At 53.6% G+C, this 57,671-nt stretch carries 46 protein-coding genes and 3 pseudogenes (2 of these 49 running past the window's edge); 17 read left to right on the forward strand and 32 right to left on the reverse strand.

Annotation, left to right across the window (positions count from 1 at the left end):
* On the forward strand, window positions 1–525 hold the 3' portion of the coding sequence (locus tag ACY1JZ_RS04320) for an alpha/beta hydrolase (protein WP_462628214.1). The gene continues 225 nt to the left of window position 1, outside the view; the window shows 525 of its 750 coding nt (coding positions 226–750); the start codon falls outside the window, past its left edge; it ends in the stop codon at window positions 523–525.
* Between the two features lies 1 nt (window position 526).
* On the opposite strand, the gene ACY1JZ_RS04325 is transcribed toward ACY1JZ_RS04320, so the two are convergent.
* Window positions 527–1,144 (reverse strand): DUF1349 domain-containing protein, encoded by a 618-nt coding sequence (locus ACY1JZ_RS04325; protein ID WP_462628215.1) that lies wholly within the window; start codon window positions 1,142–1,144, stop codon window positions 527–529.
* Between the two features lie 29 nt (window positions 1,145–1,173).
* Window positions 1,174–2,049 carry an SMP-30/gluconolactonase/LRE family protein gene (locus ACY1JZ_RS04330; RefSeq protein WP_270170845.1) on the reverse strand — a complete coding sequence of 292 codons (876 nt, stop codon included), beginning with the start codon at window positions 2,047–2,049 and terminating at the stop codon, window positions 1,174–1,176.
* 483 nt (window positions 2,050–2,532) lie between these two features.
* Here ACY1JZ_RS04330 and ACY1JZ_RS04335 point away from each other — a divergent pair, with 483 nt between their 5' ends.
* Genes ACY1JZ_RS04335 through cyoD form a run of 4 tightly spaced genes read left to right on the forward strand, consistent with a single transcriptional unit; the run spans window position 2,533 to window position 6,480 of the window.
* Window positions 2,533–3,516: a COX aromatic rich motif-containing protein gene (locus tag ACY1JZ_RS04335; protein WP_462628375.1), complete on the forward strand. Its 984-nt coding sequence runs from the start codon at window positions 2,533–2,535 to the stop codon at window positions 3,514–3,516.
* 31 nt (window positions 3,517–3,547) lie between these two features.
* The gene (locus tag ACY1JZ_RS04340) at window positions 3,548–5,530 is read left to right on the forward strand and encodes a cbb3-type cytochrome c oxidase subunit I (protein WP_462628216.1); all 1,983 of its coding nucleotides are present in this window, start codon (window positions 3,548–3,550) and stop codon (window positions 5,528–5,530) included.
* The gene (gene cyoC, locus ACY1JZ_RS04345; protein WP_270170843.1) at window positions 5,530–6,138 is read left to right on the forward strand and encodes a cytochrome o ubiquinol oxidase subunit III; all 609 of its coding nucleotides are present in this window, start codon (window positions 5,530–5,532) and stop codon (window positions 6,136–6,138) included. Before ACY1JZ_RS04340 ends, cyoC begins: the two co-directional genes overlap by 1 nt.
* Window positions 6,139–6,480 carry a cytochrome o ubiquinol oxidase subunit IV gene (cyoD, locus tag ACY1JZ_RS04350; protein WP_270170842.1) on the forward strand — a complete coding sequence of 114 codons (342 nt, stop codon included), beginning with the start codon at window positions 6,139–6,141 and terminating at the stop codon, window positions 6,478–6,480.
* Window positions 6,481–6,562: 82 nt separating this feature from the next.
* Here cyoD and ACY1JZ_RS04355 read toward each other — a convergent pair whose 3' ends face one another.
* Window positions 6,563–6,823, reverse strand: a complete 261-nt coding sequence (locus tag ACY1JZ_RS04355; protein ID WP_270170840.1) for a hypothetical protein — start codon at window positions 6,821–6,823, stop codon at window positions 6,563–6,565.
* A gap of 363 nt (window positions 6,824–7,186) precedes the next feature.
* On the opposite strand from ACY1JZ_RS04355, the gene ACY1JZ_RS04360 reads away from it, so the two are divergent.
* Window positions 7,187–8,080 (forward strand): hypothetical protein, encoded by an 894-nt coding sequence (locus ACY1JZ_RS04360; protein WP_462628217.1) that lies wholly within the window; start codon window positions 7,187–7,189, stop codon window positions 8,078–8,080.
* Between the two features lie 372 nt (window positions 8,081–8,452).
* Here the strand turns inward: ACY1JZ_RS04360 and rpoD are convergent.
* The 6 genes and pseudogenes from rpoD to ACY1JZ_RS04390 form a co-directional block, all read right to left on the reverse strand.
* A pseudogene (gene rpoD / locus ACY1JZ_RS04365) lies at window positions 8,453–9,400 on the reverse strand (RNA polymerase sigma factor RpoD); the annotation flags it as partial.
* Between the two features lie 262 nt (window positions 9,401–9,662).
* Entirely contained in the window at window positions 9,663–11,231 is a 1,569-nt protein-coding gene (locus ACY1JZ_RS04370) for an ATP-binding protein (RefSeq protein WP_462628218.1), read from the reverse strand.
* 118 nt (window positions 11,232–11,349) lie between these two features.
* Window positions 11,350–12,519, reverse strand: coding sequence for an ABC transporter permease (locus tag ACY1JZ_RS04375; protein WP_270170837.1), 1,170 nt, complete (start codon window positions 12,517–12,519; stop codon window positions 11,350–11,352).
* Window positions 12,509–13,216 carry an ABC transporter ATP-binding protein gene (locus ACY1JZ_RS04380; RefSeq protein ID WP_462628219.1) on the reverse strand — a complete coding sequence of 236 codons (708 nt, stop codon included), beginning with the start codon at window positions 13,214–13,216 and terminating at the stop codon, window positions 12,509–12,511. The genes ACY1JZ_RS04375 and ACY1JZ_RS04380 overlap by 11 nt, the downstream gene beginning before the upstream one ends.
* 6 nt (window positions 13,217–13,222) lie before the next feature.
* The gene (locus ACY1JZ_RS04385; protein WP_462628220.1) at window positions 13,223–14,755 is read right to left on the reverse strand and encodes an efflux RND transporter periplasmic adaptor subunit; all 1,533 of its coding nucleotides are present in this window, start codon (window positions 14,753–14,755) and stop codon (window positions 13,223–13,225) included.
* Window positions 14,756–14,795: 40 nt separating this feature from the next.
* Complete coding sequence (locus ACY1JZ_RS04390; RefSeq protein ID WP_270170833.1) at window positions 14,796–15,389, reverse strand: RNA polymerase sigma factor; 594 nt, start codon at window positions 15,387–15,389, stop codon at window positions 14,796–14,798.
* A 197-nt stretch (window positions 15,390–15,586) separates the two neighbouring features.
* Here ACY1JZ_RS04390 and ACY1JZ_RS04395 point away from each other — a divergent pair, with 197 nt between their 5' ends.
* Together ACY1JZ_RS04395 and ACY1JZ_RS04400 are read left to right on the forward strand one after the other, a co-directional pair.
* A complete protein-coding gene (locus tag ACY1JZ_RS04395) occupies window positions 15,587–16,261 on the forward strand; it encodes a response regulator transcription factor (protein WP_462628222.1) in 675 nt (224 codons plus the stop codon).
* Complete coding sequence (locus ACY1JZ_RS04400; protein WP_270170831.1) at window positions 16,258–17,838, forward strand: sensor histidine kinase; 1,581 nt, start codon at window positions 16,258–16,260, stop codon at window positions 17,836–17,838. Before ACY1JZ_RS04395 ends, ACY1JZ_RS04400 begins: the two co-directional genes overlap by 4 nt.
* Before the next feature lie 149 nt (window positions 17,839–17,987).
* On the opposite strand, the gene mmsB is transcribed toward ACY1JZ_RS04400, so the two are convergent.
* The 3 genes from mmsB to chvE form a co-directional block, all read right to left on the reverse strand.
* Window positions 17,988–19,151, reverse strand: a complete 1,164-nt coding sequence (gene mmsB / locus ACY1JZ_RS04405; protein WP_270170829.1) for a multiple monosaccharide ABC transporter permease — start codon at window positions 19,149–19,151, stop codon at window positions 17,988–17,990.
* The gene (gene mmsA / locus ACY1JZ_RS04410; protein ID WP_462628223.1) at window positions 19,148–20,683 is read right to left on the reverse strand and encodes a multiple monosaccharide ABC transporter ATP-binding protein; all 1,536 of its coding nucleotides are present in this window, start codon (window positions 20,681–20,683) and stop codon (window positions 19,148–19,150) included. Before mmsA ends, mmsB begins: the two co-directional genes overlap by 4 nt.
* A gap of 98 nt (window positions 20,684–20,781) precedes the next feature.
* Entirely contained in the window at window positions 20,782–21,843 is a 1,062-nt protein-coding gene (chvE, locus tag ACY1JZ_RS04415; protein WP_270170825.1) for a multiple monosaccharide ABC transporter substrate-binding protein, read from the reverse strand.
* A 163-nt stretch (window positions 21,844–22,006) separates the two neighbouring features.
* Here chvE and ACY1JZ_RS04420 point away from each other — a divergent pair.
* Together ACY1JZ_RS04420 and ACY1JZ_RS04425 are read left to right on the forward strand one after the other, a co-directional pair.
* Window positions 22,007–22,369, forward strand: a pseudogene (locus tag ACY1JZ_RS04420) (Rpn family recombination-promoting nuclease/putative transposase); the annotation flags it as partial.
* A 161-nt stretch (window positions 22,370–22,530) separates the two neighbouring features.
* Window positions 22,531–22,900 (forward strand): annotated as a pseudogene (locus ACY1JZ_RS04425) (Rpn family recombination-promoting nuclease/putative transposase); the annotation flags it as partial.
* Window positions 22,901–23,114: 214 nt separating this feature from the next.
* Here the strand turns inward: ACY1JZ_RS04425 and ACY1JZ_RS04430 are convergent.
* The 11 genes from ACY1JZ_RS04430 to ACY1JZ_RS04480 form a co-directional block, all read right to left on the reverse strand.
* On the reverse strand, window positions 23,115–24,344 hold the full coding sequence (locus ACY1JZ_RS04430; RefSeq protein ID WP_270170823.1) for a response regulator: 1,230 nt from the start codon (window positions 24,342–24,344) through the stop codon (window positions 23,115–23,117).
* Complete coding sequence (locus ACY1JZ_RS04435) at window positions 24,310–26,187, reverse strand: cache domain-containing sensor histidine kinase (RefSeq protein ID WP_270170821.1); 1,878 nt, start codon at window positions 26,185–26,187, stop codon at window positions 24,310–24,312. The genes ACY1JZ_RS04430 and ACY1JZ_RS04435 overlap by 35 nt, the downstream gene beginning before the upstream one ends.
* Window positions 26,188–26,261: 74 nt before the next feature.
* The gene (locus tag ACY1JZ_RS04440; RefSeq protein WP_270170820.1) at window positions 26,262–27,266 is read right to left on the reverse strand and encodes a substrate-binding domain-containing protein; all 1,005 of its coding nucleotides are present in this window, start codon (window positions 27,264–27,266) and stop codon (window positions 26,262–26,264) included.
* Between the two features lie 196 nt (window positions 27,267–27,462).
* Complete coding sequence (locus tag ACY1JZ_RS04445) at window positions 27,463–28,296, reverse strand: DNA alkylation repair protein (RefSeq protein WP_270172455.1); 834 nt, start codon at window positions 28,294–28,296, stop codon at window positions 27,463–27,465.
* A 106-nt stretch (window positions 28,297–28,402) separates the two neighbouring features.
* Window positions 28,403–30,160, reverse strand: coding sequence for an ABC transporter ATP-binding protein (locus tag ACY1JZ_RS04450; RefSeq protein ID WP_462628225.1), 1,758 nt, complete (start codon window positions 30,158–30,160; stop codon window positions 28,403–28,405).
* 92 nt (window positions 30,161–30,252) lie between these two features.
* Window positions 30,253–31,143 carry a hypothetical protein gene (locus ACY1JZ_RS04455; protein ID WP_462628226.1) on the reverse strand — a complete coding sequence of 297 codons (891 nt, stop codon included), beginning with the start codon at window positions 31,141–31,143 and terminating at the stop codon, window positions 30,253–30,255.
* Between the two features lie 68 nt (window positions 31,144–31,211).
* A complete protein-coding gene (locus ACY1JZ_RS04460; protein ID WP_462628228.1) occupies window positions 31,212–31,901 on the reverse strand; it encodes an AlkZ-related protein in 690 nt (229 codons plus the stop codon).
* 13 nt (window positions 31,902–31,914) lie between these two features.
* A complete protein-coding gene (locus ACY1JZ_RS04465; protein ID WP_462628229.1) occupies window positions 31,915–32,868 on the reverse strand; it encodes a helix-turn-helix transcriptional regulator in 954 nt (317 codons plus the stop codon).
* A 148-nt stretch (window positions 32,869–33,016) separates the two neighbouring features.
* Window positions 33,017–34,069, reverse strand: coding sequence for a flavin-containing monooxygenase (locus tag ACY1JZ_RS04470; RefSeq protein WP_462628230.1), 1,053 nt, complete (start codon window positions 34,067–34,069; stop codon window positions 33,017–33,019).
* A 153-nt stretch (window positions 34,070–34,222) separates the two neighbouring features.
* Window positions 34,223–36,277 (reverse strand): ABC transporter ATP-binding protein, encoded by a 2,055-nt coding sequence (locus ACY1JZ_RS04475; protein ID WP_462628376.1) that lies wholly within the window; start codon window positions 36,275–36,277, stop codon window positions 34,223–34,225.
* Between the two features lie 44 nt (window positions 36,278–36,321).
* Complete coding sequence (locus ACY1JZ_RS04480) at window positions 36,322–38,061, reverse strand: ABC transporter ATP-binding protein (protein WP_462628231.1); 1,740 nt, start codon at window positions 38,059–38,061, stop codon at window positions 36,322–36,324.
* A 728-nt stretch (window positions 38,062–38,789) separates the two neighbouring features.
* On the opposite strand from ACY1JZ_RS04480, the gene ACY1JZ_RS04485 reads away from it, so the two are divergent.
* The 4 genes from ACY1JZ_RS04485 (at window position 38,790) to ACY1JZ_RS04500 (ending at window position 42,534) form a co-directional block, all read left to right on the forward strand.
* Window positions 38,790–39,239, forward strand: a complete 450-nt coding sequence (locus ACY1JZ_RS04485) for a MarR family winged helix-turn-helix transcriptional regulator (RefSeq protein ID WP_270170811.1) — start codon at window positions 38,790–38,792, stop codon at window positions 39,237–39,239.
* Between the two features lie 2 nt (window positions 39,240–39,241).
* Window positions 39,242–40,888, forward strand: coding sequence for an MDR family MFS transporter (locus ACY1JZ_RS04490; protein WP_462628233.1), 1,647 nt, complete (start codon window positions 39,242–39,244; stop codon window positions 40,886–40,888).
* A 162-nt stretch (window positions 40,889–41,050) separates the two neighbouring features.
* Complete coding sequence (locus tag ACY1JZ_RS04495; protein ID WP_462628234.1) at window positions 41,051–41,698, forward strand: futalosine hydrolase; 648 nt, start codon at window positions 41,051–41,053, stop codon at window positions 41,696–41,698.
* Window positions 41,695–42,534: a 1,4-dihydroxy-6-naphtoate synthase gene (locus tag ACY1JZ_RS04500; protein WP_462628235.1), complete on the forward strand. Its 840-nt coding sequence runs from the start codon at window positions 41,695–41,697 to the stop codon at window positions 42,532–42,534. The genes ACY1JZ_RS04495 and ACY1JZ_RS04500 overlap by 4 nt, the downstream gene beginning before the upstream one ends.
* Window positions 42,535–42,595: 61 nt before the next feature.
* Here ACY1JZ_RS04500 and ACY1JZ_RS04505 read toward each other — a convergent pair whose 3' ends face one another.
* From ACY1JZ_RS04505 to ACY1JZ_RS04525, 5 genes are all read right to left on the reverse strand, one after another.
* A complete protein-coding gene (locus ACY1JZ_RS04505) occupies window positions 42,596–43,246 on the reverse strand; it encodes a TVP38/TMEM64 family protein (RefSeq protein ID WP_462628236.1) in 651 nt (216 codons plus the stop codon).
* The gene (locus tag ACY1JZ_RS04510; protein WP_462628237.1) at window positions 43,239–44,471 is read right to left on the reverse strand and encodes a GAF domain-containing sensor histidine kinase; all 1,233 of its coding nucleotides are present in this window, start codon (window positions 44,469–44,471) and stop codon (window positions 43,239–43,241) included. The genes ACY1JZ_RS04505 and ACY1JZ_RS04510 overlap by 8 nt, the downstream gene beginning before the upstream one ends.
* Before the next feature lie 428 nt (window positions 44,472–44,899).
* Window positions 44,900–47,323, reverse strand: a complete 2,424-nt coding sequence (locus ACY1JZ_RS04515) for an EAL domain-containing protein (RefSeq protein ID WP_462628238.1) — start codon at window positions 47,321–47,323, stop codon at window positions 44,900–44,902.
* Window positions 47,324–47,414: 91 nt separating this feature from the next.
* Window positions 47,415–48,653 (reverse strand): DUF445 domain-containing protein, encoded by a 1,239-nt coding sequence (locus tag ACY1JZ_RS04520; protein ID WP_462628239.1) that lies wholly within the window; start codon window positions 48,651–48,653, stop codon window positions 47,415–47,417.
* Between the two features lie 339 nt (window positions 48,654–48,992).
* Window positions 48,993–51,218, reverse strand: coding sequence for an MMPL family transporter (locus ACY1JZ_RS04525; RefSeq protein ID WP_462628241.1), 2,226 nt, complete (start codon window positions 51,216–51,218; stop codon window positions 48,993–48,995).
* A gap of 159 nt (window positions 51,219–51,377) precedes the next feature.
* On the opposite strand from ACY1JZ_RS04525, the gene ACY1JZ_RS04530 reads away from it, so the two are divergent.
* The 3 genes from ACY1JZ_RS04530 to ACY1JZ_RS04540 all read left to right on the forward strand — a co-directional run bounded on the left by ACY1JZ_RS04530 (window position 51,378) and on the right by ACY1JZ_RS04540 (window position 53,514).
* Window positions 51,378–51,992, forward strand: coding sequence for a TetR/AcrR family transcriptional regulator (locus ACY1JZ_RS04530; RefSeq protein WP_462628242.1), 615 nt, complete (start codon window positions 51,378–51,380; stop codon window positions 51,990–51,992).
* Window positions 51,993–52,138: 146 nt separating this feature from the next.
* Window positions 52,139–52,897, forward strand: a complete 759-nt coding sequence (locus tag ACY1JZ_RS04535) for an HAD-IIB family hydrolase (protein ID WP_462628243.1) — start codon at window positions 52,139–52,141, stop codon at window positions 52,895–52,897.
* Between the two features lie 35 nt (window positions 52,898–52,932).
* Complete coding sequence (locus ACY1JZ_RS04540) at window positions 52,933–53,514, forward strand: LOG family protein (RefSeq protein ID WP_462628244.1); 582 nt, start codon at window positions 52,933–52,935, stop codon at window positions 53,512–53,514.
* Between the two features lie 245 nt (window positions 53,515–53,759).
* Here the strand turns inward: ACY1JZ_RS04540 and ACY1JZ_RS04545 are convergent, their stop codons facing one another.
* The 4 genes in view from ACY1JZ_RS04545 to ACY1JZ_RS04560 are tightly spaced (at most 8 nt apart) and all read right to left on the reverse strand, a layout consistent with a single transcriptional unit that may run on beyond the window.
* Complete coding sequence (locus ACY1JZ_RS04545; RefSeq protein WP_462628245.1) at window positions 53,760–55,019, reverse strand: glycosyltransferase family 2 protein; 1,260 nt, start codon at window positions 55,017–55,019, stop codon at window positions 53,760–53,762.
* Between the two features lie 8 nt (window positions 55,020–55,027).
* Entirely contained in the window at window positions 55,028–55,837 is an 810-nt protein-coding gene (locus ACY1JZ_RS04550) for a class I SAM-dependent methyltransferase (RefSeq protein ID WP_462628246.1), read from the reverse strand.
* A complete protein-coding gene (locus ACY1JZ_RS04555) occupies window positions 55,837–56,958 on the reverse strand; it encodes a glycosyltransferase family 2 protein (RefSeq protein WP_462628247.1) in 1,122 nt (373 codons plus the stop codon). The genes ACY1JZ_RS04550 and ACY1JZ_RS04555 overlap by 1 nt, the downstream gene beginning before the upstream one ends.
* Window positions 56,959–56,960: 2 nt before the next feature.
* Window positions 56,961–57,671, reverse strand: the end of a protein-coding gene (locus tag ACY1JZ_RS04560; RefSeq protein WP_462628248.1) for a thiamine pyrophosphate-binding protein. The gene runs 1,068 nt beyond the window's last position; only the last 711 of its 1,779 coding nucleotides appear in the window; its start codon lies off the right edge, out of view; its stop codon occupies window positions 56,961–56,963.

Consider the following 57,671-nt stretch of genomic DNA (forward strand, 5'->3'; position numbering starts at 1 on the left):
GCCCTGGTCAAGCCGGAGAGCTACGCTCCCCTTGCATTACGACTGGCGGAAGCAGGCTACCGCACCTACATCGCCAAAATGCCGCTCAATCTGGCGATCCTGGGCGAGGGGCGGGCAAATGAGAGGATACCGTCCGAACCGCAGCGGAGCTACGTCATCGGCGGTCACTCCCTCGGCGGTGTGATGGCTTCACGCTTTGCCGCAGCCCATCCGCAGCAGCTTGCCGGCGTCTTCTATCTGGCCTCGTACCCCGACGCCAAGGGCAGCCTGGCTGCTACAGCCATTCCCGTGCTATCCATCACCGCCGCTAATGATGGTCTCCTGAATCATGAGGCCTATGAGACCAGCAAGCAATATTTGCCTGCCACTGCTCTCTACGAGAGGATCGAGGGTGGCAATCATGGGCAATTCGGCAGCTATGGCGTGCAAAAAGGCGATCTGCCGGCGACCATCTCCCCTGAGCAGCAATTGGAGGAAACAGCCGCCAAGCTGATCGCCTGGCTGGACAATCTGGGTCAGCACTAATTCATGACTTGTCTTCGCCTACCGTTCGAATATCCCCCGTAGCCTGTGGAATTATATGCAGCCGTTCGAATACGGAACGGCTGCCTGCTCCTACAGGAGACTGAGCGACGATGCCAACCATCACTTCCTCCGGGACGTCCATACCGAAGTAACGAACCAGTCTCCACTCTACGCCGTCCAACGAATAGTGAAAGGCGAAGGTGTTGCCTGACCTTGCTGCACGTAGATACGGACTGCCGATCTCCAATCTCCCGGCCACACTGTCATCCGAGGTTCCGCGTGTTACTACGCTCACGATAGAAGGATGATCAGGGAACAGCTCATAACAGAGCTTCGCCCAATTGCGACGATCCGCCATGATCATCAGGCAGCCGGAATCATAAATCTCCTGCATCTCGACCTTCACCTGCGTGATCACCGTAAAATCTCCGCGCACCTTGGCATATAGGAACGGGGCCGCATCCTTATAGACGGCTCCGCCAGGATCAACAAAAAAATCCCCGCCAGCCGGAGCAGCTACATGGAGCGCCCCCTTCTCAAACTGCCATTGCTCTGGCTCATTGAGCCAGCTTAGCTCAGGATGAAGTGTTCTCCCGGAGCATTGATCAAAATAATTCATCCTTGGCTCCTCCTCCACTTGATTCGCTTCTAACCGCCGAACGGCACAGATGCTGTACCCTTCACGCCCACCTTTACCCGGAACAAAGCGCCGGAGAGCGGATACTCATGAAGCACCTCGTCGCTTAACCCGACTCTTGCCGTTGTTATATAGAGCTCATCCATCTCAGCCCCGCCAAAGCAGCACGAGGTCACGAGCGGAGCAGGCAGCTTGATTTCCTCCAATGTCTCCCCTGTCGCCGGGTTCATGCGGGCCACCTTGTAGCCGCCCCAGTGGGCGATCCATAGCATGCCTTCACTGTCAATGCTCATCCCATCTGGCGAGCCCGCCTCCTGCGGGATCTCCAGGATCGTTCGGCGTCCGCCAATCTCCCCTTTCTCCAGATCATAATCATAAGCGGCTACACATCTGGCATTGGAGTCAATATAATAGAAATGCTTATTGTCCAAGCTCCATGCCAACCCGTTAGAGGTGCCGATTTCCGTTTCCATCCGCCTTGCACTTCCATCCGCATTGAAGCGGTATAGCGATCCTTGGCGCTCCAGTCCACGCAGGGACATCGTACCTGCCCACAATCTGCCGTTCGCATCGCATTTTCCGTCATTGAACCGATTATCTGTCCGCTCCCGCTCGGTATCGTTCCACTCCGTCCACTCGCCGCTTACTGTATCATATAGATACAAGCCCTGCTCCATAGCGGCAAGGAAACCTCCGCTGCTGCGCGGCACCACCGCTCCGATTCGTTGCCCGGCTTCATGTGTCCGCAGTGTGTTATCAGCAACATCGTACTCATAGAAACGCTGCCCCTCAATATCTACCCAATATAAATACCCGTTGCGCGTATCCCATACAGGCCCTTCCCCCAATATTGCTCGAACATCTGTAAGCACTTCCCAATTGCTCATTTGTATCAACCGCCCAGCTTATTAAGGATTAGCAATCCGCTCTGGCAGCAGCCTGCGCTGCAATCATGACACGGCCATCCGATTGCCTTCATACACCATGTTCGGCAGCTTCATCCAAAAATCCTGCCCACACTGTGATATTGCAGCATGGAATAGATCCATGCCGTCTATAAAGTCACAAATTCGCAATCTTTTCGTTACAAATTGTCGAACAATTGATGAAATGATTGTTACGAACCATCCACAAGCTTTGAAATCTGTTATCTTTATTCTAAGCGCACTTGACTGCGACCACAGTTACGTTTCAAACCCGGTAATAAAGATGTCAATTGGGGGGGAATATGACGGCGTAATCGGCTGCCAGGGGGGCATTAAGCATCACTGTGCCGAAAAGAGTATGTGATTAAAATCACATATTACAATACCCGCACATGTTACCATGGTGAAACGAACCATACGTTTAAGGAGATGAGAATGTTGAAAATGTCCCGGTTGGCCAAACGACTTTTGACTGCAGCGCCTCTTGTGGCAATGACTGTGCTGTTATCGGCCTGCGGTGATCAGTACCTGGTGCTTGACCCTAAGGGACCCATCGGTCAGGGCCAAAAAGATCTAATCATTATTACCACGATCCTCTGCGCGATTATTATCGTGCCCGTCATGATTCTAGCCGGTGTCATTGTATGGCGTTATCGCGACAAGCCTGGACGCACAAGCCCGTATAAGCCCAAATGGTCTCATGACAGTCGTCTTGAAGCGATATGGTGGGCCATCCCGATTATTATTATTGCCATCCTGGGCGTGGTTACAGTTCGCTATACCTATGCCCTGGAGCCAACCAAGCCGATTGAGTCGACAGAGAAGGAAGTAAGAATTCAAGTCACCTCGCTCGATTGGAAATGGCTGTTCTTCTATCCTGAGGAGGGCATTGCTACAGTCAACTATATCAAGTTCCCAGAGAGTGTGCCGGTTCGCTTCGAGTTGACCTCCGATGCGCCGATGAACTCCTTCTGGATTCCGCAGCTCGGTGGTCAGATTTATACGATGTCGGGGATGGCAATGCTTATCCATCTGCAAGCTGACGAGCCAGGTAAATATTTCGGCAGCGGCGCTAACTTTAGCGGCAAGGACTTCGCGCAGATGAGATTTGTAGCCGAAGCCACATCCAAGGAGCAATATGAGGCATGGATTCAGGAAGTGAAGGCCTCAGGTAATGCCCTTACAGAGGAAGGCTATGACCAACTGCAAAAGCCTGGTATTGTCGAGAAAGAGCAATTCTATTCTTCCTTCCCAGAAGGACTGTTTGACCGGATCGTGACAAAGTATATTCCAGAAGGCAGCACGGGCGGACATCACCATATTAAGCAATCCGGCAACGAGTCTAGCAGTGATGCGGATGAGGAGCAATCGATGCAGCATGAGCATGCTGCTCATCTATCCAAGGAAGCGGCTAACACCGGCCAATAGGGCATGATTTAGAACGGAGGAGAAGTCCACTATGTGGGAAAATATCAAGACATTCGCGTCTGAATTTTTCGTCACTGGCGATCCGCTCATCTACGGCGCTGATGTCGCCATTGCGCTGACGCTTGTGGCAATAGTATTTACACTCACCTATTTCAAGAAATGGGTGTGGCTATGGAAAGAATGGATCACAACTGTCGACCATAAGAAGATCGGCATCATGTATATTATCTGCTCGATCCTGATGCTGTTCCGCGGCGGGGTTGACGCCCTGCTGATGCGCCTGCAGCTCGCAGCTCCGAATATGGAGTTTCTGAATGCGGATCACTATAACCAAGTATTTACGACACACGGCGTTATCATGATTCTCTTCATGGCGATGCCGCTGATGTTCGGCCTGTTCAACGTTATTGTGCCACTGCAGATCGGCGCACGCGATGTCGCGTTCCCTTTCCTGAACTCGTTAAGCTTCTGGCTGTTCTTCTGGGGCGCGATGCTATTCAACCTGTCGTTCGTTATCGGCGGTTCTCCAGATGCGGGCTGGCTCGCTTATCCACCGCTCTCTGGCAAACAGTTTAACCCGGGCGTCGGGCAGGACTTCTATATCTGGGGGATACAGATTTCCGGTATCGGTAGCTTAATGACGGGTATCAACTTCCTGGTGACGATCCTCAAGATGCGTGCGCCAGGCATGAAGCTGCTGCGCATACCGATGTTCAGTTGGTCTGTACTGGCAAGCTGTCTGACCATTATGCTGGCGTTCCCGATTCTGACGGTCACGATGTTCCTGCTGTTTATCGACCGTTTTGCCGGCGGCCATTTCTTCACACTGGATGGCGGCGGCAACCCGATGATGTATATTAACTTAATCTGGATGTGGGGACACCCTGAGGTCTACATTGTCGTACTCCCTGCGTTCGGGATCTTCTCCGAGATTTTCGCAACCTTCTCGCGGAAGAAGCTGTTCGGTTATACTTCCATGGTGCTGGCGATGATGTCGATCTCGGTCTTCTCATTCTTCACCTGGGCGCACCACTTCTTCACGATGGGGTCGGGCGCTAACGTCAACGCCTTCTTTGCGGTCACGACGATGTTGATTGCGATTCCTACAGGGGTCAAGATCTTCAACTGGCTGTTTACGATGTTCCGAGGCAAGATTACCTTCGAGACGCCAATGATGTGGGCGATCTCCTTTATACCTTGTTTTATTATCGGAGGCATGACGGGCGTAATGCTGTCCGTCGCTCCAGCAGACTTCCAGTTCCATAACAGCTATTTCCTGATCGCGCACTTCCATCAGGTGCTGATTGGCGGTGTTGTGTTCGGCTTCTTCGCAGGCCTGTACTACTGGTGGCCAAAAATGTTCGGCTTCAAATTGAACGAGCGTCTGGGCAAATGGGCGTTCTGGTTCTGGAATATCGGTTTCTATGTCTGCTTTATGCCACAATACGCGCTTGGTCTGATGGGCATGACACGCCGCGTCAACGAGTACGACTGGAGCCAGGGCTGGGATCTGGGCTGGACGCCGCTGAACATGGTGTCCACGGTCGGTGCATTCCTGATGGGCGTCGGCTTCATCTTCCAGGTATGGCAGATTGCATACAGCATCAAAAATCAGGATCGCGCCAATGCTGCCGATCCGTGGAACGGTCGCACGCTGGAATGGTCTCTCCCATCCCCTGCGCCAGCTTATAACTTTGCTGTCGTGCCACAAATCAAGGAAGTGGATTCCTGGTGGGAGGAGAAAGAACGCCGCAGAGCGGGTCAGAAGCCAACGGATAACGGGCCAATCGAGCCGATTCATATGCCAGATTCGTCAGGCATTCCGTTCATTCAGTCGTTCTGCTGGTTTATTGCAGGCTTCGGCTTTGTATGGGATTGGATGTTCCTGGTTATACCAGGGCTGCTGGGTATAGCGATCACGATGATGGTCCGTTCCTTCCAGAAGGACGATGGCTACTATATTCCAGTTGATGAGATTAAGAAAACTGAGGCTTCGGTAAGGGGGGCAGGCTGATGGCACATCATGCAGCTGCACACGCTGCTCACCATCATTCTCATGAGGAAGAGCATGAGTCGCTAAAAACAACTGGCTTTTGGATGTTTCTGATTACAGACGTTATCTTGTTCTCTGTACTGTTTGCAACCTATATTATACTCAAAGGCAACACCAACGGCGGGCCAGGCGCGGAAGAACTGTTCAAGATGCCGCTCGTTATCGCGGAAACGTTCGTCTTGCTGACGAGCAGCTTTACCTGCGGGCTTGCGTTGCTCGCGATGCACGCAGGCAAGGTAAAGCAAGTGATAATGTGGCTCATCGTCACCGCCCTGCTTGGACTTAGCTTTATTTCGATGGAAGTATATGAGTTTGTGCACCTGGTAAATGAAGGGGCAACGTTGCCTACCAGCGCCTTCCTGACCGCTTTCTTCATCTTGGTAGGAACGCATGGCTTCCACGTTACCATCGGCTTGTTCTGGATGAGTGGGCTTATCATTCAGGTGAAGAACAACGGCTTGACTGTGAAGATGAAGCGCAAGCTCAATAACATCAGCTTGTACTGGCACTTCCTGGATATTATCTGGATCTTCGTCTTCTCGATCGTTTACCTGTTGGGGGTGATGTAGATGGCTCATAGCAAAGCAACTCATCAGGGCTCACATGACCATCATGACGGAGCGCACGGTTCACTCAAGTCTTATGTGCTAGGCTTCGCGCTCTCGATCGTGTTGACCATTATTCCACTGGCTGTTGTGCTTGGCGGCTTGCTCACTGGCTCCGCTGCTGTCGCAGTTGTTCTGATCACCGCGATCCTGCAATTCGTCGTTCAGATGGTATTCTTCATGCACTTGAAGGATGAGAAGCAGCCGCGCTACAACCTGATGGCACTCCTGTTGGCGCTCGTCATCGTAATAACCGTCGTCGCCGGCTCGATCTGGATTATGATGTACAACGTTGTTGCTCATTGATTATAATACACACATAGAAGCAGCCCCTCCTAGTTTAGAGGGGCTGCTTCTATGTGTGTTATGGATGAGCAGAAACTGCTTATCAGTTAACCAGCTTTGATGTGCGATTATTGACAAGATGGATTGCGGTGCGAATCACATATATCTGCACACTGCCAATCAAGAAGCCAATTCCAACCATTAGCTGAAGGTTTTGATCACTAAAATGGTTTAAGTTAAGCAGACACATCACCACGCCAACTCCCAAAGCAAGCCAAGCCATAATGGTCATCAGGGATACAAGCGGCTTCACATTTCTTTCTTCCACATCACTATGGTTAATGGTATTTGAATTGGTGTTCATCTTCATTCACTCCCTAACTGAAAGCGATTTATTATAGTCACAATTATGACACAATATCGAATTTTTTTCAACAATTTTTCGAAAATTGTGTTCACAATTATGCTGAATGGCATGTATACCGTCAAGAGCATACGAGCATGCCGTATAGAACCATCCTCTAAGCTCATCGGCAAGACTTAGCAGCTTCATGCCGGGCGGGTATGTGAAACTGTATAAGTGCTGTTATACATTGTTTACAAATTTTGGTTTTTATGATAGGTTGATGGTGTGTTGGGTGTCGTGCTCAATTACTATTTACAAGAAGCCAGATAAAATCGCAGAAAGGAGCAGTTACTCAAAAAAAATAAAAAGGAGAAGATAATAATGTTGAAAATGCAGAGTAAAATTTGCTTGTTGCTACTGTGTCTTGTATTAGTTTTGCCTACGATCTCTTCAGCAAGTACACATAATACAAGTAGGATTGTAGGTTCTTTGGATGAGAGTGCATTCTATGATGCAGTTGGAAACCTAATTGAAATTTTTGAAGAATCGGATGGTACAATTGTTGTCTATATTAATGGCATTTTAGATCACACTGCAAGAACGGACTTATCTACGGGTACAGTTGTGTCAACAGAATATTTTGATCACACAGGGAATAAGGATAAACAAGGCATGAAAGAAAAAAAGACACTCTATAAATTAGACGATCTTATTAAAAAATCGAATGTCAAAGATATGGCCGCAGACGTAGTTGAGAAACCAGAAGCCGCAAGTTCATTTACGCTACAATCCAGTTCCTTTCCTCCATCATGGCCTTACAATCAAGGGTATACATACAGAAATTCCTACAATAATGAGCATAGAGGTATGATTGCACATGGTTATTATAAACGTGATTCGCCAACATACACTTCTTCCCAGGCTGTAAGCTTTTTGAGGAATATTACAATTGGAACTGCGGTTTCATTAGTTATCTCTGCTTTAGGCGGTCCGTTAACTGTGGCCATCGTTTCAGGGGCTATTGTTTCCACAGTAGGATCATATATAATTGAAGGAGTTTTTACCAGGAATGTAGACGTCAATGTCAATATTAAAATAGAGTGGGAGGCTTGGTTAGCCATCGTGAATGACAATAACCACTATGCACAACAAGGCACCCAATATCTTAGAGTGATGAATCAAACGGGGCCAGGAGAATCTACCAAAGAACTCAGCGGAAAAGTAGGATTTTTGCATAATTTTACTGAATTCTTAAGACAGAGCTCATGGGCATAGCAATATGGGAACAGACCATAATGCTTTCGATTCTATGAAATCAAAAGGTAGAGCCTATAATTTTCTAATTCAGCCTTTGCTGTTCTCCACGGTTTCGGTCCTTATTATAGTCGGCTGTCATTACCTTTTCATGTTATTCGATTACGGACAGTCATTCGCAAACGAGTTATTTGTGAAGGGCATTAAATTTGGATGGGATGTCATTCTGTCCTTATGGGGCGGCTTGTATATCGTACTAGTCATTCTAAACCTAATCAGATGGAAATATCATAAGAGAAAACCAATGTGAAGCCTACGAAGCAATAAAAACGGGGTGACCCGAAAAATCAGTGAAAGCTGATTTTTCGGGTCACCCCTTCAATTATCATCCATCTATTCAAGAAAATCCTTCAGTTGCTTGCTGCGGCTAGGATGTCTGAGCTTGCGCAGCGCCTTGGCTTCAATCTGGCGAATCCGCTCGCGCGTTACGCCAAAGAATTTGCCGACCTCCTCCAGCGTGCGCGGCTGGCCGTCATCGAGTCCGAAGCGCAAACGAAGCACGTTCTCTTCCCGCTCTGTCAGTGTATCCAGCACATTCTCAAGCTGCTCCTTGAGCAGCTCATAAGCAGCCGATTCTGCTGGAGCCATCGCATCCTGATCCTCAATAAAATCGCCGAGCTTGGAATCATTCTCCTCGCCCACCGGAGATTCCAGCGATACAGGCTCCTGTGCAATCTTCATAATCTCTCTGACCTTGTCCGGGGACAAGTCCATCTCCTTGGCGATCTCCTCAGGCGAAGGCTCTCTTCCCAGCTCCTGCAGCAGTTGCCGCGACACACGAATAAACTTGTTAATTGTCTCCACCATATGTACCGGGATACGGATCGTGCGAGCCTGATCGGCAATCGCTCTTGTGATCGCCTGCCGAATCCACCAGGTAGCATAGGTGCTAAACTTAAATCCCTTTGTATAATCAAATTTTTCGACAGCTTTAATAAGACCCATATTGCCTTCCTGAATCAGATCCAGGAACAGCATTCCCCTGCCCGCATACCGTCTGGCAATACTGACCACCAAGCGCAGATTCGCTTCAGCCAGTCTCTGCTTGGCGAATTCATCGCCCTGCTCTGCCCGCTTCGCCAGTTCAATCTCTTCATCAGCGGACAGCAATCCCACTCTACCGATTTCTTTCAAATACATGCGTACCGGATCATTGATATTCATGCCTGGAGGCAAGGACAGATCGTCTGCATACCCCTCGTCATTATCCTGATTCGTATTTGTCAATAAAGAAAGCTTCTCGTCCATATCATCATCCACCTTAATACCAAGATCCGCTAACCATACCCCACAGTTTTCCCAATGTCAGTGTCACTAACGTATGATTCCAAGGCCCATCGCATCCCTATGCTGTATTCAGCCACGTTGACAAAAGTTTTCTTTTGTGTTAATATTGGATTATGATGTTAGACCATTCGTGTTATTATATCATAATATATTAGTTTCTTCAACATAATATATGTACTTAACCTTCTGACCCAGAAGGTTTTTTGTATATTTCCCCTTCTTTCCTACATATAAGCAGATAGCCCAATAAGCCGGGCTATTCCAGCTCCGGCCTGTAGGCTTCCTCTCGCTTCAGTGCCTCGATGACTCGATGCAATTCTTCCAATTTTAGCGGCTTGGCTAAGGTGTCATTCATTCCGGCAGAGAGGATACGAATGTGGTTTTCCTTGAACGCATGAGCAGTAAGAGCGACGATCGGCAGGCGGGCATAGCCCTTGGACTTATCGGCACGGATCGCGCGGGCCGTATCATAGCCATTCAACACCGGCATCTGAATATCCATCAGCACCAGGTCGAAGTCATTCTGCTCCAATAGCTCTAGCGCATGCTTCCCGTTGAACGCAGCCTGGACGGTATGCCCCAGCTTCACCAGCATGCGGCTGGTAACAATCTGGCTCACCTCATCATCTTCGACAAGCAGAATATGAAGAGATTGCTCGGTCTGCAGCATGTCATTACGGTCGACTTGCTCCTCCTCCCACTGCTCCATCCGCTTGTAAGGAACGGTAAACATGAACAGGCTGCCTGCTCCCGACTCGCTCTGCACACTAATCTGACCACCCATGAGCTCCACCAGTTGCTTGCTAATCGCAAGTCCGAGACCAGTTCCGCCATATTTTCTCGTATGGGAATCGTCTACCTGACTAAAGCTCTTGAACAGCTTGCCATGATCTGCTGGGCTGATACCAATACCCGTATCCTGAATTTCAAATTGCAAGGTAACGGTTCGATCCTCGATGCCTGCTAATCTGACGACTATGCTGATGATTCCTGTATCGGTAAACTTCACAGCATTGCCCAATAGGTTGTTTAATACTTGTCGCAGCCGATTCGGGTCTCCTAGCAGTTGACGCGGCACCTCCGGCAGAACATGGCTCACTATCGATAACCGTTTTTCCGCTGCAATGGGCAGATGAGCTTTAACCGTGGTGTCCACAAGCTCACGGATATTCACCTCGATCTGCTCGGTCACCAGCTTGTTGGCCTCTATTTTGGACAAGTCCAGAATATCGTTCATCAATAGCAGCAGCGTGTCTGCGCAATTTTGGATGATATGCATGTTTTCTTGCTGCTCTAGCGTCATATCTGTCAACATCATGAGATCCGTCATCCCCATAATCCCGTTGAGCGGCGTGCGAATCTCGTGACTCATATTGGCTATGAACCGACTCTTCGCTTCGTTGGCAGCGTCCGCAGCGGCGGCCGCCTCCACAAGCTGCTGCTGTGCCAGCTTGCGGTCTGTAATCTCGAATTGAATGCCGACAAAATAGATGCATTCCCCATTCGTATCAAAGATCGGATCGAGATTAACCTCATTCCAGAACGGACGGCCATCCTTGCAATAGTTCAACAGCTCGACAGTGGCCGACTCTCGCTTCGCAATCGCTTCGCGCAAACGCCCGACAGCCTCAGGATCCGTAGCAGGCCCCTGCAAGAAACGGCAGTTCTTTCCTAAAACCTCGCTTTCCTCATATCCTGTAAGCTCGACGAATTGCTGATTAACATAGATCAACGGACAATCCTTCGCTCTCGCATCCGCTATCGTAACGGATGATTTGAGTCGACGAACGATATGCTCCCAATCAAATGCAGCCTGCTGCTCCAAATACAATCCTCCTATCACCTTGCCCCGGCGCCGGTTATCCTTCATCCATTATACATGATTGGCAGGCCTTTGTTCACCGACACCTAAATACAAGGCATATAGGAGCAAGCAGACCGAATTAATCGTAACGCAGTGCGTCAACCGGCTTCAGGCGCGATGCCTTGTTCGCAGGGAAGATACCGAAGGTGATTCCGATGGCGAACGAGAAGGCAAACGACAGGACGATGGTATCCCATGTCATGATCGCTGTCGTACCGGATTGCGTCAATAGGTACGCGGCCGCGTAGCTTGCCCCAACTCCTACAACCCCGCTCAAACCGCTAATTACAAGTGCCTCAAGTAAAAATTGCAGCAAAATGTCTCTGCGCTTGGCGCCAATCGACTTGCGTATGCCAATCTCGCGTGTCCGTTCCGTTACTGACACCAGCATGATATTCATAATGCCGATACCGCCAACAAGCAAGGATATGCCCGCGATACCTGTCAGCGTATTCGACAATGTCGTAGATACGGCTGTGATCGTCTCTACCAGATCCGCTTGATTAAAAAGATTATAGCTATTTTCTGCACCACGGAATTTCTTGTTCAGCTCCGTCTCTAGCGCCAGCTCAACAAGATCCATATTCGCGTCATGATCCGCCTGAACATAGATGGAACGAACTCCCTTGGTCTGCAACAGTCGCGAGCCGCTCGAGATCGGTATGATCACCTTGTTATCATTGGAGCCACCCAGCGAGCTTCCCTGTTCCTCCAGCAGCCCGACAATCTTGTAACGGCTGCCGTTCAGCGAGATCGACTCCCCGACAGGATGGCTTGTGCCGAATAGATCCTCTGCAGTACCCGTTCCGATCAAGGCAACCTTCTGCCTGTATTCGACATCGATTGCCGTAATAAATCTTCCGCTCTGGATGTGAACGTCTCGAACGGTCTCATAGGCAGGAGTAATTCCCTCCACTGTGACATTCACATTCTCCGCCTTGTACTTCGCTTGAACGTTGCCGCTGACTATGGGAGAGACCGCCTGCACACCATCCAGCCCAGCCAGCTCCTCGGCTTCCTCTACAGTCAGCGAGCTGACTGCACCGCGCCCGCTGATGCTGATCGACAACAGATTCGTCCCCAGGCTGGACATCTGCTCCTCCACCTGCTGCTTCGTTCCGTTGCCGATTGCTACCAGCGTAATGACGGAGGCCACCCCAATGACAATGCCCAGCATGGTCAGCACGGTCCGCAGCTTGTTGGCCAGGATGCTTTTCCAGGCCATACGAACACCCTGGCTAAATTGCACGGCTCCCTCTCCTCTCCTCTGTAACGACACCGTCCGTAATGCGGATGACAGACTCCGCGCTCTCCGCTACCGTCGGATCATGTGTAATGAGCACGATGGTATGGCCATGCTTGTGAAGCTCCTGAAAGATCGCCATAACCTCGCTCCCGGTCTTCGTATCAAGCGCACCAGTTGGCTCGTCCGCCAGCAGGATAGCCGGCTCGCTGGCGAGCGCCCTCGCTATAGCAACTCGCTGCTGCTGACCGCCGGATAGCTGCTTAGGCTTGTGATGGAGCTTGTCTCCCAATCCCATCTGGGCTAGCATCTGTACGGCTTGGTCACGACGCTGCTTGGCTGACAAGCCGCGGTACACCAGCGGCAGCTCGACATTCTCCAGGCTGGTCAGTTGTGGAAGCAGATGAAAGCTCTGAAAGATGAACCCGATCTTCTGATTGCGTATCTCCGCCAGACGGTTATCGCTCAGACGGCTCGTATCCTGTCCGTCAATAATGTATTGTCCTTCTGTCGGTGTGTCCAGGCAGCCGATAATATTCATCAGCGTCGACTTGCCCGAGCCGGACGGGCCGACAATCGCCATGAATTCACCGCGATACACCTGCAACGATACCTTCTTGAGCGTCACTAATGTTTCCGAGCCCATCTGATAGGTCTTCACGATGTCCTTCATATCAATATCCACACTTCGCTTCTGAGTCATAGTCGGTCAACCTCCTCGTTGAGCGCCGCCGCCTGAGCTGGGACGCTGCATTCCGCCGCCTCCGCCTGAGAAGCCACCCGCCGGCATACCTCCGCCCCCGAAGCCACCTCCGCCAGCTCCAGGAAACCCTGTCATGTTCGTCTGCGAGGCAGATGAAACAATCGTCGGCAATATAACCTCCTCACCCTCGCTCAGCCCGCTAATAATTTCGATATAGGTTTCATTGCTAACCCCTACGGTGACGAATCGCATCATTCCGCCTGCTTCATTGGCCGCGCCTGCGGCTCTGCCTTGCCCCTGGTTGCCACCTTGCCTCTGTGCCATCCCAGGTCCCTGGCTGCCCTCGGGCTGCTCGCCCTGCGTCTGCGCCCTCCTGCTCTGCTCTGCCTCAGCCGTCTGCTGAAGCTGTGGCTCTTCTCGCATGGCTGCACTGCTCTTAGAACTGGCACCCGCACTCGCCCGTTCGCTCTGTCCGACCTCGGACGATCCAGCCTGTCCACTCGCCGCCTCCGACCTGCTGCCGGACGTCTCATCTCCAACTGCGCCGTTGCCTCTGCCTTGCGGCATGCCGTCTCCCTGACCACCTCGGGCTGGAGTGCTTCCTGCACCCGAGCCACTAGCTCCTGAAGCAGACGCGGCAACTAACACCATCTTTTGCGATCCAGCCTCACGAATGGCTTCGATCGGCACCATCAACACATCCTGCTTGCTGTCAACGGTAATCTCGGCTGAAGCCGACATACCGATTCGAATCCCCTCCTGCGCCGGGAATTGAATCGTCACATCGAACAAAGCGACGCCGTTCTGAGAGCTGCCCTCGTCTGCAATCTCAGTTACGGTGCCCTCTATCTCCATCTCCTCCAGCGCATCCAGCATAACCTTTGCCTTCTGTCCAACCTTCACTTTGGTTACATCCAACTCATCCACCTGAATGACAGATTGGAGCTCCTTATAATCCGTAATGCTCAAGATTGCTGCTCCGCTCTGTACCTTTTGACCCGCTTCATTGATATGTATGGCGGTTACTTTGCCGGCGATCGGCGCAGTAATTGTCGTCACCGTCGCCTGTTCCTCCTTTAACTCAGCTAGTGACTGTTCGTTGGCAGCCATATCAAGCTTCAGGGATTCGATCTCATACCGAACATTAGGACGGCTGCTCTCCTCGGCTTCTATGTATTTGGTCTTGAGCTTCTCCAGCTCCATCTCTTGCTTGGTCAACGATGTCTCCAGTTTCCTTATCTCTTCGGAATGATCGGCTGCGACGTAAGAGGCGATAACCTGCCCTTTTGCAACAAGCTCTCCTTCCTTAATAGTCAACGCTTCCAATTGCCCCTCCTCGGGACTCATCACCTGCTTCACATTCACAACGGATACCGTTCCCGAGCCGGAGACGGTAACCGTCAGGTTGCCCCGAATGACCGGAGTGGTACGTACCGCAGTCGCCGTAGCCGTCTCTTCCTTCCATAGATAAGCGAAGCCCAGATAGACTCCGACAGCTACCAGCACGATACCAGCAATCGCTAATACCCATTTCTTCATTGATGCTCCTCCTAAATGTTCGATCCTTCTTTACCGGTCTTTAACCTGTTCCGGCATGACCATCCAGCATTAGAACACTCCGTTCCGTGCCAACCGTGATTAATTCGCTCGTCCAGCGATCAATCTCCTCACTTCGATCCATACTTGCCAAGGGGTGCCCGGTAGCGCCAGCACGCAGCAGCTTCTTCGAGCGATGCAGCATCATTCGGACAGAAGACACGCTGCACTTCATCTCCTCGGCGATCTCCTGATAGGAGTAGCGGTACACCTCGGAGAGCACCAGCAGGCGAAGCTGGCGAACAGACAGATGGGCGCTCATCCATTCCAGTACCGCCCGCAAGGCAGCATAATCGTTATGTCTGCCTATGAGCAGTACCTGCTCCAGAGCTACGGCAGGCGAAGCTCTCTCCTGCTTGCGGTGCCGATCAATCCACAGCCGCTTGGCTGTCGTTGCAAGCAGAGCCCGAGTGATTGAGGTGAAATGACGGGTACGATAATAGCGCCACAGTTTTAACAAGGTATCTTGATACAAATCCTCAGCTTCCCACCTGGAAGAGGATAGATACAGACAATAGCGCATCAGTTCTCCCTGCAACGGACGAATCAGACTGTAGAAATGCTCAGCGCTTCCCATTGCGGCTCCCCCCTGCTGCATCCCATTTCCCTCATTGTCCCAACCGCTCCTGAAACGAGACTGAATGGAAGCTGAGTGTAAGCTGAATGTTTGCTGCATCAAGGACAGCCGCACTTGTATTTCCTCTAGCCGCTTCACTATACTTAGAATTACAAACCAAGCGAAAGCAGTTAATAGGTATAAAGGGTGGATGAACGGTGAAGGGTGTTAAACTATTGCTTGTCGACGACGAGCCGCATATTCTCGATTTTCTGGAGATGGGACTGAGCAACGAGGGCTTTGAGGTTAAGACTGCGGCAGACGGCTTGTCGGGTCTTCATCTGGCGGAGAGCTTTGAGCCTCATGTGATCATTATGGATGTGATGATGCCAGGAATTGATGGATTCGAGAGCTGCCGACTGCTGAAGGGCGAAGGCAGCAATGTCGCCGTCATTATGCTGACAGCCAAGGACGATGTGGATGATCGGATCAAGGGACTCACGCTTGGAGCTGACGATTATATGGTGAAGCCGTTCAGCTTTGGCGAGCTGCTGGCACGCATTTATGCGCGCCTTCGCAATCATTTTCCTCAGTTGTTCGGCAAGCTCGCCTACGGTCCATTCCTGATCGATGATGGCGGGCGGGAGATCGACTATCGCGGACAGGTACTCAAGCTATCTCCCACGGAATATGATCTGCTCAAGTTTCTGGTTGCTCATCACGGAGTTGTACTGAGCAAATCAACGATTTTGGATAAGGTCTGGGGATATGACTTTGGCGGAGAGGACAATATTGTAGAGGTCTACATCCGTTCGTTGCGCGACAAGCTGGGGGACAAGGAGCACCGCCTGATACGCACCCTAAGGGGAGTGGGCTACAGGGTAGATCTATGAAGCAGGAGCGCATCTCTGTCCACTCCGGCTCCTTGCGCAAGGAGCTGCTCGTCCGTTCATTGCTTGTGCTGGCAGCCCTGCTGTTGCTAATCGGCACCTTCCAATACATTGTCATGAAGGATTTCTTATATCGGAGCAAAGCAGAGTCATTGGCTGCACAGATAGTGTCCCTCGCGCGCGTCGGCGGCGGCGTTGGGGACGCAGCCAGATTCGGGGAGACTCGCATACCATCTGGAACCCCTCCCGCCTCTGGCGACGCTGAAGAAGCCTCGCCCGCACCCGCTGATGAGACTGAGGAGACGCCCCGTGCTGCGCCGGACAGCAGCTCTCTGACATGGCCGCAGCGGGAACGGACATCAGCGCCGCGCTTCCTGCTCCCTCCTGGCACCTCCTTGGCCGTCATTCAGCAAGATGGAGCTTATTCCGACCTCGGAGCAGAGCATGAGACGGCTGCCCCACGATTGAGCGAGCAGGAATATCAGCAGATCTCTAGCCAATTGAGGGAGCGAAAGCCGGTTCCTTACAAGGTCATCGCAAATGCGGACGGCGTAGAGCAGTTGGTTGTGTTCCGTCACATCCCGCGTGCTCCTGGAAGTGAGCCGCCGCTCATCCAGATGGGACTAGAAACGGGCAGCATGCATGAGGTGCTGGTCAACCAACTGCTAATCTTTACTGCGCTGGCGCTGCTCGCGCTTGTTGTGGGGCTGCTCGTGTACCTGCCCGTGCTTCGGCGCACCCTCATTCCGCTATCTAACATCATTGCAGCAGTGGAGCGCACCGATGCTGGCAGTCTGGGGGAACGGCTGCCGCAGCAGGGTCAGGAGGAGATGGCAAGGCTGGCCCACAGCTTTAACGGCATGCTTGATCGGCTGGAGCACTCCTTCGCATCTGAACGCGAGGCGAAGGAGCAGATGCGTCGCTTCGTCGCCGATGCCTCGCATGAACTCCGAACGCCGCTCACCTCCATCCACGGCTTCGTCGAGGTGTTGCGGCGCGGCGCGGCTGATCATCCAGAGCAGCGCAGTGCGGCGCTGCGCAGCATGTACGGGGAGACGCTGCGGCTGAACGGGCTGGTCGAGGATCTGCTGGCGCTCGCCAAGCTGGATCAGAGCCCTACACTAGCCCTGCAGCCCGTGCAGCTCGATCTACTGATCGCCGAGATGAAGCCACAGCTTGCAATGCTCGCCGGAGAGCGTATATTGCGGCTGGAGCTGCAGCCGCAGGTGACGATCTGCTGTGATGCGGACAAGATCAAGCAAGCACTGCTGAATCTCTACCAGAACGCGGTTCAGCATACCGATGCCCATAGTGGCGTCATTACGATCTCCCTGCACACGGACAGCACACACGCCCTGCTCTCCGTTACTGATAACGGTACAGGTATCAAGCCCGAGCATCACAGCCAGATCTTCGAGCGCTTCTATCGCAGCGATTCATCCCGCACCCGCAAATACGGCGGCTCAGGGCTTGGGCTAGCGATCACGAAATCGATTATCGAAGCCCACCAAGGAGCCATCCGGCTTAGCAGCTCCTATGGCGAGGGAGCGGCCTTCCATATCTCACTGCCGCTGCGTTAGCAAGAATAGTGTGGAGTCATTGGTTCAATTATGGCTAGACATATGCCACAGCACAGCGATCTAACCGACAGAAGGCTAGAGCCACACCCCGCGCGCCTTGTGCGCAGAGTGTGGCTCTAGCCTATTCTATCAGTCTTCGTCCTGATACGTTAACCGGACTTGTTCTTGTTATAAATATCAAATCCAACGGCCAACAGCAGTACTAGACCTTTAATCCCTTGCTGCCAGTCGATGCCCAGACCAACGAGCGACATCCCGTTATTCATGACGCCCATCACCAAGCCACCGATGATAGCTCCAACCACAGTGCCGACTCCGCCATAAGCGGAGGCTCCCCCAATGAAGCAGGCTGCAATGGCATCCAGCTCGAACAGATTGCCGGCCTTTGGCGTCGCAGCGCCCAAACGTGCCGCATAGATCAGACCGGATAACGCCGCCAGCACCCCCATGTTGACAAACACCCAGAAGGTCACACGCTTCGTCTTCACACCCGACAGCTCTGCCGCTTTGTTATTGCCCCCAAGCGCATAGATATGCCGCCCGATGACGGAGCGCTTCATAACGAAGCTATAGGCTACGACAAGGATGAACAAAATAATTAAAATATTCGGTATTCCCTCATAACGCGCTAATGTGTAGGTGAAAATATTGAGCACAGCAATCATCGCCGCCAGCTTCAAGGCTAGCAGCCCTGCCGGAAGCACCTCGAAGTGATGCTTCTGCTGGATACGCCGATTGCGCAGCTCGCTGAACACCAGAATAATCGACAGCACTACGCCCAAGCCGAGCGTTACGGTGTGCAGTGCAGCTCCTGAGGCTACATCTGGCAGAAATCCTGTGCTGATCTTCTGGAAGCCTTCTGGAAACGGAGAGATCGACTGGCCCTTGAGGACAATCATCGTCGCTCCCCGGAACAGCAGCATGCCCGCCAGCGTAACGATGAAGGAGGGGATCTTCACATAGGCAACCCAGAACCCCTGCCATGCTCCAATCAACGCACCTGCCAGCAGTGATACCGGTACTGCGATATAGGGCGACCATTGCAGATCAATCATCAGAATCGCAGAGATAGCGCCGATGAAGGCTGCCACGGAGCCGACAGACAGGTCAATATGTCCCGTAATGATGATCAGCACCATCCCGATCGCCAAAACGAGAATGTAGCTGTTTTGCAGAATCAGATTAGTCACGTTGAGCGGCTTGAGCAGGATGCCGCCCGATAATAATTGAAATAAAATCATGATAAGTGCCAGTGCGACTAACATGCCGTACTGTCTCATATTGGCCTTGAACAGCTTCGATAATCCTGTCATGATGTCCCTCCACTCTCTGTCATCAGCTTCATGAGCCGTTCCTGGCTCGCCTCGCTGCGCGGCAGCTCTCCGGTAATGCGCCCTTCGCTCATGACATAGATTCTGTCGCACATCCCCAGCAGCTCAGGAAGCTCGGAGGAGATGAGCAGTACCCCTCTCCCTTCATCAGCCAGTTGATGGATGATGGAATAAATCTCATATTTGGCTCCGACGTCGATTCCGCGTGTCGGCTCATCGAGCAGCAGCAGCTTGGGCTCTGTGAACATCCATTTGCTCAGGACGACCTTCTGCTGATTGCCCCCGCTCAGATTGCCTGTCTTCTGCAGAATCGACGGTGTCTTAATATTCATCTGACTGCGAAATTGCTCGGCATGCCGGATCTCCTCATGCTCGTCAATGACGAGACGGCGTGAGATGCGCCCCAGATTGGCTAGTGAAATATTGCGTTTAATATCATCCATTAAGATTAGCCCATATTGCTTGCGATCTTCCGTAACATAGGCAATGCCTGCCTTGATCGCACGATCGATCGTCGTCAGTTGCTCCTCCTTACCGTCCAGCACCATCCGCCCGCTGAGCTTCCGCCCATATGCCTGGCCGAATATGCTCATCGCCAGCTCCGTGCGACCCGCCCCCATCAATCCAGCTATACCGACGATCTCTCCCCGGCGAACCTGTAAGGCGGCCTTGTCGATGACCATTCGTTCGGGATGGAGCGGATGGGCGACTGTCCAGTTATCGACGGAGAACAAGACCTCCCCGATCCGTGGCGTTCTCGTTGGATACCGCTGCGTCAGGTCGCGGCCAACCATGCCTTTAATGATTCGCTCCTCCGTTACCTGATCGCGCTTCATGTCCAGCGTCTCGATCGTCTGTCCATCCCGCAGCACCGTCAGCGAATCGGCTACTTTCGCTACCTCGCCGAGCTTGTGAGAGATGAGAATGGATGAGATGCCTTGCTCCTTAAGGGCAAGCAGCAGCTCCAACAGATTATCGCTGTCATCCTCATTCAGCGCCGCTGTCGGCTCGTCCAGTATAAGCAGCTCGACCTGCTTGGCAAGCGCCTTGGCGATCTCGACGAGCTGCTGCTTGCCTACTCCGATATGGGTAATGAGCGTATCCGGCGATTCCTCCAGTCCGACCTTGCTCATCAATGCCTTGGCCTGGCTGAAGGTGCGCCCCCAATCTACGATGCCGCGGGCTCCCTGTTCATTGCCAAGGAAGATATTTTCTGCAATCGACAGGTACGGGACAAGCGCCAGCTCCTGATGGATGATGACGATGCCGATCCCTTCGCTTTGTTTGATCGTTTTGAATTCGCAGACCCGTCCCTTGAACAAAATATCTCCGGCATAGCTTCCATGCGGATAGACCCCGCTCAATACCTTCATCAAGGTAGATTTGCCCGCGCCATTCTCACCCACTAATGCATGAATCTCGCCTTTTCTAACCTTCAGATTGACGCCATCCAGCGCCTTTACTCCCGGAAATTCCTTCGTAATGCCCTTCATCTCCAGCAACAGTTCTGTCATCGCTTCGTTGTCACCTCCATCATACAACCGCAAGCCGCCCCTCCCCGCAAGGGAAGGGCGCAGCCCTCTGCCTCGAATACGGGCAGTCGGTCAAGTCCTTATTTCAACTGATCCTCGGTGTAGTATCCGCTCTTTACCAAAATTTCCTCGTAGTTGCTCTTATCGACTGAGACCGGCTCGAGCAGGTAGGAAGGAACGATTTTGACGCCATTGTTGTACGTTTTTGTATCATTGACCTCAGCTTCCTTGCCTTTAAGCAGCGAATCGGCCATCTGCACCGCTTTCTTCGCCAGCTCGCGCGTATCCTTGAACACGGTCTGCGTCTGCTCGCCAGCGATGATCGATTTTACCGACGCCAGCTCCGCATCCTGGCCGCTAATGACCGGCAACGGCTTGCTGCCGCCGTAACCGACGCCCTTCAGGGAAGAGATGATGCCGATGCTGATGCCGTCATACGGAGAGAGCACTGCATCCAGATTGGAGTCGGAGTAGTGGGCACTCAGCAGATTATCCATCCGCGACTGCGCCAACGCGCCATCCCAGCGCAGTGTGGCCACTTGCTCAATCGTCGTCTGCCCACTGCGCACGACCAGCTTGCCGTTATCGATGTACGGCTTCAAGACCGACATCGCGCCATCAAAGAAGAAGTAGGCATTATTGTCATCCGGCGAGCCCGCGAACAGTTCGATATTGAACGGCCCTTTGCCATCCTTCAGACCAAGCTTCTCCTCGATGTAGGATGCCTGCTGTACACCGACCTTGAAGTTGTCAAAGGTAGCGTAATAGCTGACATGCTCACTTTTCATGATAAGACGGTCATAGGCGATGACCTTGATGTCCTGCTTGCTGGCTTTGTTCAGCACATCGGTCAGCGCTTCCCCGTCAATCGAGGCAATAACGAGAATTTTGACACCCTTCGTAATCATATTCTCGATCTGAGAAACCTGGTTTTCTACCACATCCTCTGCATATTGCAGATCAACGGAGTAGCCGAGGCTCTCAAACTCTTTTTTCATATTTGCCCCGTCACCCACCCACCTTTCCGAAGACTTCGTAGGCATTGCGATGCCTACACTGCCCGCTTCTCCTCCTTCGTTGGAGCAAGCAGCCAGCGTGAAGATCAGCATGACCGCAAGCAAGGCGATGATTCCTTTTTTCATGTCAGATACCCCTTTCGGTTAGTCTACACCGATTATAGGGAAGAAGGCTCCATGACGTCTTTTCACATAAGCTACATTTTTTATGATTTTTTTACTTTTTGGTCACTTGGCTATCGCCTTGAAGAATGCAAATCATATGGGGGACTGGTATAATAAAACCCAATATACGGACAAGGACTCCCCGCAGGATAAACAGTCTATCTTCGATATTTGGGCCAAGACTGCTGAAGGCAAGCTTATAAATGTAGAGATGCAGCTATTCAATAAATATGATATTGAGAAACGCACCCTCTACTATTGGAGCAAGCGTTATTCAAGCCAGCTTCAAGAAGGACAGCGTTATGATGAACTGAAAAAGTGTGTCACCATTAATATATTAAATTATGAATGCCTGCCTAATGATCTTTACCATAGCGTGTTTCATCTTAAGGAAGATCGCTCTGGAATTGCCTTGACAGATGATATTGAAATTCACTTTATCGAGCTGCCTAAGCTTGATGATAAGGCAGTTCCGATGGAGGGTGGTTAGGGCGTGTCTTCAAACCCGCTCAAGGGCATCGTTCACCGCCTTTTCGCCCCGTGCTGCGTTACGTTCTCTTGACGTACCCCGGTACGCCTGCGAGAACGTGCCTTGCCCGGAACGAAAATTCGGCGAAATCTGCTCCCGTCGGAGCTTGAAGACACGCCCTAGTTAACTGGCTTTTATTTCTCAAAGGAATCGATAAGTCTAACTGGGAGGTGCTGAAAATGAATGAACCCGTACTAAAAAAAGCCATGACCACCTTGGAATTTCTTAGTCAGGATCGTGAGACGAGGCGTTTGTATGAGGCCAGACAAAAGTATCTGCATGATGAGGCATCCATGATCTCATGGGCTACAAAGCAAGGGCTTCAGCAAGGGCTTGAGCAAGGGAAGGAACTCGGCAAAGCTGAGGGTGAACGACAGAAAGCAGTAGAGATTGCCATAAACATGCTCAAGCTGGGTTATCGAAATAAAGCTCGTTGCAGAGGTCAGTGGATTGTCTGAAGCCGATGTGAGGTCATTGCAGCAGGAATAACCCCGTGTAAAGAGCCGCCTCCACCATTGACTGTTAATAATTGGCCATATTCAAGCCGCCTTGCTCAAAAGGCGGCTTGATGGTGTTATCCTTCTTCAAACTAAGCTAGGTCAAGTTGCTCCATTTTCTTCACAAACGTCTTCTTGGCTGGACTATAATCGCTTGTATTTTCAAAATATTGGGTTAATTCTTCCGCCTTGTGAGATGCGACCTCCTAGCCCAGTTCCTGCCCCATGCTCCCCGTTCGGCGATATTGTGTAGGGGAAGTACCTGTTGCCTTCTTAAAGGCTGTGCTGAAGTAGTGCTGGCTGTCGTAGCCGGATCGCTCGGCTATGTCGCAGATCGCCAGATCCGTTGTACGCAGCAGCCTCGTCGCGCATTGGATGCGGTATTCCGCCAGCAGGCTGCTGAACGCCATGCCCAGCTCCTGCTTGATGATCCGGCTTAGATACACCGGGTTGACGCGAAGCTCTGCCGCAATTCGTTCCAGCGATAGGCTGGAATCAGCGTAATGCTCGCGAATATAGCGGCGCGCTCTGCGAACCGTTGGAGAAATGCGTCCCTCTCGATATACTGCCGCCTTACAATTGTTGTACGCCGTGACTACATCCTGCGCATGCTGCCCCACAAACTCGGTGTGAAAGACCACCTGTAGCTTGAGATACTCCTCCACTGATCGAACCATTCCCAGCCATACGGCATCGTCCACCTGCTCCCAGACGCAGCATACGATCAGTCCCGCGGTATCGCGAAACAGCACATACGTTGCTCCATGCAGCCACTCCGATGCAATATTCTCCATCGCATACAACAATAGCTGCCGATCCCTCTCGCGCATGCCTGGCGTACCGCTCGTCAATTCGGACCAATGAATGACCGCACACATGTGCGGATTGCTCGCAGGAAGCTGTAGCAATCTCAGTTGCTCGTGCGCCTCGCGATCGGACAATTCCCCCTGTAGCCACTCCTGGCATAAGCGTACCCGAAGCACAGGAATATTCTTCATCATCTGTCTGGACGCAAGCTGCTGCTCCTGCTGCTCCTGCCGCTGACGCTCCCGTTCAGCCAATTGCTGCCCCATAGCAGCCAGCACCTGTTGCAACTGGACGGGGCGAGTCGGCTTCAATATATAATCGTCCACCTGAAGCCGGATCGCTTCTTGTGCATACTGAAACTCGTCATGCCCCGTTATAATGATGATCTTGCAGTCGGGCAGCCGCCCGCGCACCTCCCGAATCAATTCCATGCCGCCCTTGATGGGCATGTTTAAGTCGACCAGCATAATATCCGGCAGGATAGCACGTGCAAGCTCCAGTGCTTCCTCGCCATCCTCGGCCTCTATGGGCTGCTCCATGCCGAGCGTCTGCCAATCCACCGCATCCATGATGCCTTCGCGAATGATCGGCTCGTCATCTGCGATCAGCACCTTCCACAGTCGTCCCACTGTCGCTTCCCCCTTCCTGTTTCACTGCCAGCGGCTTCGATTCAGTGATGCGAAGCACGGGATGAATAATCTGAATGAGGGTTCCCCCTCCGCGCTCGCTCTCCACACGCAATCCATACGGGTCGCCAAAGGTCAGATTAATGCGCGCCTGCACGTTATGTAGTCCATAGCCTCCTGTCCCTCGCTCCTCGCGCTCCTGATCCTCCACAGACCGCTGCAAACGGGCACGCAGCCGCTCCAGTTGCTCCTTCTCCATGCCTGCCCCGTCATCCTGCACCGTAAGCACCAGCCTGCTCTCCTGCAGCTCCGCCTTCACCCAGATTCGCCCCGGTCCTCTGCGTGACTTGATGCCATGATAGATCGCATTCTCAACCAGGGGTTGCAGCAGCAGCTTGAGCACATAGACATCCTGTACCTCCTCGCTAATCTGGATACTGGTATGCAGCTTGCCTCGGTAGCGAGTTTGCTGAATCGTGAGATAGCTGCGGATATGCTCGAACTCCTCCACAAGCGCGATGCGGTCGTTGCCCCCGTTCAGCCCGATTCGGAACAGGCTGGACAAGGCATCCACTACCTCCGCCACGTCCTCCGCCCCTTTCCTGCGTGCCAGCCATTGGATCGTTTCCAGCGTATTATATAAAAAATGCGGCTTAATATGAGCCTGCAGACTACGCAGCTCTGCCTCGCGTTTCTGGCGCTCCTGCAGCTCGGTCAGCGTGATCAGCCGGCTCATCTGCGCCAGCATCGTATTATAGCTGCGTCCCAACTGCCCCACCTCGTCAAGCCTCCTCCCCCAATAACGCACCGTCAGATCGCCTGCCTCCGCTTTTCTCATGAAGGACATTAATTGGCCGATTGGCCTGGAGATCGTATGGGACAAATACAGAGAGGCGGTTATGCCCAGCAGACAGACGATGAAGGCAAGGCTCACGGCATACATGCGCAGCTCCCGCACCTTGGCGGCTACGTCCGATGTGGGAAACACGCCAACTGTCGTCCAGCCCGTAAATGTCGACTGCCGGAAGATGAACTGCAGCCTTTCTCCTCCTACTGCTCTGGAGAAGTGCCCTGATGGATTGTCCTCCAGCCATTGCACCGGAATCTCCCCGACAAAGGGGCGCGCCGGAGCATAGATCATCTCCCCAACCTCATCCATAACGGTCAAATAGCCGCTCTTGCCCAGTCTGACATCCTTGGCCGCCTCCGCAATGACTCTCAGCTTGAGATCGATTAGCACTACCCCCTGCACCCGCTGTGTCTCCGGGTCGAGCACCGCCCGTGCCATGCTCACCAGCTCATTCTCCTGGTAATCATAATGAGAGATGAGATTGCGTCCTGCGGGGTGGCCGATAATCGTGAAGATACCCTTCTTCTCTACTGCCATCTGGTACCACCCTTCCTCCATCAGGGGGGCTGGTCTGCGCGCATACAGCTCATTACTGATATAGTCTCCGCGGCTGTTGGCGACGAGGATGCCAGCAATCTCGGGGTACAGATTGGAGAACCCCTGTAGAAACTGCTTGATCTCATAATGCTCATCCTCACCCGGCATACGTGCGGCCACCTGGGATGAACCCTCCAGAAAACGTTTTACATCCGCATTGAAAGCAACAAAATAGGTAATATTCTGCATATTTCCGGCATAGTTGTCCAACGCGCGGTTCACATTGCTGATTAATTGTAGCGTATTGTCTGTAATCTGCTCCCCGATGATTCGATCGGCCGTCCAACTGACGAGCAGTCCGATGCCAAGCGAGGGCAGAATGCTGATTAACAGAAAATGAACAACGAGCTTATACCGAATCGGCAGATTGTTCAGATTCAGTCTGCTGCTTTGCATCATCGTTTCCTCCTGCAGCTTACTTATCCCAGTATTCGCCCGAGTAGCGGAACGGGTTGTCTACGCCTTCAACTGCCTCACTTCGCGATGTAATCGCTCACATTTGCACGAGTCACGATCGTAATCCCCGTATCCACATAGACCGGGAGCGGGTAGCTGGACGAAGCCTTGCTATAGCCAGAGCCCGTCAGACCGTGGTGCAGGTGAAACAAAAATTGCAGCGACCAGTATCCCATATTCCATGTTCCTTGTGCGACTGTTGCCTGAATGGCGCCCTTCTCGATCATATCGAGCGTTCCCTTATCCGTATCAAATGCAATAATCTTCAGCTCCCCTTGCCTCCCCATGCGAATAGCCGCCTCGCCCACACCGATGCCCCCGATGGCATCGGTGTTGAAGATGCCGACAAGTGCGGGGTAGCTCTCCATAAGCGATATAGCCTCCTGGCGGGACACCAGTTGATCCCCTTTGCCATTGCGCACATCTACGATCTCCATATTCGGATAATGCTCCGCAATGGTCGCCTTGAAGCCCTCCGTGCGCTGCTGATGATTCAACTGATGAGGCAGCGTAATGATTCCGATCTGTCCATGCCCCCCTGCCATCTGAGCCATCTTGTGAGCGGCTGCTGCCCCTGCCTCATAATTATTGGTGGCCAGCAAGGAATAGGCCTTGCTGTTCATCACACCCGAGTCGAACAGCACAATCGGAATGCCGGCTTCAATCGCTTTGTTAATCGTTGGCGTCAGCTCGTCCGGGTTCATCGCCGATATGGCAATGCCTGCAGGGCGCTTGGCAATCACCTGCTCGAGCACGGTGATCTGTTCTTGCAGATCATAACGGGTCGATCCACGGTAGGCGACAGACACATTCAACGCCTCAGCCGCATCCTCAAACCCCTTCAGGCATCCCTTCCAATAATCAATGCCAGCTTGGAACGTAACCATCACATATTTCTCCTCTATACTCCCCTGAAGTCCGATACCCAGACCCGGATCAGATGGGCTGTCGCGCAGCGAGGTCGTCAAATACAACGCAAAGCTGGCAATTAACAAGCCGTACACAAAAACGAGCTTGCGCAATCCGCTCCCTCCAATCAAATGATAGATGCAATGGTATTATACACCAGAAGAAACCTATAATCTCCAAAAAATTGCGTAATAGGAGCCTCCGAAGCGATGTAGACACCCATGACAAATAAACCGCAGACCACAACCTGTACAGGATGCGATCTGCGGCCGAAGCCTGATGAGAACAGCAGGTTCCGTTCTACTCCGTCTATTTCTTATCGATCGTGCGCCTCGCTCGTTTGACAATACGCTGTGTCGCCTTGCTATCGGACAGGGCAAGCCAGCGATCACAGACCTCCACAACCCAGGCAGGCTGCGTCTTGCTCGCATCATTCAGCCAATTGCTGACCGAATCCTGCACATATTGAGCCTCGTCCGATCGTAGCGGCTCCAGCAATGGCAGCGCCAAGCCGGGATGCTGCTTCAGCTCGGCGATATGTCTGGCCCACACGCCTTGCGGACGCAGCACTTCAACTGCAAACCTCCGCACATTCGGATCATCCTCCAATACCCACGGCTGCAACAGCGTGATGGCATCTGTCAGTTGCGCAGCCAGCGGCTCTCTGACAGCCATCCAGGCGATCTCTCGCACGCCAAAATGCACGTCAGCGGCAAATGGGCGAATACGCTGAAGCAGCAGGGCAAGCGATTGCTCCCCGTCTTGTACAACCATGTATGCCGCCCAGCAGCGCACACTATCCGACAGATGCGCGGATAGCGCTTGAGATAAGCGTTCGCCGCCGCCATCTGGCAGTCTATCACTCAACAGCCGCAGCTCCTTGGCGATCGCCGGAATCCATCGCATGGCTTTGCGCTCGACAGCTTGCAGCCGGGCAGCGAGCTCGGCATACTCCTGCTCCAGGCCGAGCTCGCCAAGCACAGTTCCCAGCAGCCTGATATGATCCACGGCGAGCCATTCCGTCAAGTTGACACTGGCGAGCTGTCCGCTATTCAAGCCATCCAGCACCTCCGCTGGAATGGCGCTAGCTGTTTGCGCTCCCTTGCGCTCTAATAGAGAGGCTGGCCTCTCCTGCTCCTTCATCCCCATCACACTTCCCCCTTTGTATCGTATCGTTCCACCTTCAGTTGCCTTGAATAGCTGTATAGCTAACGCAGCTCCACTATTTAGACCGCATCCCCGTATCCGCTCATTCGGAAATCTGTAGCTGCCTCATGGCGAACTCCCGGTACAGCTCATGGCTGTCCAGCAGCTCCGCATGAGTGCCGATCCCGGTCACCTTGCCACGATCGACAAACACGATGCGATCCGCATCCATCACGGTCGACAGTCGATGGGCAATGACGAGCGTCGTCCGCCCCTCCATCAACGTCTCCAGCGCAAGCTGCACCGCCTTCTCCGAGTTGCTATCCAGACTCGCTGTTGCCTCATCCAGCATGAGAATCGCCGGATTGCGCAGCAAGGCGCGAGCGATGCCGATTCGCTGCCGCTGCCCGCCAGACAGCTTCACTCCCCGTTCGCCTACCTCCGTATCATAGCCCTGAGGCAGCGCCTTAATGAACTCGTCCGCATAGGCAAGCCTGGCCGCCTCGTGCAATTCGACATCTGTTACCTCCTGCTCCAGGCCATACGTTATATTCTCGCGTATCGTTCCCGCGAGAATCGGGCTGTCCTGCGATACATAACCGATCGCTCTGCGCCAGGAACGCAACGAATAATGAGCAATGTTCATCTCACCAAGTACAATCCCGCCCTCCTGCGGATGGTAGAACCTCTCCAGGAGCGAGAAGAGCGTGGTTTTGCCGCTGCCGCTTGGGCCTACGATCGCCGTCACTTTTCCTGGCTCCGCTGTAAAGCTGACCTCGCTCAATACAGCCTGTTCACCCTCATAGGCAAACGTCACCCGCTCTACCTTGAGCGGCTGCCGCGGATCGCGCAGCTCGGCGCCCGCCTCCTGATCCTCCTCAGGCTCCTCCAGCGTTGCAGTAATCCGTTCGGTGGCTCCGCGCGCCTTTTGCAATTGAGTAACAAACTGGGTGATTTGGCCGACCGGCATAATGATCTGCACCAGATACAGAATGAAAGCAACCAGGTCACCCGCAGACAGAGCGCCCGAAGCGACCCGTAAGCCGCCATAGCCGATAATGACGACAAGCATGGCCATCATCACAAATGACATTAGCGGTCCAATCCATGCTTGTACACGCGCCTCTCGCAGCCCATACTCGTATAGGTTGCGGATGCCTTGTTCGCCATTCTGACGCTCCAGCCGTTCCGAGCCCGACAGCTTGACGAGACGAATCTCCATAAGCACCTGGTTCAGCACACCGCTGAAGCGTGCGGTCTCATCCTGCATCCCCCGCGAGATGCGGTGCATCATGCGGCCCAGCGGTATCATGACAAGCACCGTCACCGGCAGCGCGGACAGCAGTACGAGCGTCATCTTCCAGTCCAGTACGAGCATCAGCGTCACTGCGCCTGCTATCGCAACCAGCCCCGTCGCAAAATTAGTCAGATGATCGCTAATGAGTGCACGGACCACATTCGTATCATTGGTCATACGGCTCACCGTCTCGCCTGTGCGATTCTTGTCATAGTAAGGCACAGGGAGTACTAGCAGCTTGCTCCACAGCCTGCTGCGAATGCCGGCAACCATATGCTGGCCTGAGCGATGGAGCATATAGGAGGCCACGCCTCCCGCAGCAGCCTGGGCGAGAAAAGCCGCCCCGATCCAGACGATATGGGAGACGGATAATGCCGATGCCGCGAATCCGTCCACCAGCTCCTTGAGCAATAGTGGCACAATCAGACTGGCGAGCGTGTTGATGACACTCAACAGCACAGCAAGCCCCAGCAAGATCCGGGGCGGCTTTGTTTGCTTGAGCAGTTGGTAAAACATGCGCCAGTTTACTTGCTGCTCAGGCGCATGGGATTGCTGTTCGTTCATGAGTCGCATAGCTCCTTCTGTCTTTCCCGGCCGGATCTGCCCCCTGCTCACACGATTAACAAGGCGTACACGGCTTGCTTCGCTGCGCTAGTCTATAGGCGACCGTATGCACTCAGCACTCGCAGGTTGTCCACTGCCCGCATTCCCCGCCATTCATTCAGGCAGGCAGGGCTGATCGCATCCCAAGGAAGCGGCCAGCCTCCATCCTCTTGCTGCTGTGCGATCAGCGCCTCCAGATGGGCAGCGAGCAGTTCGCTTGGCACATGGGATGCGCCGAAGCTGTCTGGAGACGGAAACCAGTCCAAAATTTTGTGGCGATAGCCTGACTGATAAGGGTCGCGCTCCACCAGCTCATCGGATGCCAGCCATTCCAGCAGCAGCGATTCCATCTGTTGTGTACGGGTATCCTGAGGCGCATGGCGAACGAAGGCAATGCATTGGATCACATCATGATAATCCTTGCGATCCGCCTCCAGCAGCCTGCTGCGAACAAACGCATCCGATTGCGAGAACCACGCCTCATGATGGAACGATGTATCTGCCTGCTGCTTATAGAGCAGCGCCAGCAATTGCCCGCTCGGATTGAGCGATGGTGACGTATCATCCTCAATGTTCCACCATGGAGCGCGCGGCCCCTGGAAGATGCTGCGTGTGGCCAGCGGCCAGCCGCCGGTGCCGGGAATAACGGTATTCTCCAGATACAATCGTACACCCTGGAGCATCTGCAAATCAAATATTCCCACCTCATCCATCACATGAAGCGCCAGCTCAGTCGCAACCGGCTGACTCGCAGGTGTGCGAATATCTGGCTCCAGAGCCGAACCGAAGCCGCCATCTGCATTCTGATACGGACGCAAAGCCTCCAGCACCTCCTCCGCTGTGCCCTGCCCAAAATGATAAGCATAACGCCTCCTGTCCAGCAGCCTTGCATGGCTATATATGAATTGTTCCGCCTTGGCATGTACTTCCTTCATGTTCGTCATCTATATTACCCCCTCATAATGGTCATCGCACTCGATGCGATGCCTTGATTCGCAGCCTCTCGGGTTCATTAGAGCGACCAGATTTTTTGGAAATAAGCTGCGGCCTCTGGCGTACACACCTGCTCCAGCCTCTCCAGCAGCTCACCTGCCGCAGCCGAGCGGGCTCCTGTGTCCGCCTCCAGCCCGTGACTCTCCATCCAATGTGCCGTCGTCTCGTAAGCCGCAGCACTCCAGCCGTTCACTTCGCCAGCGCTGTTCGTCTTCCTCTTGATACCGGAGATTACAATATCCCACGTGCTCTGCAGCTCGGCTACCGCCTTGTCGAACGCCTTCTTATCCTCCTTCGCCTGCATCCCGCAGGCTACACGCAGCTTGCGGGTATCGATGCCCTCATGCTCCTTCACGGCATGGTAGACAAGCTGTGCCGCCTTGCTTAGCATGCCATCTCTGTATCGCTGGTCGACAGAGCGCGCGTCGGCTGCCGCCCGCAGAACCAGCGGGAACCAATCGCGATCGATCAGCACCGCCTTGCCCTTGATGAATTTGCCATATGCGGCTGCTCCGGTGGCAGGGAAACGAACGCGCCATGTCCACGGGTCCGTCTCCAAGTCCGTATGCCACTGCTCTGAAGCGGTAAGCCCAACAAGGGAGGGGTGCCGAGGGGCTAGCGGAGCCAGCGGCAAGATGCCAACCTTGGCGAGCAGCGCAGCCGCCTGCTCATAGGTGTCCAGGCTCATAGTTAACAGATCTTCACTCATTATCGATCTCTCCTTATTTTATATTCGTTGTATAGTTCGCGATGGTAGCTCGCGCCATAGCGGTGATCGCCTCTGCCAGCTCCGGCGGCTGCATCACACGAGCATCGGTACCGAGGCTGTAGAACAGCCTGATTGCCCACTCTCTCTCCGACTCTGGCAGCAGCGTATCCAGCAGCCAGCGCTCATCGCTTATCGCAGTGATCTGCTCGCCGATATGCTCGTCCCGTTCAACCTCCAGCATGCCGCGATACGTCAGCTCGACTTGCAGGCGAAAGCCGTAGTCCGGCTGGGCGGCGGTGGACGATGCTCCTGCAGCAGCCAAGGCGTCTGGCCGCGCCTCCTCCGGCGCCTCGGCCTTCTCCAGCTCACTCATCCGGTCAATTCTGAACCGGCGCACATCCTGATGCGTCTGCGAATAGGCATCGCAGTACCAGAATCCATGAGCCGCATAGATATGCTTCGGTAGCAGCAATAGTCTCCGCTCATGGTTGCGGGAACGGTAGTGGGCTGTTATCCACTGCCCTGCCGCGGCATATTCTACCAACGCATACACATGCGGAGCCGTATAGCTGCGTCTTGGAACATCGACAGCCATATGATGGAGCAGCGTCCCCGCCTTGTCCAGCATCTCTGTCGGCAACAGACTTTTGACCTTGTCCATAACGGTCCAGCGTTCTCTGTTGAACGGCGTATCCGCATATGCGGTCATGCTCTGCATTGCCAGCAGCAGCGTAAGTGCCTCGTTAGGCTCAAGCTGGAGCGGCGGCAGCGTATAGCCCTCCATGAGCCGATAACCGCCATGCAGACCATTGATTGCATAAATGGGCACCCCCAGCTCAGACAGCGCCTGCATGTCACGCAATATCGTTCTGCGGGATACCTCCAGCTTGTCTGCCAATGAGGCCGCTGTCTCCTGCCGCTGCGAGAGAGCCAGCACGATCGCCATCAGCCGGTCGCTTCGTTTCATCCGTGTTCCTCCAATATGATCATCGTATACGCTTATTGTAACAGAAAAAAGGTGACAGCTTGCATGTCACCATTTCACCTTCAAAACACGATTTAACGTATGCAAGCTTGCTTCCCGATTTACTGCAAGCTCCGCTGGGCATCGCCCCTTACAGCAGCGCTTCGGCTTGTATATGGCGCACGATCTCCTCCGCATCCTTGCCGACACCTCGAAGCAGCGCCGATTGCCTGGATGTCTGCCAGGGGAGGCCGACATAATACAGGCCGGCAACCGGGCTGACTCCGCGGCGGTGCAGCGGCTTCCCTTGCTGATCCAACGCCCCATCCACATGGAGCCAGCCGTAATCTGCTTGGAATCCGGTTGCCCATACGATGTTGTCCACTCGCGCGGCTGTGCCATCTGCAAACTGTACCCTTTCACCCGCCTGCACCCCGACAGTACGAGGCTTGAGCGTGACGGCCCCCTCACGAATGTGGCGCTGCAGCTCCTTGCCGAATACCGGGTCTGGGCGGGAGCGTATCTTCCTTCCCATGTAGCTGTCCGCAGGAGCGGACAGCAGTCTCAGCTTGTCGAGCCACCAGAACACATTCTTGCCTCCTATCGTTAGCTCCATGAATAGAGGCGGCTGGGCAGCCGACAGCAGCACCGGCCCGTGAGCCGACAGCTCCACCGCAATCTGCGCTCCCGAGTTGCCTCCACCCACGACAAGGCTGACTCCCGGCTTCAGATCACCCGGGCGGCGATATTCGGTGGAATGGAGCTGTCTTATCTTGGTGCTCAGCTCTGTGGAGATGGGTGGGACGTGAGGCCTCTGGAAGGGTCCCGTCGCCACGATGATGGCATCGGCTGTGTAATCGCCTCGCGTCGTCTCCACACGGAACCGCCCCGAGGCGCGCTCCACGCCAACCACCTCGCTATTCAGCGTAAGCGGTAGCTGATGTTCATCCTGGTAGTGGCGCAACGCGGCGGCAATCTCATCCTTGACCGGAAGTCCCTCCGAATCGCCGGGCAGCTCCATTCCAGGCAGCAGGTTGTAGCCTCGCGGCGTGAACAATTGCAACGAATCATACCGCTGCTCCCAGGACTCGCCGACCTGCTGCCCCTTATCCACGATCCAATGGGCGATAGTATACCTTTTCAGCCAATATGCAGCCGCCAGACCTGCCTGCCCCCCGCCAATAACCAGTACGCGAACATCCATCAGCCGCACACACCTTTCATATATGAACATATATTCATATATTAATGAGTATTATTCCTTATGTCAAGTATCGGAGAGCACGGTGTCATTATATCAACAGCCCAAGAATGCGTCGGTCTCGACCACTCCTGGGCTGCTGCTGTTGCTAGCTGTCTACACGACAGCCTGCGGATTTCCTTGCTGAATTTGATACATTTGATAATACTTGCCCTTGAGCCTCATCAAGCTCTCATGATCGCCCTGCTCCGCGATCTTCCCGCGATCCAGCACCAGGATCATATCCGCACTCTTGATCGTGGACAGACGATGGGCAATGACGAACGTTGTCCGCCCCTGCTTCACGACCTCCAGCGCATGCTGAATCAATGCCTCTGTCTCCGTATCAATATTAGAGGTTGCTTCATCGAGGATCAGAATCGCCGGGTCAAATGCAATCGCCCTTGCGAACGAGATCAGTTGCCGCTGACCAGCAGACAGCGTGCTTCCCTTCTCTATGACGGGCTCATCGACACCTTGCGGCAGATGGCGAAGCAGCCTGTCGGCGCCGACATCAGCCAGCGCCTTCTCGATCTGCTCCCTGCTGATCGCCGGATTACCCAGCGACACGTTGGATGCAATCGTGCCGGTGAACAGGAACGGGTCCTGCAGCACGATGCCCATATGACGACGCATCGCCTGACGCGGCATACTGCGAATATCCACGCCATCAATTGTAATGCGGCCTCCTTCCGCATCATAGAAGCGGAATAACAGGTTGAGGATCGAGCTCTTGCCTGAGCCGGTATGACCAACCAGTGCCACGGTCTGGCCCTGTCTCGCCTCAAAGGAAATTCCCTTGAGCACACGCTCTCCTTCAATATAAGAAAAGGTTACGTTCTCGAAAGCAACGTTGCCTTGATACCGCTTGATCTGCTCATCAGCTACATCCTCGCCCGGCTGGTCCAGCAGTACGAATACCCGCTCTGCTGATACGAGCGCTGTCTCCAGATTCGGCAGTTGATTCACAATATTCACGATAGGATTGAACAGCCGGTTCAAATAATCAACGAATGCATACAGCACGCCAAGTGTCACCGCATCGGACGGGCCCGTTAGCGAGATACCGCCAAAGTACCAGATCATCGCAACAAATGCGATGTTGCGAATGACACCCACCAGATTATGACCTGTAAGCGCATTGAGACTAAGCAGCTTGTTATTGTATTGAAACAACTGTTCATTATAGGTCTCGAATTCCGCCTCCATCTTGCGCTCGCGACGGAAAGCCTTGATGATCGGCATCCCCTGGATCGATTCATTCAGTCTGGCGTTAATCTCACTCACCGTCTGACGAATCGTTCGATTGTAGCCGCTGGCAACCTTGCCATAGATGAAGATCCATAACACCAGAGCAGGCACGATGAACAGGCAGATAGCAGCCAGCTTCACATTCAGCAGGAACAGCGCAACGAAGATGCCGAGCATATAGATCGTTCCGGTAAAGAAGTTGGCCAGCACCGTGACATACAGCTCGCGGATCGCCTCCGTATCATTCGTAATTCTGGAGACCACCTTGCCCGCAGGCAAATTGTCAAAATAACGTATCGGCAGCCGATTCATCTGCCCGAACACATGCAGCCGCATCTGTCGGATGATCCGGTTGGCCGACGATTGCAGGAAGTAACGCTGTCCGTAAGAGAAGAGCGCCGAGATAACGATCAAGCCGAAATAGATCCAGCAGAGCGTCCAGATGCCCTTCACCTCCGGCTTGAAAAAAGCAAATAGCTCCTCCTTGTTCAGCCGTTGTGCCGCATATTCTTGGACTCCCTCGCTGCTGGAGATACGAATCAACCCATCAGCAGTGATAGAGCGCTCGCCATCTGCCGTTATCTCGCCAGGGATGAAATAAAAGCCGCTGCCGACTTGAAGGATGCGAGCGGCCTCCCCTGGCCGTTCGTCCGTCTCCAGATGGTCTACCCGCTTGTAGAGCGCGCCGTCATAGGCGACTGCATATTGCCCCGGCTGCTCCGTAATGTGCCATGGCCGCTCGATGCTGGAGATGTGCTCATCGATCAGCCGCTTGGCCACGAACGGCCCGGCCAGATCGGTGGCTACAGCTACGGTCAAGATCGCCAGTGCCAGCAGCAGCAGCCGCTTGAACTTCATCGCATAGCCTAGCAGCCGCTTGGCGGTCTCTAGCTTGCCGCCTGGCAATCGGTCTTGCTCCATATTAAACATTTCTTCATGTTGGGACACTGCTGTTCCCCCATTCTCTATTCATTCTGTTCGATTTGCTGGCGTTCATACTGCTCCTTATACCAGCCATTTTCTTGGAGCAGCTCCTCATGAGTCCCCGATTCGATAATTTTCCCATCGTCCAGCACAATAATGTGATCGGCATGCTGAACAGCCGACAGACGATGCGTCGTTATGAGCGTCGTTTTGCCCGCACGCTCTGTACGAATGTTGTGAATAATCTGCGCCTCTGTCCTCGCGTCAACCGCCGACAGCGCATCGTCAAGGATGAGAATCTCCGGCTCAGCGAGCAGTGCGCGAGCAATCGACACCCGCTGCTTCTGACCCCCGGATAGCGCAACACCCTTCTCGCCAACCAGTGTACTCAGCCCTTGAGGGAGAAATTGTATATCCTTGCGGAACGCGGCTGTATCCAGTACAGCCTCCAGCTCCTTCATATCCGCCTCCTCCTTGCCGAACCGGATATTGCTGTCGATCGGCCGGGAGAACAGGAACTGCTCCTGCGGCACGTAGCCGAGCCAGCCCTTGAGATCATCCATCTCGATATGCTCTAGCACCGTATCCGAGATCGTAATTCGTCCCTCGCCTGACGGATACTCACGCAGCAGTTGCTTCACCAGTGTCGTCTTCCCGCTTCCTGTCCGGCCGACGACGCCCAGCGTCTGTCCGCGCCGCAGCTCGAACGAAACCTTGTGCAGATTATCGACACTGGAAGAGGGATAGCGGAAGGTGACCTGCTCGAAGCGGATCGTTCCCGGCTGTCCTACGCGCACCCCATTCTCCGGTTCGGGAACATCCGGCTTATAGCCGAGCGTCTCATTCACCCGATCCAACGATGCATTGCCGCGTTGCATAATGTTGATGAGCTCGCCAATCGCGAACATCGGCCAGATCAGCATCCCGAGGTAGACATTAAAGGTTACCAGCTTGCCGACCGTCAGTTCGCTGTTGAAGACGAGATAAGCACCGAAGCCCAGACCAATCAGATAGCTGGCGCCGACGAAGATTTTGGAGGTGGACTCGAACAAGGCATCAATGCGCACAACAGCCAGATTTTTGTTCATCACATCCTTGGTCACGTTGGCGAACTCTTGCTCAGCCTCTCGCTCCTGCACGTAGGCACGGGTGACTCGCACACCGGAGATCGTCTCCAGTACCCCGTCATTCATCCCACCGAATGCATCCTGAGCCTTCATGTAGCGGGTATGAATCCATCCCCCGTAGAGGCTGAACAGGATCGCCATGAAGGGCAGTGGAATGAGCGAGGCAAGCGTCAGCTTCCATGAGATGCCGACACTCATAATCACGAGCAGGATGGTCATCCACACCGTGGAATCAATGAGAGTCAGAATCCCGAATCCGGCTGTAACGGACACGGCATGCAGATCATTGGTGGAGCGCGCCATCAGGTCGCCCGTCCGGTTGCGCTCATAGAAGGTTGGCGTCATCTTGAGGAAGTGGCGCATTAGCCTGGAGCGCAGAAGTCGCTCGACGACGAAGGAGCCTCCGAACAGCTTATACATCCATACATACGTAATCCCGTAGACAATTACCGTGATCGCCGTTAATTGCAGCAGCGTCATTGTCAGCTTTCCCCAGGTAAGCCCTCCTGTCTGAATATCATCGATAGACCAGCCCACTAATAGAGGCGGAATCACCTCAATAAGGCCGCTGATGGTCAGTAGCAGGATGGCAATGGTATAGCGCTTCTTTTCCAGCTTGAAGTACCAGCCCAGCTTTTTCAGCACAGTAAACATCGTGTTTCATCTCCTTTCGCCATTCAGCCCTCATCCCCTAAGCAGAGCAGCCTGATCGCCAGCCCCCGGCCGTACCTGTCCGGCCGAGCTGACGTGCCACATCTGAACAATAAGACCCTTGTCGGAGGGCGTCACCCTTACAAAATCCCAAAAAAAAGCACATCGCTCGCGCGATGTGCTTTCTCTACACAAAAAACGCAGACCACGAATGATGCGGCCTGCGCGTGTATCGTATGTATGAGCATTAGAATGGTCGGCAATTAGGCTGAATTGCTACGATCCTCGCACCCACGGAAGGCCACATGAAAACATATGTAGTTGGTTGACACGATCGAAATGGCGGGCAACATGAATATCAATCATAAACATATGAGATCACTCCTTCCGAATTAATGGTATTGGATACAAAAGTAAAGTTAACATGCAGGACGAATTGTTGTCAACATTTTTATTGCACAACGAAAGATTATTGGAGTAAAACGACGAAAATCGAAGATATGCTAAAGAATAACGAGATAAGTAGCCATTCTCTAGCCAAAATAAATTAATATCTCTTGATCCGCACCCTATACTGACTTTGATCTGCGAAACTAAAATGCGATATGATTAGAACTAGTTTAATTCTAAATAGTTTATTACTAAATTATTTTAACCTAAACCATTTTGTAATGAAATATTTTGGAGGTGAACGACACTTCGTCTCGCTCGCCGCCCTGGGAGGGAATGGCATGAAGGCCAACGAGAATACGACTGAGCTTTACACCCTATTCAAAACCTTTCTAAAAAAGGTTGGCGAGGAGTGGAAGGCACGCAGCCTGGACTACAACCTGCCGCTTAGCCACTTTCGCTTGTTGATGTTCCTACATTACAGAGGGAAGCAAAAAACAGCCGCACTGGCAGATTGTCTGCAGGTCACTCCGGGTGCAGTGACCGGGATTGCCGATAAGCTGCTGCAACGCGGGCTGGTTGAGCGGGAACGCGATGAACAGGATCGCAGGGTGGTCTACCTTCGCCTTACCGAAGAAGGCGAGACTGCCGTCCAATCGCTTCATTTGATTGAGCAGCAGTTGTATGACGACATTATTACACAGCTCGACCCGCATGACATCGGGCATATGACCCGGATATTCAACACGATGATTCAAGTCATCGACACCCATAATCAAAGGCAGGGATAACTATGGAGCATCTATCGCAAAGACAGAAGCTGGCGATTATGATTGCGATTATGTCGGCAATGTTTTTCGCCGCGATTAATCAGACGATTGTCAGCACCGCCATGCCGCGCATCAGTGCGCTGCTGAACGGTATGGATCACTACACCTGGGTCATCACCATCTACATGCTGACCTCCACCATCTCCACTGTACTCGTCGGCAAGCTATCGGACATCTACGGACGCAAGCCGTTTTTGATTCTTGGCATTGTCACCTTCATGATCGGCGCTTTTCTATGCGGCACATCGGCCACGATCTTCCAGATGATCACCTACCGCGGCATTCAAGGTGTTGGAGGCGGGATTATTATGGCTACCTCCATCACGGCCGTCGGCGACTTGTTCGCTCCCAAGGAGCGGGCAAAATGGACGGGACTCATGATGGCCATATTCGGCTTCTCCAGTGTGCTTGGCCCGACGCTGGGAGGCTGGATGGTCGATCATATGAATTGGGAATGGATCTTCTGGATCTTCCTTCCGATCGGTCTGCTGTCGTTTGTTCTCATTCTGAGGTTGTTTCCCAAAACCACAGTTAAATCCTCCGAGAAGCTGGATATTTGGGGCTCGTTATTTATGACCTTAACGATCGTTCCCTTGCTGCTAGGCTTCACCTGGGCAGGCACAACCTATGCATGGACCTCCTGGGAGGTGATGAGTCTGTTTGCTGCAGCAGCGCTGGCGCTGCTCATCTTCGTGATGATTGAGGCGAGGACAGCTAGTCCGATCCTCCCCTTGTCTCTGTTCCGCAACAGCATCGTCACCATCTCCAACATCGCCGGTTTCTTGATGAACGCTGGCATGATGGGCGCTCTGATCTATCTATCGTTCTATATCCAGGGCGTTGAGGGCGTGTCGCCTACCTATGCCGGCTATGTGACGATGCCGATGTCGATCAGTATGATTATACTGAGCGCCATCACCGGACGCGCAATGTCGCGTACCGGGAAATATAAGAAGTACGCTGTACTCGGGATGTTCATTATGACCATCGGCATGCTGATGATGGCCTATATGTCCAGCATCGCGATGGCTGTTGCCAGCATGGTGGTCTTCGGATTTGGGCTTGGCCTTGGGATGCCGGTCTTTACGCTTGCAGCGCAAAACTCTGTGAAGCCGTCGGAGCTTGGCGTCGTCACCTCCTCGTCGCAGCTATTCCGCAATCTGGGAGGAACGATCGGGATCGCTGTGCTGGGCTCAATCATGTCCTCCCGATTAAGCAGCAACATTCAATCTGCGGTGGCGGGCACGCAGCAGATGGATGCATCCAAGCTCGATCCCGCCATGCGTGAGCAGTTGATGCCCTTTCTCAATCCGCAGATATTGCTGAATAAGCCTGAGCTGGAGAGCCTCAGGGCGGCGCTGCCGCAGCCGATGCAAGCTGTTGTCGATCAGTTGCTTGCCATCCTGCGCGAGGCGCTCAGCAGTGCGCTCACAACCGTCTTCCTGGCGGGCACGGCCTTGCTTGTCATCGCACTCCTGCTGGTGTTGTTCATGAAGGAAATCCCGCTTCGCAGCTCCCAGACCGCAGTTACGCGCGCGGAGGACAGCAGCGCCTCCGCAGAGAACCAGGAGCGGACTGCCCATACGAGCCCTTCCCTGAGCAAGGGCTGATTCCCTTCTGCCCCATCTTGCACCCGGATCTCCCCTATGCGGTGAGTCTGGACGTTTAGATGGGGCTTTTGCTCACCAATTTGACACGAACAGGTTGTTTTCTTGCTCTGCGATCGGTACTATAATGAAACGTACATCGTTATGGAGCGAGGAGGCTTATAGATGAGTTCGATTCTGGTCGTAACGGCTGTAGAGGCCGAGCAGCGCGCAGTGCAATTGGGCCTAACTGGCGACGAACGCTTTCATATAGTCGCCGGAGGTGTAGGTGCTCCGGCGGCAGCGGCGGCAACGTCCGCCCTGCTGGCGCGTCCACACAGCTACAAGCTGGTGCTGGCTGCCGGCATCGCCGGCGGCTTTCACGGCCGCGCCCCTGTCGGTTCACTGGCGGTAGCTGAGCGGATCATCGCCGCCGATCTGGGAGCCGAGACCGCGGATGGCTTCCTGAGCCTGGATGAGCTGGGCTTTGGCTCGGCCTCGCTGGCTGTGGACGCCGCACGCAGCCAAGCCGTAGCCGAAGCTCTGTCCGCTGCGGCTCTCCCCTGTGCCTTGGGCAGCATTCTGACGGTGAACACCGTCACAGGAACAGCAGAGCGCGCACTGAAGCTGCAGCAGCGTGTACCGGGGGCCGTAGCTGAGGCGATGGAGGGCTACGGCGTAGCTATGGCTGCCCATATGCAGGGACTGCCTGTGATGGAGCTGCGAGCCATCTCCAATCCCGTCGGCCCGCGGGATCGGGCTGCCTGGAGGATAAGAGAGGCTCTCGATTCACTTCAGCAAGCGTGCTCGGTAATCAAGGAGGTTGTGCAATGAAGATTGCTTTTTCACCCTGTCCCAACGACACCTTCATCTTTCATGCCTGGGTTCATGGTCTAATCCCGGACGCCCCCGCTTTGGATGTGACCTATGCAGATATTGACATGACTAACACTTGGGCGACCCAAAGCAGCGGTCCAGATATGCTAAAGATTTCTTATGCCGCCTTGCCCTGGGTGTTGAACGAGTATGCGCTGCTCCCGTGCGGCGGCGCGCTTGGCCGCGGCTGCGGCCCGCTGGTTCTCACCCGGGGAGGCACAGCATCCAGTGTGAACGCCGCATCGCTGGCCGGCAAGACGGTCGCAGTGCCTAGCGAACGCTCAACGGCCTATATGCTGTTCAGACTATGGGCTGCGCAGCAGGTTCGCAAGGAGATGACGATTGTCATCATGCCTTTCCATGAGATTATGCCTGCTATTCGCGATGGCAGGGTGGATGCGGGGCTCGTCATTCACGAAGCCCGTTTCACGTATCATGGATACGGCCTTCACATGCTCGCTGACCTGGGACAATGGTGGGAGGAGGATACGGGCCTTCCGATCCCGCTAGGGGCCATCATTGCCAGGCGTTCCTTGCCGCTGGACAAGCTTACTGCCTGGACACGCGCATCCGTTCACTATGCCTGGGCACATCCAGAGGCATCCCGCTCCTATGTCATGTCTCACGCACAGGAGCTATCGCCTGAGGTTGCCCGCCAACACATTGAGCTCTATGTGAACGACTATACGGCCAATCTGGGCGAATCCGGCTACGGCGCAGTCATTTCTCTGCTTGATCGCGCCTCTGAGCAAGGGCTTGTGCCGAGAATTGATCTAGCTGCGCTTCGCCCCTAAAGCGATGACGCCCCATGTGAACAGCCGCTCTCCTGTGTAGGAAAGCGGCTGTTCTGCTGCATTATGAATGCGGCTCTTCTATCTGCTGTTCTGTGTAGCTCCGCTGATGTCCCATAACGATCCATACTAGCACCGCAAGCGTCACAGCGTACAGCACCAGGATGAGCAGCGCTGCCTTAGGCTGCTCCGTAAGCTGCTCTCCGGCGATAGAGAAGACGATCAGCATTGGCGCCTTGCCGATTAAGCTTGCCGCCGCATAAGGTCCCAGCCGGATCGCGGCTGCCGAGCAGAACAAATTCACGGCTTGCGACGGGATAACCGGAATAAGTCGGACTAACAGCAAGCTGACGAACTGTCGCTGTTCAAACCGCTCTGTAAACCAGCCAATGTAACGATAGCGCATCAGAAATTGACGCGATGATGGGCCGAACGTATAACGAAAGTACAGAAACATCAGGACGGAGCCTGTCACCGAGGCGGTCAGACTGATCGCAATACCCACAGGCGCCCCCCATTGCATTGCCAATAGTGACGCCACGGCGCCGAAGGGGAACAAGGGAACAAATACAACAAGCACAGCAGCTCCCCACACGGCAAGCCACCTCCCCAAACTCCCCTCTCTGCCCATCCATTCCATCAGCTCATTTCTCCACACCATCAAGCCTATGATGAGGCAAAGGTACAGCAACAGCAGCGCAAATCTTCTATTCATCGTGAAGTTCCAGCCTTTGCACACCGATTGTAAATTGGAAGACCGTCCCTTGAGGAGAGGTTTCCTTCAACTGAATCGCACCACCCATTAAACCAACCAACTGCTTGCAAATGGACAAGCCGAGCCCCGTCCCCCCGCCTGGGTGCAACGAGGACGCGGAGTGAAGACGAGCATAAGGCTCGAACAGCCGTCCAAGCATCTCCTCCGATATACCCATGCCGGTATCCGACACCTTGAACCATAGCTGCATCCACCGCGCTCCCCTCTCATCAGGGATGTCTGCGGCGCATAGCCCCGCCTCGACGGCGATGCTCCCGGCGCATGTGAATTTGACGGCATTGCTGATTAGATTGAGCAGCACTTGCCGCAGCTTGAGCTCGTCCCCTGCAAGCAGCTCAGGAACCCCTTCATCCAGCCTGTAAGAGAGGGCAATCCCCTTGTCCTGGGCATCAACGGTAAATAGAGCTGCAGCCTGCTCCACGCAGGCGTGCACATTAAACGGCATCTGCTCCACGTCCATCTTCCCTGACTGAAGCCTGGAATAGTCCAGCACCTTGCCGAGGATGCCCAGCAGGGAATGTCCGCTGCTCTGAATGATGGCAACATATCGCAGTTGTTCCTCATGCAATTCGGTATCCCTTAGCAGATCCGTCATACTCATCATACCGTTCAGTGAAGTGCGTATTTCATGACTCATAATCGCCATTAAGCCCGATTTTTCCTCTAGCGCCTGATTCAGCAAGCTCATGGTGCGGTCCACTTCCAGACCATAGGCAAAAAAAGCAGCCAGTGAGGACATCATCTGGGCATGCTCTGGCTGAAAGCTGAAGTGCTCCGGATCAAATGCACAGAGCGTGCCGAAAATTTCACCGCTCCGGGTGATGATGGGTACACCCAGGAAGGAGCAGCTTCCAATCAGGCCCGTTGCCTTCATCGAGCTTGTGAGCGGATGATTTGTATTATTATCAATAATGAGCGGCTCTTGATCGTTGCCCACGACCAAATGGCAGTATGACTCCTCATAAGGCAGACGAAGCCCCTCCGTTACGATCACTTGCTTACGGTTGACAGAGCGGATGACGGTAGAGTGAATGCGGTCATTGCTTGTGATACAAATTGTATTGGCTTGAATAATCGAACCGGCTGTCCGCAGCACCTGTGAGGCTGCTTCCAGAATGCCCTGCGGCAGCATCATCTCTATATCATCGATCATTTCAGTTTTCAACCCTGCACCTGCTCTCTATGTAGGTTGAGCACTTGCATCTCCGCAAAGCACGGGGCGAAAAGGCGACGAACGATGCCCTTAAGCGGGTTGATGACACACCCTAATGCAAAGTGCTGCTATTTCGTGTCTTATCTTGCAAGGTGCTGCTACCGTAATTGTGCTGTTCACCCAAACAGCCCGATTTCCCGGGCAAGCGCAAAAATCGAGTCCAATAAGAACCATTCGACAATTGCGCGGGCGATGCCAATTACGGTTGCCAGTTGGTAAGATGTACCTTGAGTACTCTATGATTTGAGTGTAGAACAGCACAGCCTAGGACGCAAGCTGCAATTTAAAAATAAATCCGGGCCGTATCGATTCTGAACCCTATCCATTACATAAAAAATAAAAATTGCCTTTTTCTCCATTGGAAAAAGGCAATCCCACGCTTACATCAAGGACTCTATATGGCGTTGGGGCTCAAAGAACGCTTTCTCGACATCGGCTGCCGACAGCGGTCGGCTGAAATAATAGCCCTGGATTTCCTGACAATCATTCGCTGTTAAAAAGTCTAGCTGATCCTTCGTTTCGATTCCTTCGGCAATCACATTCATGTTCAAATTTTGTGCCATGGCAATGATGGTTGCTACGAGTGCTTTGTCATTATCATTATGTGTAATATCTGTAATAAAAGATCGGTCAATCTTCAGCTTATGAATAGGAAACAGCTTAAGATAACTCAGTGAGCTATAGCCTGTGCCAAAATCATCGAGACTAATGCGGATGCCCAGCCGATTCAGCTCATTGAGCACCCCGGTCGATAGAGCTGCATCCATCATCATGCTCTCTGTAATTTCCAGCTCCAGATAGTGCGGCTCCAATCCCGTCTCGTCCAGGATGCCACAGATCAATTCAACCAGATTGGATTGATGGAATTGCTGGGAGGATAGGTTCACCGACACCGGAATCAATGGTCCTCCTGCATCATGCCAGGCCTTCATCTGCTGACATGCCGTCCGCAGCACCCACGTTCCAATGTCATAGATAATGCCCGTATCCTCGGCTATGGGGATAAACAATCCCGGTGAGATGACGCCCTTGACCGGATGGTGCCATCGAATCAGCGCCTCCACCCCGATCATTTGATTGTCGGTTGCCCGCATCTGAGGTTGATAAAAGAGCTGCAATTCTCCCCGCCCCAGCGCCTTCCTCAGATCACCCTCCAGCTCCAGCTTTTCCTGCAGCTCCTCATTCAGCGCAGTGGAGAAAAATTGAAAGCCATTCTTCCCAACACGCTTCACCTCATACATCGCAGCGTCAGCATTGCGAAGCAGCTTCTCTCCATCATCGCCATGCACAGGATAGACTGCAATGCCGATGCTGGCTGTGACATAGAAATCATTATCCTTCAGCCTGTAGGGCACCGAGATCGCCTTAATCACCCGTTCAGCCAGCTTGCTAATCTCTTGCTCGTCCGTCATTCCGTGGCAGAGCAGTGTGAACTCATCGCCACCCAGACGAGATAGCGTGACCGCTTCTTGCGCAATGCTCTTGTTGATTCGTCCGCTCATCTCCTGCAGGAATATGTCACCGTTCGTATGACCTAACGAGTCATTAATCATCTTGAAGCGGTCGAGATCCAAGACCATCATCGCGAACCCTCCGCCGCTACGCTTGCTGTCCTCTATAAGCTCTCTTAGCAGTTGATTGAAGCGGCGGCGGTTCGGCAGTCCTGTCAGCTCATCATGGTAGGCGAGATGCTCAATCTGCAATTGTGCTCGTTTCTCCTCTGTCACGTCCTTAAGCAAGATGTAAAGTCCGGTTTGTCTGTCATTGATGACGACAGGCACGTGCATAACGACCAGTTCAAAGGTAAATCCGTCCTCCCGCGTATAGGCCATTGAGTAACGGGCATAGGCTCGCGTATCCCAAGCTGTCTGGAATTCCTCAGGAAAGTTCAAGCTTAATATGGAGCTGTTCTTGTGGTTCTCCAGCTTCAAGCCCAGAATGTCTTTCACTGCGGGGTTAAAATCGATGATACTTCCTGCCAGATCGACCGCAATAATGCCGTCGCTGTTATTGTTGTACAATGAACGATACCACACCTCGCTCTCCTGAATGGCTGAATCCTTCTGTACCAGACGACGGCTAACGTAGGCGCCAAACATGGTAACACCCAGCATTGCCAAGGTGCTGAAGGCGATGAGATAAGCGAGCATTCCCGGTTCAATATCCCAATTCGACTGCGTATTCAGATGATCGATATGGAAGGAAGCAGCCTCCATTCCTATGTAGTGCATGCCGGCAATCGCTGCTCCCATCAGCATGCCGCTCCCAAGCTTGTACGAGACCGCACTTGAGCCCTCCTCGCGACCAAGCTTGAAGATGAGATACAGCGCCGCCAGCGAAGCTGTCAAGGCGACAACAATCGACAATCCGACCCAAATCGGATCATAGTCAATCTCGATCTTCATCGCCGCCATGCCCGTGTAATGCATGGCGCAGATTGAGGTCGCCATCAACAGCCCGCCTGTTACCAGTTCCTTCGCCCCCATGACCGCACGGCAGACGACATAGAGGGCAATGTACGAGCCAGCAGCAGCAAACAAGACCGAGAGGACGACCAGCGTCACATCATAGCTGACCTGTACAGGCAGCTTGAATGCCAGCATGCCGACAAAGTGCATGGACCAGATACCCAGGCCCATAGACATTGCCCCGCATAGCAGCCATAGTTGTCTGACTCGGCCAGTGGAACGGTTCACCCTTCCTGCCAGGTCCAATGCTGAATACGCAGCAGCCACTGCGATGATATAAGAAATGAAGATAAGCAACACATTATAGGTGCCATATACATGCTCCATGTGATCCATGCTGTCCGCCCTTTCAGTTTAACGAGTAGGACTTGCGTCATGCCCATTATACATTGTGTGTCTGAATCATTTTTGAAAGTTGCCTGGCATCCTACATCTGGAGCAGGGACAGCACAATCCCCACAATAAATCCGCACAGAGCGCCGTTGACGCGAATCCATTGAAGATCCGCCCCGATCTTCTCCTCCAGCATGCCCACAAGCTGCTTATCATCCATCTTATCGACATTTTCCTTCACCAGCTTGCCGATTCGATAGTGATTCTGCTCCACAGTCTCAATCAGGAAACTACGCAAGCGCGCATCCATGCGGTCAACCGACTCCTGCGAGGCGCCAAGAGCGCGAACGATAGACCGATACAGTTGAAATACAAGACGTCCGCCCCGCTCCCGATCTTCCTCCAGCTTGCGAATCAACTGTGCGCGCAGCTCCTCCAGCTTGGTGGCGAGAAAGGCGGTTACAGCGTCACCCTCCACCTTGCTAGCCAACTGCTGCTGCAGTCTGCCAAGCCGTTCCTCGTCTGCTGCCCACTCAAACATGCGCACTCGCACCTCATGCAAAATTTTATCACGGATCGCGCTGTCCTCCCGCATCACATCCTCAATGCCGGACAACAGCATATCCTGCAGCATGACGCCCATCTTATCCTCATTCATCATGCCGCCGAATGCCTGAACCGCGAAGCCCATCAAGCCACCCATCTTCACCTCGGACAGCTTCTCGGCAGCCAGCCTGCCCAGCATTTGCCTCGTCTCTCGCTGTCGCGCCCAGCTTGCCGCTTCAGTTAAGATGTAATCGAGTGCGCGCTGATCATACTGACCAAGCACCAGCTTCCCAATGGCGCCTTCTATAGCCTCTTGCGCATCCATACGCCGGATGTAGGAGGCTGCGACAGACTGGACTTGCGGCAATGCCTTCTCTATGGGCACCTGCTCAGCAGCCCGGATGAGGGTATTCGCCACCGCTACACGCACCTTCCTCTTGCCCATCAGCCGCGTCAGATAGGCTCCGGCAGAGCGCAACAGCTTGAGACCCCGCAGCTTCTCCTCGATGCTCTGCTTATTCAGCAGTTCATTCTCCATCGCTGAGATGAGCGAATGGACAATCTTCTCCTTGTTTTTAAGCAAGAGCGACGTGTGCGGTATCGGTATGCCAAAGGGATGACGGAATAGTGCTGTGACAGCAAACCAGTCCGCGATTGCTCCGACCAGTCCCGCCTCAAAGCCGCCCTTCAATACAAACATAAATGAGGTTTCGGGCAGCAGCAGCGTCACTCCAAAGCCACCTGCCATAAATACGAGCGACATGCCTGCCAAATATTTAGATTTCATCGTTGTTCTCCTTGTTAGAGCAATCTGTTCTAATATTCTATTATATACGATTGGATATGCCAAGCGTAAATGGCTTTGCCCTTGCTGGCAGGTGATGCTGAGGTTCCATGCGATCATACAAACGTAGACGGCTCCCGCCGTACTCAACATGCTAAGCTGCATCGCCCGCTTCTCGCATAGAATCGGACAACTCATATACGTGAATATTTTTTGCTTGAATATCAAAAAGCAGGCCCCGCTTTCGGAGCCTGCCCTATATCTTGCTATGGCGCATCCCAAGACCACAGCCTTGCGTTACGCCTAGCCCCTCTTGACCCCCTCAGTCCGTGCCCTCAAGGCTTAACTGTTCGAGCCGCCAGCGGTTGTTTCTTCGATTAGCTCTGCCTTGCCCGGCCAGAAGGCCGCCTTGCCTAGCAGAGCGGTTATCGCCGGCACCAGAAACGGACGGACGATGAAGGTATCCATAAGCACGCCGATCGCGGTAATCAGACCGAATTGCACCAGAACCTGGATGGGGAGCGTCGCCAGCACGGCGAAGGTCGCCGCCAGTATGAGACCGGCCGATGTAATGACCCCGCCTGTCTCGGCCACTCCTTCACGAATGGCCTGGTGGAGCGGCATCGACTTCCGTTTGTTCCAGATGCTCGAGATCATGAAAATATTGTAGTCCTCTCCGAGAGCGACCAGGAATGCAAAGGCGTACAGCGGAATAGCTCCTTGGATCGCCTCCACCCCCATTCCATAATGGAGAATGATCCAGCCCAGGCCGAGCGCAGAGCCGTAGGACAGTACCACCGTTCCAATCAGGTAGAGCATGGCAGTCACGGAGCGCAGATAGGCAACCAGCAAGATCATAATCAATACGATCACGAGCGGAATGACCACCGTCATATCCCGAATCGTTAGCTGCTCCGCATCATGCTGGGCGGCTGTCTGGCCGCCAATCCATACTTTGGCGGCCGCACCCGTTACTCCCGCACCCTCCAATTGTTGCTCCAGTTGGGCGCGCAGCTCAGGGATAGCATCCATCGCCTGCTGTGAGTAGGGATTAATGTTCAAGCTGACACTGTAAGAGAGTAGCTGGGGGTCGGATACACTCGGTACAGCCGCAGACACATGATCCACCAGCGGCTGTGCAGCGAGCAGCTCCTCTACCCCCGTTTCCTTGCTATCGGTCTGTACAACAACTGTCACCGGAGCCAGATCGCCGGGCGAGTAGGCCTCGCTGATCATCGCGAACCCTTCGCTGGATGGCATGTCCTTAGGAAAGGAGGACAGCAGATCATAAGTGAACTTGATCTGGGGCGCAAAGCCAGCCAGTGATCCTAACAGCACGATACAGCAGATAACAACCGTCCATGGCTTGGCAACAACAAGACGACCGATTGCGTGCCCTGGGCCTCTCTGTTGCTTGCTTGGCTTGTAGACCTTGTTTTTCGCCTGAGCCCGTGCCCGCTCCATCTCCTCTGTCCGGGGGATGAAGGGAAAGAAGGATGCTCGGCCAATAATTGCGAGCAGCGCAGGAATCAGCGTCAGACTTGCCAGCCCCATGATGAAGATCGACAGGCTGAAGGGCACGGCAAAGCGATGATAAGCCCCATACTTGGCAGCCAGCAGAGCGAACAGCGAGAGTACAACAGTGAAGCCGCTCATTGCAATAGCGCCGGAGGCATCCTTGAAGGCCCGACGAAGTGCCGCCATTTTGTCGGTCTCGCGGCGCAGCTCCTGCCTAAAATGCGAAATGAAAAACAGACAGTAATCCGTTCCTGCGCCGAACAGCAACACGGTCATAATCGAGATCGCTTGCCCATCCACCGTAATCCAGCCTTCACCAGCCATCCAGCCCAGCACCGGACTCGTCACCAGATAAGCAAAGCCTACGCCGATCAGGGGAATGATAGCCAAAATCGGAGAACGGTAGATCAACAGCAGCAGGACCAGTACCAGCAAGACGGTTGCAATCAACAAGGAGACATCCGCGCCTTGGAACAGACCCGTCGCATCAACGGATATTCCGACCGGTCCAGTGATGCGTGCGCTGAGTGCCGAAGCATCCTCCACAGATGCAGCGAATGGATCGGTCTTGACTATCGCACGGGTGCGCTCTTGAATCGCATCCAGATTATCCTTCAATATCTCTGTAGCCGTTGCCTCGACGAATGCCACAGGCTGCACGAAGGTGGTCTTGTCCTCCGATGCCATCTGCGCAAGCGCAGGTGGTGGAAGCTGGTGCAGCGGGATCGTCTCCGCCTGTGCAGCCAGCGGCTGCTCCGTCAAGGAACGCGCTAGCTCCTGGATCACCGTATAATCCTCTGTAGTCAAGCCGCCCTCCCTGTGCCAGACGACCAATGCGGGTACCCCGGATGAGCTGGGGAATTGCTCCTTAATTAACTGATCAGCCAGCACGGATGGACTGGTTGCCTCAAGATTGGGCGCATTGTTCTTCTCCTTCTCCCCGACCGCAGGCAACAGCACCGTAAGGAGTACAGCCAGCGCGATCCAGACCAGCAACGTTACCCAACGCGATCTTCTACCAATGAATAGTCCGCTCCATTTCTCTAACATCGTTGCATCCTCCGTTTCACTTCTTCAGCGTTTTCGTATAATATATAATTATTGATGTAATTTATTATATATACTCGAAGGTTAATTAATCAATGGCATTTTTTCGAATTTGCGTTTTTTATTTTTCCCTTTAAAACTGGTTGCCAGGCGGTGATTGCAATGACACAACAACAAAAGAAGAAGCCAGGACGACCCAAAAGCTCGGGAAGCATCGGGACAATGCAGCAGATCTTGCATACAGCGTCCCGTCTATTCATGGAGCTGGGGTTTGAGAAGGTCTCTCTCGATATGGTCGCCCAGGCTTGCAGCGTAACCAAGGCAAGTGTCTATTACTATTTCAATAACAAATCGGTGCTATTCACCGAGTCTCTGCTGTTCGTTCTCCAGATGGCGTACAATCAGACCGAGCGGTTTATAAGGCAGGAGCTGCCGCTTAGAGAACGTCTCATTGCGGTAGCAGAAGGACATATGCGCAATAATCATGTTGATTTTGAGACGATGATGCGCGAGGCATCCGCTGGATTAAGTCAAGAGCAGATCGACAAGGTGCGCGGAGGCGAGCGGGCGCTGCATGAGCTGCTCGCTACCCTGTTCGAGGAGGCCATGGCTGAAGGCAGCATCATCCATTGCGATCCGCTGTTGCTATCCCATACCTTCACAGCGGCAATGACTGTTCGCAATCGCGAGCTGGTGATGGAGCAGCGGCAATCTACCGGGGAGGCAGCGGAGAAGCTGGTTGATCTGTTCTGGTTCGGACTTCTTCCGCGTCCATAATCCATGTAGCCTGAAGCTGAACCTTGGGCTGCGCCGTCAGGTCTTTGACTGCTTCGCAAGCCGCATACCTCAGTTGCGCTTCCTTCCTTCATCCATTAAACTGAATAGACTGTGCTTGGTGAGAGAATTAGACGAGGGGATCTTGGATGCAATTTGTATTTGACTTAGATGGAACACTATGCTTCTATGGACGGCCAGTCTCCAGTTCATTGCTGGCTTGCCTGGCTGAGCTTGTCGCATGCGGGCATGAAGTGGCCTTCGCCTCCGCGCGACCGATCCGGGACATGCTTCCTGTACTGGAGCGCCCCTTCCATCATTATCCGATGGTCGGCGGCAATGGCGCGATGACGTCCCGTGACGGCAAGCTCATAAGCATCGCCAGCTTCCCCGAAGACGTACAGGCCGCGCTGTTGAAACTGCTCGCACAGCATTCCGCCTCCTGTCTATATGACAGCGATTGGGATTACGCCTACGATGGCCCGGATGAGCATCCGATATTGCGGCAGGTCGATGAACATCGCCTTGCAACACGCCGAGCTGTCATAGAGCTTGGTTCTTTAGTGAAAATTCTCGTGCTGGATGCCGATGCCAAGGATGAGCTTGCTGCGGAATTGACGAAGCTGCCTGTCGTGGTGCACCGTCATCATCATGAAGCTGTCATCGACATCAGCCCGAAGGGAATTCATAAGTGGTCAGCGCTGCGCAAGCTCGGGTTTATTGAGGGACAATTCGTGGCTGTAGGCAACGATGCCAATGACATTACGATGTTTCAGGCCTCAGGTCATGCGATTATGATCGGGGAGCATCCTCTACTGGCTCCGTATGCTGACGAAACCGTCGCTCTGGGCGAGCGCTGCGAAGACGAGCTGATAGCAAAGCTGAAGAGCTTAGGAGAACGACTGTAGAGCGCTGCACGGCGCAATTGAGAGGAGAATTCATTATGAAATCAATATGTATTTTTTCCGGCTCCAATCTTGGAAATAAGGTTGAATATGCCCAGGTAAGCCGCCAGTTGGCTGTACTGATGGCACAGCAGGGCTATCGCCTTGTCTATGGCGGATCGACCGTTGGACTCATGGGAGAGGTCGCCAATACGATCATGCAGCATGGCGGCGAGGCTGTAGGCGTCATGCCGCGCGGCCTGTTCGAGGGAGAGATGGTTCACCACGGCTTGACCGAGCTGATTGAAGTGGATGGCATGCATGCCCGCAAAGCCAAAATGGGCGAGCTGGCGGATGGCTTTATCGCTCTGCCCGGGGGATTTGGCACCTATGAGGAGCTGTTCGAGGTGCTATGCTGGGCGCAGATCGGCATTCATCATAAGCCTATTGGTCTGCTTAACATCGAAGGCTACTTTGACCCGCTGCTGGCTTTGATTCATTCCAGTATCGAGGGCGGCTTCTCCAATAGCTCCAACCTGAGCTTGTTCCGCATCTCGACTGAACCCGAAGAGCTATTGGAGCAGATGAAGAATTATGTACCACAGCAGATGGAACGGAAATGGAAGCAGCTAGACGCCTAAGCGAATGAAGCCTGACCTATAAGGTGCTAACCTAACTTAACCTTACCTTACCTTGCAATCATAAGATTCACAGGTTGGAAGCACATCATGTTGCGGGCTGCTGTCAGGTACCCGCCAGCCCGCTATTGGCGTGGATGGTACCTGACACAGCCCAATCATACTAATTTCGTCTGGCGTCTGCATGCCTCCTGTTGTCTTTGTCGCAACATACGACACGACTTGTCGACTTATAGACACAAAGGTGGCTACTGCAGGCGGCTCACCTTCACCCCGCCCTCGATCCAGGCTATGGCAGTGCTACTTCCCGCCAGCTCCGCAGGCGATATGAAGCCAGTTGACCTCCGCACCATATAGCGCCTCTCCTTTTCTCCGCAAGCCAGCTCAATCGCTTCAACCCCTTCGTCCACAGCCAGCTTCAGCCCCGCGAGTCTTCTACGCTCCTCTTGTTCCAGTCCGTCCCCAGCATGCAGCCACAGCACAAACTCGCAGCTTGCCAGATCATACCCGAATCGGTATGCCTCCTCTGGTGTCTCGTCTCCTCCCGAATAACTGTAGACCGATGCCGTATACTGCTTTGCCAACTCCGTGATCTCCGCTTGAGCCGATGGTACACCTGCCGCAGCAGCTTGTTCTGGAGACAGCGATTGGGATTGTGGCACCATTACAATCAGCTCATCGGCCACACCTCTCGATGAAGCCAATGTATGGTGGAGGCTGCGCACATCGTCTCCGGCTAGCACACACAAGCTGATTCGGATGGGTGCGCGGTAGATCAGCTCATGAATAGGTGCTCCCCACTTCTCAATGGCTCGCTGTCCATTCTCTTGGAGCAGAGAGCTCAGCGTGTCGCTCTCCAGCCCGGCCATTGTCACATGACCATAATGATGAACGAAGGCATCCAGCGCAACATGAAGGGTATAGCCTTGTCGGATGGCTCGCAGACACAGGTCATCGTCCTCATAGTTTCCGAGGCGATACCGCTCGTCGAAGCCGCCGATCTCCTCCAGCATGCTTCGCCTGGCGAGCAGGCAAAAGCCGATCAACCTGCGAACCTGCAGCCTGTTGCCCGCTTGTGAAGCTGTGTACGCCTCGGCGAATGCATCAAGCTGCGACAGCTCTGTGTAGCTAACTGCAATGCGCTGATGGCCGCTCGTGAAGTTACTGACCGGGCCGACCATTCCCGCATCCTCCTCGCTCTCCATCACTCGCAGCATATGGGTCAGCCACCCCTTGGTGACGACAGTATCATTGTTAAGGAACAGCACATAGTCCCCGCTTGCCAGCGCAGTGCCCTGGTTGCATCCTATAGCGAAGCCGACATTTTCTTGGTTCTCATGCAGAATAATGTCCGGATACAGTCGGATATAATCCGGCGTTCCATCCGTGGAGCCATTATCTACAATAATAATCTCATGCGGCTCTGGCGTATGCCGCCGGATGCTCTCCAGACAGCTCGCCGTCACTTCCAACTGATTGCGCGTCAAAATCACAATACTCGTCTTCATCCGTCACCTCACCTTTTCCTTAGCCAGAACGAAGCGCCATTGCGAGGAACTGATTGCATATGTGCAGCGGCCTCCCACAACGGGTTCAGCTTGGCAGCCAGCTCTTCATCCTGCTCGACAAAAGCGCTTGGAAAGAAAATATCGAAGCCCCCGCCCCCACCTAACAAATAAGCTGCCAGCACATATTGTTCATTATATAAACGGTTCCCCCACGAAGGCGGGTAGTCCAGCGGTAGAAAAATATCATGGAACTGCACGAGCACACCCGAATTTAATTCGGGCAGAACCTCCAGTAAAATGACGGTTGCGTCCGAGTTCATAAAGGAACGATGACTGCTATCTACAAATAAAATGTCGCCCGCCTGTAGTTCGCGGTAGATGGAGACATCCACATTCTCGGCGCCCTGGCGGATCAATCTGTCGCAAAGTGCATCTACCTCCGCGCGCGGGGCGGGATCAATCGAGATAAGCTCCGTCGCAAGCTGTTGATCCGCAATCGCCCGCCTTGCGAACTTCGTCGAGTTGCCGGAGCCAATCTCGATAATGCGCCTGGGCTTGGAGTGTGCGATTACGCCATATAGCGCCACTGCGTCAAGACCGGTAAACCATGAATTGAGCCAGTAGGGCTGAAGAGACTGCTCTTCCGAGCGAAGCTCAATCGCTGCCAGTCGCTCCTTGAATTCCAGACATTTCTCCAGAAACGCCCCATAGTCGCTGCGGCGTTCATTAATCAGGCTACAGAGTCCGCGATGCAGCGTCCTGCCCCAGCCGTATCTCGCCGCGGGGACATACGGATATTCAAACTGAAAGGTACGCATCAGTCCCCCCTTCCCTTGTTCACACGGGCCGCATTCAGTCCCACATACCTGGTACCGAGCAAATTTTTGAAGTAGTTCCGATTATATTGCATGCTGGGATGCGAGGGATAATAGCTCAACGCCAGCTCATTATGATAATTGGCCTTCTGATGCTGACCCAGCTTATCGTAGCACATGCACAACTGGAGATGGGGTACCCAGGTGGAGACGGCCTTGTTCGTCATCCCCATATTGCCGGTATCGACAGGGAGACGTACAGCGAGGTCATACCAATAGATGGCCTGCTCATACTTCACCTGCTCGAATAGATGAGCCCCCAGCCTGCAGCAGAACTCTGCCCGCGGCTTGTCATAGATCAGTGTCCGGCACAGCCATTGAAATTCCTGCATCTTGTCTCCTAAGCGGCCCCAGCACTCTGCTCCCTTCAGGCAAGCTTGGAAATTATCCTCGATCCAGCCTTGCCCTGTAGCCAGAAACCGGCCATAGTAATCCACGGCCTCCTCATTGAACTGATGGTCGCGCAGCTCGTTGGCATAGTAGTATAGATCACGCGGCGAGAACTGCTCTCCTTGTTCGGCGCGTTTGCGGTAAATACGCAGGTTCCGATCGGTATGTGCCTTATCCTTCTTATGCGTAATGCAGGCATCGCTCGCATAGGCACGGCCAGCTACCGCCAAGTATTCATGCACAGGCCCAGTCCATTGAAACCCGCATTCCCTGCGCACCAGTCGATTGCGGCGCAGCGTGCTGATCACATTGCCCTCGCCGTCAAAGGCCAGATTGTATGGCATCGTCACCGTATCAATCTCCGGGGGAAGCGTCTGCTTGAGCTGGCGCAAGCGCTCCTGATCCACCGGTGTAATCGTATCATCAGCATCCAGCCACATAATATAGTCCTTCGTAGCCTTGCTGAAGGAATAGTTACGCGCTGCCGCAAAATCATCAATCCATTCAAAATCATAGATGACGGCTCCAAAGCTGGCAGCAATCTCCTTCGTCCTATCCGTCGAGCCGGTATCGACAATGACGATCTCATCGGCGATGCCCACCATTCCTGACAGACATTGTCCGAGGCTGTTCTCCTCGTTGCGGACGATCATACATAAGCTAATCGTAATCATCGCTATCCTATATCCTCCTTATCCAGCATGTCGACTACCATGACAGACTTCAGTTCGCCAGGCGGCAGCGCGGGGGACATCTGCTCAATCGGATGATGAACAGCGAGCTTGGGTGTGACTGCCGAATCCATCGACAGCTCGACCTCCACCAGCACTCCCCCTTCTGCATCCAGCGCGTCCTTGATCGCTTGCTCGGCCTCGCAGTGCAGCCTAATTCTACTCGCCGGGAGTCCGTAGGCTTCCGCAATAGCCGGCAGATCAGGACAGGTATAGCTGCCAACTGTCGACTGCCTGCGACCGTCAAAATACATGTCCTGGAACTGACGAACCATGCCGAGCGTGCGGTTGTTCATGACGAATATTTTGATGGGAAGCTGATGCCGAGCCATCGTGTTCAGCTCCTGAATATTCACCTGAATGCCGCCATCGCCCGCAATGACAATGACTCTCCTGCCCGGCTCCGCCTTGCATGCTCCGATCGCTGCCGGGAGCGCGAAGCCCATCGCGCCCATGCCTCCGGCATTAAGCAGCCGCTGACCCTCTCGAAGACGCAAGGACTGGCTAGCCCACATCTGATGCTGCCCGACATCTAGCACGAACAGGTCGCCATCGCTGCTGCAAGCAGAGAGCAGCTCCATGAAGCGGTTCGGCTCTACAGCTCCGCTACTGGGAACAGGGGAGCCGCTCGGATAACGCTTCTGCCAGCTATTCAT

The sequence above is a fragment of the Paenibacillus sp. J5 genome, assembly GCF_054955055.1.

Excerpts from the sequence above, each read along its gene's own strand:
- ACY1JZ_RS04325 (WP_462628215.1), bottom strand. The coding sequence starts at position 1,144 with ATGAATTATTTTGATCAATGCTCCGGGAGAACACTTCATCCTGAGCTA.
- ACY1JZ_RS04330 (WP_270170845.1), bottom strand. The coding sequence starts at position 2,049 with ATGAGCAATTGGGAAGTGCTTACAGATGTTCGAGCAATATTGGGGGAA.
- ACY1JZ_RS04335 (WP_462628375.1), top strand. The coding sequence starts at position 2,533 with ATGTCCCGGTTGGCCAAACGACTTTTGACTGCAGCGCCTCTTGTGGCA.
- ACY1JZ_RS04340 (WP_462628216.1), top strand. The coding sequence starts at position 3,548 with ATGTGGGAAAATATCAAGACATTCGCGTCTGAATTTTTCGTCACTGGC.
- cyoC (WP_270170843.1), top strand. The coding sequence starts at position 5,530 with ATGGCACATCATGCAGCTGCACACGCTGCTCACCATCATTCTCATGAG.
- cyoD (WP_270170842.1), top strand. The coding sequence starts at position 6,139 with ATGGCTCATAGCAAAGCAACTCATCAGGGCTCACATGACCATCATGAC.
- ACY1JZ_RS04355 (WP_270170840.1), bottom strand. The coding sequence starts at position 6,823 with ATGAACACCAATTCAAATACCATTAACCATAGTGATGTGGAAGAAAGA.
- ACY1JZ_RS04360 (WP_462628217.1), top strand. The coding sequence starts at position 7,187 with ATGTTGAAAATGCAGAGTAAAATTTGCTTGTTGCTACTGTGTCTTGTA.
- ACY1JZ_RS04380 (WP_462628219.1), bottom strand. The coding sequence starts at position 13,216 with ATGACTCAGAAGCGAAGTGTGGATATTGATATGAAGGACATCGTGAAG.
- ACY1JZ_RS04385 (WP_462628220.1), bottom strand. The coding sequence starts at position 14,755 with ATGAAGAAATGGGTATTAGCGATTGCTGGTATCGTGCTGGTAGCTGTC.
- ACY1JZ_RS04390 (WP_270170833.1), bottom strand. The coding sequence starts at position 15,389 with ATGGGAAGCGCTGAGCATTTCTACAGTCTGATTCGTCCGTTGCAGGGA.
- ACY1JZ_RS04400 (WP_270170831.1), top strand. The coding sequence starts at position 16,258 with ATGAAGCAGGAGCGCATCTCTGTCCACTCCGGCTCCTTGCGCAAGGAG.
- mmsB (WP_270170829.1), bottom strand. The coding sequence starts at position 19,151 with ATGACAGGATTATCGAAGCTGTTCAAGGCCAATATGAGACAGTACGGC.
- mmsA (WP_462628223.1), bottom strand. The coding sequence starts at position 20,683 with ATGACAGAACTGTTGCTGGAGATGAAGGGCATTACGAAGGAATTTCCG.
- chvE (WP_270170825.1), bottom strand. The coding sequence starts at position 21,843 with ATGAAAAAAGGAATCATCGCCTTGCTTGCGGTCATGCTGATCTTCACG.
- ACY1JZ_RS04435 (WP_270170821.1), bottom strand. The coding sequence starts at position 26,187 with ATGATGCAAAGCAGCAGACTGAATCTGAACAATCTGCCGATTCGGTAT.
- ACY1JZ_RS04445 (WP_270172455.1), bottom strand. The coding sequence starts at position 28,296 with ATGAAGGAGCAGGAGAGGCCAGCCTCTCTATTAGAGCGCAAGGGAGCG.
- ACY1JZ_RS04450 (WP_462628225.1), bottom strand. The coding sequence starts at position 30,160 with ATGAACGAACAGCAATCCCATGCGCCTGAGCAGCAAGTAAACTGGCGC.
- ACY1JZ_RS04455 (WP_462628226.1), bottom strand. The coding sequence starts at position 31,143 with ATGACGAACATGAAGGAAGTACATGCCAAGGCGGAACAATTCATATAT.
- ACY1JZ_RS04460 (WP_462628228.1), bottom strand. The coding sequence starts at position 31,901 with ATGAGTGAAGATCTGTTAACTATGAGCCTGGACACCTATGAGCAGGCG.
- ACY1JZ_RS04465 (WP_462628229.1), bottom strand. The coding sequence starts at position 32,868 with ATGAAACGAAGCGACCGGCTGATGGCGATCGTGCTGGCTCTCTCGCAG.
- ACY1JZ_RS04470 (WP_462628230.1), bottom strand. The coding sequence starts at position 34,069 with ATGGATGTTCGCGTACTGGTTATTGGCGGGGGGCAGGCAGGTCTGGCG.
- ACY1JZ_RS04475 (WP_462628376.1), bottom strand. The coding sequence starts at position 36,277 with ATGGAGCAAGACCGATTGCCAGGCGGCAAGCTAGAGACCGCCAAGCGG.
- ACY1JZ_RS04480 (WP_462628231.1), bottom strand. The coding sequence starts at position 38,061 with ATGTTTACTGTGCTGAAAAAGCTGGGCTGGTACTTCAAGCTGGAAAAG.
- ACY1JZ_RS04485 (WP_270170811.1), top strand. The coding sequence starts at position 38,790 with ATGAAGGCCAACGAGAATACGACTGAGCTTTACACCCTATTCAAAACC.
- ACY1JZ_RS04490 (WP_462628233.1), top strand. The coding sequence starts at position 39,242 with ATGGAGCATCTATCGCAAAGACAGAAGCTGGCGATTATGATTGCGATT.
- ACY1JZ_RS04495 (WP_462628234.1), top strand. The coding sequence starts at position 41,051 with ATGAGTTCGATTCTGGTCGTAACGGCTGTAGAGGCCGAGCAGCGCGCA.
- ACY1JZ_RS04500 (WP_462628235.1), top strand. The coding sequence starts at position 41,695 with ATGAAGATTGCTTTTTCACCCTGTCCCAACGACACCTTCATCTTTCAT.
- ACY1JZ_RS04505 (WP_462628236.1), bottom strand. The coding sequence starts at position 43,246 with ATGAATAGAAGATTTGCGCTGCTGTTGCTGTACCTTTGCCTCATCATA.
- ACY1JZ_RS04515 (WP_462628238.1), bottom strand. The coding sequence starts at position 47,323 with ATGGATCACATGGAGCATGTATATGGCACCTATAATGTGTTGCTTATC.
- ACY1JZ_RS04520 (WP_462628239.1), bottom strand. The coding sequence starts at position 48,653 with ATGAAATCTAAATATTTGGCAGGCATGTCGCTCGTATTTATGGCAGGT.
- ACY1JZ_RS04525 (WP_462628241.1), bottom strand. The coding sequence starts at position 51,218 with ATGTTAGAGAAATGGAGCGGACTATTCATTGGTAGAAGATCGCGTTGG.
- ACY1JZ_RS04530 (WP_462628242.1), top strand. The coding sequence starts at position 51,378 with ATGACACAACAACAAAAGAAGAAGCCAGGACGACCCAAAAGCTCGGGA.
- ACY1JZ_RS04535 (WP_462628243.1), top strand. The coding sequence starts at position 52,139 with ATGCAATTTGTATTTGACTTAGATGGAACACTATGCTTCTATGGACGG.
- ACY1JZ_RS04540 (WP_462628244.1), top strand. The coding sequence starts at position 52,933 with ATGAAATCAATATGTATTTTTTCCGGCTCCAATCTTGGAAATAAGGTT.
- ACY1JZ_RS04545 (WP_462628245.1), bottom strand. The coding sequence starts at position 55,019 with ATGAAGACGAGTATTGTGATTTTGACGCGCAATCAGTTGGAAGTGACG.
- ACY1JZ_RS04550 (WP_462628246.1), bottom strand. The coding sequence starts at position 55,837 with ATGCGTACCTTTCAGTTTGAATATCCGTATGTCCCCGCGGCGAGATAC.
- ACY1JZ_RS04555 (WP_462628247.1), bottom strand. The coding sequence starts at position 56,958 with ATGATTACGATTAGCTTATGTATGATCGTCCGCAACGAGGAGAACAGC.